We start from the raw sequence: 54926 nt of genomic DNA on the forward strand, positions 1-54926 counted from the left end.
GCTTACATACCTAATATTTAGTTGTTATTCAATTTTGATAAGCCTAAATTTTTAGGCTTGTTTGACATGCCTTAAATTTCAAGATAAATTATTTTTTATTTTCTCTTGACATTTGATAGCTGGTCTTCTTTATTTAAGTATTCTTGTACTATTTTCATCTTAAATTTTGTACTATATTTTGTCATGAAAAAACTGACCTCCTCTAAGTTGATTTTGGGTCCAACTTTTTGGGGTCAGTTCATTGACAAGTAGTTTTTGTTTTTTATAATCCTAAAGCTTCTTTTAATTTAGCTTGATCAAATCCAACTATTTCTTCATCACCTATGATTGTAACAGGTACACCCATGTGACCTTTTTTCATAAGTTCTTTTCTAGCTTCTTGATCTTGTGATATATTTTTTTCTGTATATTTTACGTTGTTTTCGTCCATATAATCTTTTGCAGCGTGGCAATATTGACATCCATCACTTGTATAAATTACTACGTCTTTCATAAAAATACCTCCTTAAAAGTCTGTATTTTATATATACCCTTATTTGAAAATCCTAATCAATATCATTCAACTTCTTTACAATATTTTTGTAATCTTCCAATGACAAATTCTCAGCTCTCAAATTCTCTTTTAAACCTAGCTCTTGAAGAATGGACTTTAATTTCTCCTTGTCAACATTCACAAACCCACTAGTAAAACTGTTCAATATGGTTTTTCTTCTTTTGCTAAAACCCGATCTGATTAATTGGCGTAAAAGTTCTTGGTCAATATCTTCATCTAATTTTTTAAGCTTCATATTTACAACTGCACTGTCTACTTTTGGCTGTGGCATGAACACAGTTTTTGGAGCATTAAGTATTATTTTAGCATCGCTATTTTGTTTTACAAACAAACTCAATGATGCGTAATCCTTGCTTCCCACTTCAGCGACCATTCGATTTGCCACTTCTTTTTGAACCATAACAGTGATTGATTCAATAATATCTCTATAATTAAACAAATGCTCGATAATTGGTGTTGTGATGTAATAAGGAAGATTCGCAACCACTTTAAACTTTTTATCTCCATGATTAAGTTCATTCAAATCTACCTTTAACACATCTTCGTTTATTATTTCAAAATTATCTCTATCTCCAACAGTGTATTTCAAAACATCCATAAGTCTTGAATCTATTTCTATCGAATACAAAAATTTGCATTTGTCGACAAGTCTTTCTGTTAATGTTCCAAAACCAGGGCCAATCTCAATAACATAATCATCTTCTGTGATATCAGAATAGTCGATAATATTTTCAATCAAATTTCCATCGATTAGAAAATTTTGCCCCAAAGCCTTTGAGAACTTAAATCCGAATTTGTCCAATATTTCTTTAATATAGGAAGGTTGGTGTAGTCTATAACTCATCTATTAATAGCCTCCTCTAATTTTTCTCTTGAAATATTGTAATTGTTTAGCATTCTAAGAAAAGATTTTGCATTGCCGTAACCAATATTTAAAATTTTACCGACTTTTATTCTAAGCGATTTGGATCCTTCTCCTACTAATCCATAGTAAATCATATCATCCATCGTGTATTCATTCTTAGAATCAATCATTGACGGATGAGCGTTTTCTATGGCTATTATAATGTCTTCTTCTTTTGCATTTTCAATTCCGATATCCTCATCTTTGATACACAAATCTTGTGCTATAAATGCGTTTTTTGCGTTTGGAATAAAATCATTAATTCTTTTCCTAATTTTATTTCCTGCATAGTCTGGATCCGTTAGAATTATTATTCCTCTGTCTTGGTCGATTTTTTTGAGTCTTTTGAGTAATTTGTCGCTAAAATAAATCCCACCAGTGCAAATCACTTCACAATCTAGTGCTCTTTTGACTCTTTGCTCATCGTCTCTTCCTTCGACAACTATTATTTCTTTTATCATAATTTACCATCCAAAAATATCATCAGCATTATTGCAAATGATTTGTGCCGCTTCTTTTTCCGACATTTTTTTCAACAAACTAACCTCTTGTAAAACCAAATTCACATATTTAGGTTCATTTCTTTTCCCACGATATGGATGAGGCGTCAAATAAGGAGAATCTGTTTCTACTAAAATTTTATCGATAGGTAATCTCTCACAAGTTTCCTTGACATTTCTAGCATTCTTAAAAGTTACAACTCCACTAAATGAAATATAATATCCCAAATCAATAAATTTCATTGCCATTTCATAACTTCCAGAATAAGAGTGCATTATTCCTCTTACATTAGGATATTTCGCCAATATATCGTATGTGTCTTGGATTGCATCTCTTGTATGAATAATTACAGGCAAGTTTTTTCTTTCGGCGATTTGCATTTGTTTCTCAAATAGATATTTTTGCTTGTCCTTGTCGTGTTCATAATGATAATCCAGTCCAATTTCCCCGATAGCTTTGCATTTTGGATTATCAGCCAACTCTTCTATCCTAGAAATATCTTCATCCGTAAATCTGCTATCTTCTTCAGGGTGAATCCCCACAGCATTGTATAAGAAATCATACTTTTTTGACAATTCTATGGCTTTAATGGAGTTTTCTACATTGTCACTTGGAAGCATTGCTTTTACAACAGAATTAGAATGTAGATTGTCGATTATTTTATCCCTATCAAAATCAAATTTCTCATCTGTCAAGTGACAATGTGTATCGTATATTACATAATCTCCCATTAAGATACAGTCGCTCCGTCTTCAAATTCTGAATCAAGTAAACTTGCCATAGTCAATTTATCGCCTTTACTTGCAGCAAGAAGCATACCTTGAGATTCTACTCCTCTCAATTTTACAGGCTTCAAATTGTACACTACAATAACCTTTTTGCCTATCAAATCATCTGGTTCGTACCAGTTTTTAATACCAGAAACTATTTGTCTTGTTTCTTCTCCTATTTTAACCTTGAAAACCAAAAGCTTATCTGCATCAGGATGTTGATTTGCTTCTACAATTTGTCCAACTCTCAAATCAAGCTTGTCAAAATCATCTATAGTTATTTCTTCTTTTTTCTTAGCTTTCTTTGATTTTTTCTTAGATTCTTTAGGAGCTTCTTCTTTGTTATTGTCTCTTAATTCAGAAACTTTTTTACCAGTTCTTTCTTCGATTAATTTGTCGTTAACTTCGTTCAATCGTTCAGTTTCTTTCTTGATATCTAATCTATTAAACAAGTTTTCTCCTCTTTGAACCTTAGTTCCAGAGACAGTTTTACCGAACACTTTTCCATCTTCCCATTTGATTTCAGAAAGACCAATTTGTTCTTTAATTTTGTTGCTTGTTTCTGTGATAAATGGAGAAGTTAATATACAAATAACTCTTATCGCATCCATCAAATTATACAAAACAGTCTTCAATCTTTCTGGGTCTTCTTTAATCAAAATCCATGGAGTTGTTTCATCAATATATTTGTTGGCTCTTCTAACAACTTTCCAAATTTCTTCTAGTGCATTTGAAAAATCAAGTTCTTCCAATAACTCTTCAACTTTTCCTTGACATCCTTCGACTACAGGTATTAAACTCTTGTCAATATCGTTGTTGTCATTTGGTTGTGGGATAACACCATCAAAATATTTTTCAACCATTGAAACTGATCTACTTACAAGATTGCCCAAATCATTTACCAAATCTGAATTATATCTGTTCATAAATCTTTCTGTCGTAAAGTTACCATCATTACCAAAAGTAAAATCTCTTAAAATGTAGTATTTCAAAGCATCTACACCGTACAAATCGATAATTGGCTCTGGATAGTATACATTTCCCTTTGATTTACTCATCTTATCTTCATTGAATAAAATCCATCCATGAGCGAAAACTCTCTTTGGCAATGGAAGATCCAACGCCATCAACAACGCTGGCCAAATAATTGTGTGGAATCTTACAATTTCTTTTCCAACCAAGTGAATATCGCATGGCCAGAATTTATCAAATAATTCTTCATCTTGTCCATATCCAATCCCTGTCAAATAACAGCTAAGCGCATCAATCCACACGTAAATAATATGCTTATCATCAAATGGAACCTTAACTCCCCAGTCAAAGCTTGTACGAGATACGGATAAATCTTCCAATTCACCACTTAAAAAGTTATTCACCATTTCGTTCTTACGAGATTCTGGCTTCAAAAAATCTGGGTTGTCTTTGTACAATTGTAAAATTCTATCTTTGTATTTTGATAATCTGAAAAAGTACGATTCTTCTTCGTGATAGTGAACATCACGTCCACAATCTGGACACTTTCCATCCTTTAGTTGTGATTCTGTCCAAAAAGCTTCACAATCGACACAATAATGTCCCTTGTAAGTAGACTTGTAAATATCTCCCTTATCGTATAATTTTTGAAAAATTTCTTGAACATTTTTTTCGTGAGCCTTGTCTGTACTTCTGACAAAACTATCTATGTCTATGTCTAGTTTTTTCCACAAATCCTTGGCACTTTGTACAATTGGATCGATATAATTTAATGGATTATCACCCATATTTTTTTCTTTTGCTTTTTCATACAACTTTTGACCGTGTTCATCAGTACCTGTAGTCAAAAACACATCGTAGCCTTGAATTTTTTTGAATTTCTTCAAAGTATCCGCAATAATTGTTGTATAAGTATGACCCAAATGTAAATTACTACTTGGATAATAGATCGGAGTAGTAATATAATATGATTTCTTTTCTTCTGACATAATTTCCCTCCTAAATAAAACTACAATAAAATAAAAAAATCCCTTATATGACATACATCATATAAGGGCGAAAATCCGCGTTACCACCTTAATTTTAGAATATAAAATATTCTCTCATTGTTTGGCACTTTAATGCCTAGCATTTGATAACGGATGCTCCCGGAAAAATTTAAAAGCATAAGCTATTCAACTTTTCAAACTCAAAGACCATATTCTGCAGTAATCTAATATCTTATTCCACCAAACTAAGACTCTCTTTAAAAAAATTATTACATACTCATCTCATCATAGTCATTTTATCAATATATTAAAATAATATCATAAACAAATGATTTGTCAAGCAATCAAAAAAGAGAGGCTATTATACATAACCTCTCCATAAATTTATCGACTATTTTAATTCGATAGTAGCTCCAACTTCTTCAAGTTTAGCTTTTAATTCTTCAGCTTCTTCTTTAGAAGCGCCTTCTTTAATTGCTTTAGGAGCTTCGTCTACGATAGCTTTAGCATCTTTTAATCCTAATCCAGTTAAGTCTTTAACTGCTTTGATAACTTTCATCTTAGCGTCACCAACTGATGCTAAAATTACATCAAATTCTGATTTTTCTTCTGCTGCTGCTCCACCTGCTGCTGGTGCTGCACCTGCTGCTGCTACAGGAGCTGCTGCTGATACTCCAAATTTTTCTTCTGCTTTTTCTACTAATTCATTTAATTCAAGAACAGTTAAGCCTTCAACTGCTTCTAAGATTTCATCTATTGACATTTTTTACCTCCAAATTTTATTTAAATTAATTATTCTTCTACTGTTTCAGTAGTTTCGTTTGATTCAGATTCTTCTGAACCTTCATTTTTTTATTTAGCAATAGCATCTGCTAAATATACAAATTTTGATACTGGAGCTTTGAAGCTTCCAAGCATTTTTGTAAGAAGAACTTCTCTTGAAGGGATAGATGCGATTTTCTTTACACCTTCAACATCTAAGAATTTGTCTCCTAAATAACCTGCTTTAATTTCTAAATTTTCGTGATCTGCTGCGAATTCTTTAGCTATTCTAGCTGCAGCGATTGGATCATCCATACTGAATGCAACCGCGTTAGGACCAGATAAGTAATCTAAGAATCCATCAAATCCCAATTCTTTAAAAGCAAAATTCATCATTGTGTTTTTGTATACTTTGAATAATACATTTTCATTTCTGAATTTTTCTCTTAATTCTGTTGCTTCGCTAACATCTAATCCTCTATAATCAACGATAACCATTGATTTAGCATCATTAATATGTCCTTTAATTTCATCAACAACAGCTTTCTTTTGATTTAAAACGTGTTCTTTCATTATTTCACCTCCATGAAAAAGGCTACACTAAAAAAGTCTTTCCATCCAAAGACAGAAAGACTGATAAACTCATATCTTATGCTCCTCTGTAGGATGATTAAACTTTAATAGTCCCTACTGTCTTCGGTAGCCCAAATTAATTACTTGATTATTATATCATATTCTATGAATATGTCAACACTTTTTTATTATTTTTCTTCAATAATACAGATGTTTTTATCTTTCAATTTCTTTTTCTTATATCTGTACAATAATTCATAGATTGTTGCAAATATCGGAACAAAAATAAGCATTCCAACAATACCGCTTAATGCTGCACCTATAGTAACTGCAACTAGCACCCAAATAGATGGTAGCCCTACAGACGATCCCACAATTCTAGGATAAGTTACATTGCCATCAAATTGTTGAAGTACAATTATGAAAATCACAAACATAATAGCTTTTGAAAAAGATTCAATTAAAATAATCAAAGCTCCCAATGCAGCTCCTAAAATAGCTCCAACCAATGGAATTAATGCTCCAAAACCAATTAGCACACTAACTGTTGCTGCATTTGGCATCTTCAACAAATACATTCCTATAAAGCACATAAACCCAAGCATAAATGCTTCGATAAATTGCCCTTTAAAGAACGAATAAAATTTTTCGTAAGCTACTTTAAAGAAAATTAAAATCTTGTTTGCAGTTTTTCCGCTGAAGAAAACATAAGCCAATTCTGTAAATTGTCTTCTCAAAGTTTCTTTTGAAAATAATAAATAAATAGCAAATGTGAACGACACTACAAAGCTAAGTACAACAGAAAACACTGTGCTAATTCCAAAAAACACATTGTTCAATATATCCAATCCATTTTTGGTTAAGTAAGGTTTCAGTTTTACAACCAAATCATGAGTATTTGTGATAGCGTATGTGTCGTAAATTTTATCTAATTGTTTTGCAACCTCTGGATATTTTCTTAGCTTTTCAACCAATACCGGAATTCCTTGGATTAGTGATTTAATAGCTTCAAAAAAATTAGGAATTATAAGTATCACTACAAATGCTATTATTGCACTAACTATTACTAAACTTATTAACAGGGATATTGCTCTTTTTAGACCCGGTTTCGAAGTCCATTTTTTAAAAACTTTATTCTCAATAAAATTCATAGGCATATTTAGGACAAAAGCTAATGCCGTACCAATAATAAATGGAGATATAATCGCCATAAAAGTGCCCAATGCATTTCCTATAGATTTCCCATTGAACAAAAGATATGCCAAAATAACTGGAACAATTAATATAATTATCCCTATTTGAATTTTCTTTTTATCTTCTTTTAATAATTTCATTTTTCCCTCTGTATTTAAGAAAAGCCACCTTAACGGTGGCTAATAAATTCTTATCTATATTATTCTTTTGCAAATTGTAATGGATTAACCTTGATTCCAGGGCCCATTGTTGAAGCAATTGTTAAAGATCTAATATATTTACCTTTTGATGAAGCTGGTTTTGCTTTCAATATTGCTTGCATCAACGCATTGATGTTTTCAGCAATTTTTTCTTCTCCGAAAGAAACTTTACCAACTGGAACGTGAATAATATTGCTCTTGTCAGTTCTATATTCAACTTTACCAGCTTTGATTTCTTTGATTGCACTTGTAACATCCATAGTTACTGTACCAGCTTTAGGGTTTGGCATTAAACCTTGAGGTCCTAAGATTCTACCAATTCTACCTACTACACCCATCATGTCTGGAGTAGCTACTGCAACATCAAATCCTAACCAACCTTCTTTTTGGATTTTTTCTGCTAAATCTTCTGCTCCTACAAAATCTGCTCCTGCAGCTTTTGCTTCTTCAGCTTTTTCACCTTTTGCAAATACAGCTACCTTTTGGTCTTTACCTGTACCATGAGGAAGTACGATAGTACCACGAACTTGTTGGTCAGCGTGTCTACTATCTACACCTAATTTTGCGTGTAATTCTACTGATTCGTCAAATTTAGCTTTAGCAGTTTCAACAACTAATTTACTTGCTTCGTCTAATTTATATTCAACTGTTCTATCAATTAATTTTGCACTTTCTTGATATTTTTTACCTTTTTTTGCCATATAATCCTCCTTGTGGTTCTAACGAACTAAATCTCCCACTATTCTTCTACTGTAACTCCCATACTTCTTGCTGTACCTTTAATCATACTCATAGCAGATTCTAAGTTTGCTGCATTTAAGTCAGGCATTTTAATTTCAGCAATTTTCTTAACTTGTTCTTTAGTTAATTGTCCAACTTTAGTTTTATTAGGTTCTCCTGAAGCAGAATTTAATCCTAATTCTTTTTTAATAAGAACTGGTGCTGGTGGAGTTTTTGTTATAAATGTGAATGATCTGTCTTGGTATACAGTCATAACAACTGGAATAATCATTCCCATTTGGTCTTGAGTTTTTGCGTTAAACTCTTTTGTAAATTGCATTATATTAACACCGTGAGGTCCAAGTGCTGTACCTACTGGTGGTGCAGGTGTTGCTTTACCTGCAGGAATTTGTAACTTTACTATTGCTTGTACTTTTTTAGCCATATTAGTTCCTCCTTAAACTATTGTGGTTATCGGGGCTAACCTCCCACATCGATCTATATGAAATTAATTAAATAACTTATATTCAAATTTATATTTTTTCGATATCATCAAAGCTAATTTCAACAGATGTGTCTCTGCCGAACAAGGAAATTAAAACTTTACAGATAGCTTTTTCAGTATTTATTTCTTCAATAATACCTACTTGATCGCTAAATGCTCCAGAAACAATATTCACATTGTCTCCTACATTAACATCAATTTCTTTTTTAGAGTAAGATTGATTTTTAAGAGCGAATTTTTGGATTTCCTTTTCACTAACTGCTACAGGTTTGGATTCTGGTCCTACAAATCCTGTAACACCTCTGGTATTTCTAACTAAATACCATGAGACATCGGTAATTGTCATCTTAACGAAAACATAACCGGGGAAGATCTTTCTTTCTTTTAACTTTTTAGCTCCACCGACCTCTGAAACATATTCTTCAGTAGGTACTACTACTTCAAATATATCGTCGATATAACCACGATTTTCTACCATTTTTTCAATATTAACTTTTACTTTACCTTCGTGTCCAGAGTAAGTATGTACTACATACCATTTTCCCTCTTTGGCACGTTCCTTAAAATCTTCAGTTGCATTTTCAATAAATGTGTTATTTTTTTCGGTCATTGTGGATACTGTTCCTTTCTAAATAAATAGTCCAATTAAACGTTGGAACACAGTATCTAATCCGTATACGATTAATGCAACTATAAAGGAAATTATAACTACTACGATTGAGTATTCTAAAGTTTCCTTTGGTGTCGGCCAGACAATTTTATTCCATTCAGTCTTCACGCCTTTCAAAAATCCTTGATTTTTTTGGGCTGATTTTTGATTAGAATTTTGCGTATTTTTCGCTGCCATAAGCTCCTCCTATCTTGTTTCCTTGTGTAGAGTGTGCTTTTTACAGAATTTACAATACTTGTTAGTTTCCACTCTATCAGGGTGAAGTTTTTTATTCTTTTTAGTAGTGTAATTTCTGCTCTTGCATTCAGTACATTCTAAAATTACTTTATCTCTCATATTAGACCTCCTCTATTAGTATGGACAAAATCCACCGTACTACTTTATCATAAACATGTTGAAAAGTCAATAAATACTAAACTCTTGACAAATATTCTCCAGTTCTTGTATCTATCTTGATTTTATCTCCTTCATTTACAAATAAAGGTACGTTAACTGTAGCGCCTGTTTCTACAGTAGCTGGTTTTGTAGCTCCTGTTGCAGTGTTACCTTTAATACCAGGTTCTGTTTGAGTGATTTCTAACTCAACAAAGTTTGGTGGAGAAACTTGGAATGCTTTACCTTTGTAAAATTTGATTGTTGCCATATCATTTTCCTTTATATAAAGAATAGCTTCTTCAACACTAGCTTTATCAATTGGTAATTGTTCATAAGATTCTGGGTCCATGAAATAATATAAAGTTCCGTCGTTGTATAAGTATTGCATTTCTCTTGTTTCAATTCTAGCTTCTTCATATTTTTCGTTAGGATTGAATGTCATGTCTCTGTTTGAACCAGTCATAACTGATCTAATTTTTGTTCTTACAAAAGCTGCACCTTTTCCTGGTTTAACGTGTTGGAAATCTATAATTTGCCATACATCTCCATCCATTTCAAAAGTTGTGCCTTTTCTAAAATCTCCTGCTTGTATCATATATACCTCCTACAATTATCTATCATATATTATACATTACTAATTAATTATGAACAACTATTTTCTCGCACATTCTGATGCATCGCCTTGTAAAATTTTCAAAGCGTGATCTAACGTATCAATTATGTATTCCAAACTTTCTTCAACAGCCTTAGGACTACCCGGCATATTTATTATGAGCGAGTTTTTTCTAATAACTGAAACAGCTCTTGAAAGCATTGCTCTTTTTGTAATCGTCATCGAATAATTTCTAATCGCTTCACTAATTCCCAAACAAAGTTTTTCTGAAACTTCTAATGTAGCCTCAGGAGTTACATCTCTTTTTGAAAATCCTGTTCCACCCGTAGTCAAAATCAACTCAATATTTTCATTGGAATACTCGATTAATTTTTCTTTTATAAGTTCTTTTTCATCTGCTACAATATCATATTTTTCTAATTTATAGCCGTTTTTTTCGATAATTTCTATAATTTTTTTACCACTTAAATCTTCTCTTTTGCCTTGAGAACCCTTGTCTGATACTGTAAGCACTGCTACTTTATACATATTAAAACCTCTTTGTGTCAATATATTTGCTTGACCTTGATATTATATAAAAATACTAGCCCATTGTCAATATTAAAATGCGTCAATATAGTGATTTAATTTGAAATTATCCAAATAAATTTCTATCACATCAAATCTAGGCTGATAATCGTACAAATCATTTTTGTCGATATAAATTTCTGTTGTTTTTCTTATTCTGTCTTGTTTTCCCAAAGTTACAAAATCAGAAGGAGCACCGAACTTATCATCAGTCCTTGCTTTTACTTCAACTATTACCAAATAATTTTCGTAAGTGCAAACTATGTCGAGTTCCCCAATTCTCTCGGAATAATTTCTGTCAATAATTTCGTAACCTTTTTCTAATAAATATTCACAAGCGTAATCCTCGGCAAACTTACCTCGGTTTTTTTCCATTTTCATATAATTTCCTCAAAAAAGTTTTTCTGTGAAGCGGACACTCTCCATATTCAAGTATCATTTCTCTGTGAAATTTAGTTCCATATCCCTTGTGTTTTTCAAAACCGTATTGTGGATAAATAGTAGCCATATCCTTCATATACTCATCTCTTATAACCTTTGCTACAATTGATGCACAAGAAATCGGATATAATTTTTCGTCACCTTTGACAAATGACATTTGTTTAATATCTGTGTCAATAATTTCAGCATCAATTACAATCAAATCAGGTTTTATGAATTTATTGTCCTTTGTTTTCAGACTTTCTACAGCTCTTTTCATAGATAATCTCGTGGCTTGCTTGATGTTAATCTCATCAATCACACTTTGATCCACAAAATTTACACTATATGCCAAAGCTTGATCCAAAATCATATCCTTGAATTTAATTCTCTTTTTTTCAGAAAGCTTTTTTGAGTCAGTGACTCCTTCTATTATCTCACAATTTTTAGGCATAATAATTGCACATGTCACAACAGGACCTGCCAATGGTCCTCTTCCAACTTCATCTACACCACAAATTAATTCTTCTTCAAATTCGTTATAATCAATCGCAAACATCTTCTAATGAAATTCTTCCTAACTTTGTTTTTCTAAATTCATCGATTATTATTGATGAAACTTTAGAATAATCAATATTTTTTCCTCTTAACAAACAGCCACGTCTTATAGCAATATCATCCATAATTTCGATTGTTTCCTTGTTTTGTGTATCAACCGAATATCTTTTTTCTAAAATTTGTGGATCAATACTCATTAGTTTCTCGATGAGTTTGTACGCTAAGTTTTCTTCATCCAAAATTTCATCTTTGATAGCTCCAGTAAATGCCAAATTCAGGCCAATTTCATTATCTTCGAATTTTGGCCACAAAACACCTGGTGTATCCAACAATTCCATCTTGCCTTTTATTCTAATCCACTGATTAGTCCTTGTAACACCTGGAGTGTTCCCTGTTTTAGCAGATTGTCTGTTGGATAATTTGTTGATTATAGTAGATTTTCCAACATTTGGTATACCAACTATCATCATTCTAATAATTTCTGATTTTATGTTTTTGTCTTTTCTATTAGCAAGTACATCTTCTAAAATCTTTTTAGCTGTTGGCTCAATTTTATCCAAATTTTTACCGTTTTTGCTGTCAATTGGAAGTGCTGTTATATTTTTCTTTGCAAAATAATTAATCCAGTTTTGTGTGATTTTAGGATCTGCCATATCCATCTTGTTCAATAAAATCAATTGCGGCTTATCCTTTAAGATATCTTCTATAACTGGATTCATGGATGATCTTACAATTCTGCTATCCACAAGAACCAAAACTATGTCGACAAGTTTCATGTTTTCTTTTATCTTGTCAATAGCTTTTTTCATGTGCCCTGGATACCAGTTTATATTATTAATGTCCATGTTATTTCCTTTCCATCTAAAAAAAGTACTGAGAAAACCTCAGCACTCAATTTAGAATTTTTGCTTTTCTTTAACTTTAGCAGCTTTACCTTCTCTGTGTCTTAAGTAGAATAATTTTGATCTTCTTACTTTACCTTCTCTAACTAATCTTACGTTAGTTACTCTTGGTGAGTTGATTAAGAAAGTTCTTTCTACTCCTACACCGTAAGCTAATCTTCTTACTGTGAAAGTTCTTCTAAGTCCAGTTCCTTGCATTTTAATTACAGTTCCTTCATAAACTTGAACTCTTTCTTTATTACCTTCTTTGATAAGGTAGTCTACTTTTACAGTATCGCCAACATGAAAGTCGAACTTATTTTCTCTTAATTGTTCATCTTCTAATGTTTTTATAATATCCATTATGATCCTCCTTGGTTTTTTTCTTTCAGATATTTCTGATATATATCTTCTCTTTTAAGTTTAGTGTTGTTTAGTCTTGATTTTTCTCGCCACTGTTCGATTTTTTCGTGATTTCCTGATAATAAAACTTCAGGAACTTCATATCCGTTAAATACTCTGGGTCTTGTGTAGGAATCTTCCTGTAGCAATAAATTGTAGTGCGAATCTGTCTTATAACTTTCATCATTTCCCAAAACATCGTTAATCATTCGGCTTACACAATCTATAAGAACCATAGCTCCTAATTCTCCACCAGTCATAACATAATCTCCAATAGAAATCTCCTCATCACAATAATGATTGATGATTCTACTGTCGACACCTTCGTAATGGCCACAAAGAATGACTATTTCTTTTTCTTTTGAAAGTTCTATACACTTTTGTTGATTAAGAACTTTCCCTTGAGGAGACATAAACACAACTTTTGATTTGTTTTTGTTCACATCTTCCAAGCAGTCATAAATTGGTTGGCAAGTCATAAGCATCCCAGCTCCGCCACCATATATCTCATCGTCTACCTTTTTGTGTTTATTTTTAGTGTAATCCCTAATATTAACCACTTCAAGTTCAATGAGATTGTTTTGGACTGCTTTTCCTATGACGCCGTATGATTTTAAGTAATCAAAACTTTCTGGAAATAATGTGAGAATTATAAATTTCATCACATACCCTCAATTATAACTACATCGATTAATCCATTTTCTAAATCTATTTTTTTAATGAACTCTTTTACAGCAGGTATCATAAATTCTTTTTCATCATTTTTTATTACATATACATCATTACTATAAATGCTCAAAACTTCAACCAAATCTCCGATGTATTCACCATTACTATAAGCTTTCAAGCCTATCAAATCGTCAATGTAAAAGCTTCCATCTTTCAATTCGTATCTGTCTTTTTCATCTATATATAAAAACTGTTTTTTGAATTCAAGAACTTCATTAATATCGTTAAATTCTTCAAAATCAATGTACAAAAAACCCTTGTACATTCTATAATTTTGAATATTGACCTCAACTTTTTTATCCCCGAGATAATAACAAATATCTTCGTCAAATCTTTCGATATTATCAGTCAACGGTCTCATTTTAAGACATCCTTTAATACCGTGAGTATTGAGCACTTCTGCTACAGCTATATATTCCATTATTGCAAAATATCTACGACAACTTTTTCGCCACTCTTAATAGCCGCTGCCTTAGTAATAGTTCTAATTGCCTTGGCAATCTTCCCTTCTTTTCCTATAATTTTTCCCAAATCTTTGGAATCTGCTTTAATTTCTATAATAACCGTATGTTTGTCTTGTCTTGATGTTACTTCAACTGCTTCTTTGTTATCAACTAACGCAGTAGCAATTGTTTTAACTAATTTTTCCATGACAACTCCCAACTTGTATTATTATTTTGCTTCGTAAACTCCATTATTTTTAAATAATCTGTCTACTGTATCTGTAGGTTTTGCACCGTTTTTAATCCATTGTTGAACTTTTTCGCTATCAACTTTAACAGTTTTTTCTTCAACTAATGGGTTGTAATATCCGATTTCTTCGATGAATTTACCATCACGAGGACATCTTGAATCTGCGACAACTATTCTATAAAATGGTTTCTTCTTTGCTCCCATTCTTTTCAATCTAATTTTTACTGACATAATTTACCTCCATAACTTATTATCTAAAAAAAGGCATTTTCATTTTACCTTTTTTACCAAATTTCTTTTGTAGCGCTCCCATATTTTTCATCATAACTTTCATTTCTTTGAATTGTTTCAAAAGTTTGTTAACCGCTACTTGATCTTGACCGCATCCTTTAGCAATTCTTTTTCTTCTAGATATACTAATGATATCTGGATTTTCTCTTTCTTCTTTGGTCATAGATTTAATAATTGCTTCAATCTTATCAAATTCTTTGTTATCGAAATTCACTTGTTTAAGCATTTTACTATCCACGCCAGGAATCATTGCAAGAATATCTTGCATAGGTCCCATTTTTTTGATTTGCTGCATTTGGTCAAGAAAATCATTAAAGTCAAAACTTTGAGCTTTAATCTTTTCTTCTAATTCTTTTGCCTTCTTCTCGTCAAATTGATTTTGTGCTTTTTCGATAAGGCTAAGAACATCTCCCATACCCAAGATACGTGATGCCATTCTGTCCGGATGGAACGGCTCTAAATCTCCAAGTTTTTCACCTACACCTATAAATTTAATAGGCTTATCTGCTACTTGTCTGATTGATAAAGCAGCACCACCTCTTGCATCACCGTCTAACTTAGTAAGGATAATTCCTGTAATATCCAAATCCTCGTTAAACTTAGCTGCAACATTCACTGCATCTTGTCCAGTCATCGCATCTACAACTAACAAAATATCTGAAGGATTCACTTCTTGTTTAATATTTTTTAGCTCATCCATCAAAGTATCGTCAATATGAAGACGACCGGCAGTATCTATAATTACATAATCAATGTTCTTTTTCTTAGCTTCTTCGATTGCTTTTTTTGAAATTTCAACGGGATTTGTTTGTCCCATTTCAAATACTTCTACACCAACTTTTCCACCAACAACTTGAAGTTGTTTAATGGCAGCAGGTCTGTAAATATCACACGCTACAAGTAAGACGCTTTTGTTTTTGTTTTTCAAATTCAATGCAAGTTTTCCGGCATGAGTTGTTTTACCTGCCCCTTGCAAGCCACAAAGCATAATTACTGTAGGTTTCATTGGTGAAACGTTAAGTTTTTCTTCCTTTTCACCCATCATTTTAGTTAATTCTTCATTAACTATTTTAATAACTTGTTGACCTGGAGTAAGACTTTCCAAAACAGAAGAATCGATAGCACGTTCTTTTACTTGAGATATAAAATCTTTAACAACTTTATAGTTAACGTCCGCTTCCAATAAAGCAAGTTTAACTTCTCTCATTGCAACATCTATATCTTTTTCTGTTAGCTTTCCTCTGTTGGTCAATTTTGACAAGGCATTTTGTAATTTATCGGACAAATTTTCAAATATCATTTTCCACATCCTCTAAATCATTTAAGAAATTTTCTATATCTATAATGATATTTTCAATTTCTTTGCTTTTGATTTCTGGTGACAAAGAGAAAAGATCATTTCTGATTTTTCTAAGAAATTGATGACTCTTTTTTGATTTTTCAATTAAGCCAAGTTTTTGTTCGTATTCATAAAGCTTATTTTCAGCTCTTTTCAAACTATCACTTACAGCTTGTTTTGAAATATCACAAATTTGAGCAATTTCATTTAATGACAAATCCTCATTGTAGTATTTGTCAATTACATCGTATTCTCTTTTCGTAAGCAATTTACCATAATAATCAAACATCATGGTAATATTTAATAATTTTTCCATTCAATCACCGTCAACCTTTTTACTTGACTTGTATATTATATAAACTTAAAATCCATTTGTCAAGCATTTTAATCAAAAAAAGAAGTGCTTTTTTGCACTTCTAATTTGTTTTTCATTAATAAAATTCTTTTTTCAAACTTCTACTAAATAATTTGTCGATTTCTTCTTCGCATTTCGAATTTTCGTACAAAACTTTGTACACTGCATTGTTAATCGGTAAATCCAAATTCATTTTGTCTGCTTGTAATTTAATAGCTTTTACAGTGTAGTATCCTTCAGCTAATTTGTCGTATTTTTCTGATTTTGCATACATTTCACCGAACATTCTGTTGTGAGAATATTGCGAAAACACTGTAGCCTCATAATCTCCCAAGTGACAAAGTCCGTACGCACTGAGCTCTTTACCTCCCGAAGCTTTAATAAACCTTGCAACTTCTCTACAACCTCTACTCATCAAAGCTCCCTTCAAAGAACTTATTTTCATTCCATCCAACATTCCTGCAGCAATTCCAATTACGTTTTTGTAAGCTGCGCCGATTTCATTTCCAATCAAATCTTGGCCATAATAAAATCTAATCAAATCTGAACTGTAATTTTCAATCAACAATTCTTTCACATCTTCATCTTCTGAATCAATTACCATACAATTTGGAACATTGCGGTAAAATTCTTGTGGATGACCTGGACCAATCCAAGCTGCGACTTTGTTAGATCCATCCATAATTTCTTTGCAGACTTCTGATAATCTTTTTCCAGTCGAAATCTCAATTCCCTTCATATTAGTAACGATAATTTTATTCTTAATTCCAATAGACTTAAGTTCTTCACACACATTTCTAAAACCTTGTGCATTTATACTAACATGAATAACATCACATTCTTTTGCTCTTGTAATATCATCAGTTAATTCCAAATCATCTTGCAAAGTAATAATTCCATTTGTACGACTTTTCTTAAAGTTTTCGAAATCTTCAGTTCCATTCAAACCATACAACAAAACTTCATGACCAATTTTTTTCAAATACCAAGCGATGAAACTCCCCCATCTGCCAGGCCCTATAACCATAATTTTCATTATATACCTCTTTATTTCTTCTTATTAGATTTCTTATTATTTTCTTTATTAATAGCTCTCATTCTAATCATATTCATCCACAAAAGTGTGTTGTAAATTAAAAATGTAAGATATGTTAAGAACACATATACCTTATTAGGATGGTAATAAATCAACATAAAACCTATTAACAAAACGATAAAACTTCCGTATTCGAATTTTGTTCTTTTTCTTTCAAGACTTTTTGGTAAAATCATTTTATTTTGCGACGCATAAACTGCCCACGCAAGTAAAATTAACAACGATATTATGTTGTGGCCTCTAAGCAAAGTTGATACGAAAACCACCATCAAAACATTTGATATCGCCAATATAACATTGTCTGCATTTTTAGTATTATTTTTCATCATATCACCTAGATAAATTATAACATATTAGCAAATTTAAAATAATGTAAATTTTTTGTCCTAAATTATAAAAAGTCCATTATCAAAGATTTACTTTGATAACAGACTTTTTGAAAATTTTAATTTATTTTTTTGCTTTTTGTTCCTTATCTTCTTGTCTCTTCTTTTCAATGTAGGCTTGTTGTTTTTGTTTAATCAAATATTCTGCTGCAATTCCTGGCATCGTCATTGCAATTGGATCAAGGATTTCTTTTAATTCATCTTCTGTTAAGATTTTTTCGTCCAATACGATATTTCTAACAGTAATTCCTGTACTCAATGCACGTTTTGCGATTTCAGCAGATTTTTTGTAACCAATATGAGGAACAAGTGCTGTAACTATTCCTACTGATTTTTCGACGTCGTTTGAAAGTTTTTGTCTGTTTGGTTTGATACCAATTATGCAGTTTTCTCTGAAAGTTTTCACTGCATTTGTCAATATAGATATAGATTCGAATAAACTATCGAACAAAACTGGTTCGAATGCGTTAAGTTCCAATTGTCCGTGTTCTGCACACATTGTTACTGTATTGTCGTTACCGATAATTCTGAAAACAACTTGGTTAACAACTTCTGGAATTACAGGATTTACTTTTCCCGGCATAATTGATGAACCATTTTGTCTAGCTGGAAGTTCAATATCTCCTACCATTGTTTTTGGTCCTGAACTCATTAATCTCAAATCACTTGCCATTTTTGACAAACTTACAGCCGTTGATTTTACTGCAGAAGATATTTCTACAAGACCATCAAGGTTATTAGTTCCATCTATTAAATCTTCTGCTTGATGCAAATCAAATCCTGTTAATTCTGCTAGAATAGGAACTATATTTGTGAAGTAAACTTTGTCTACATTTACTCCTGTACCAATCGCAGTTGCGCCCATATTTATGGATTCAATTTGATCTGATGATCTTCTAATTCTTTTTATATCTCTTTTGATTACTGAATAATATGCATGGAATTCTTGTCCCAATCTAATTGGAACTGCATCTTGAAGTTGAGTACGTCCCATTTTAAGCACATCATCAAATTCCACAGATTTATTTAACAAAGAAATCTCTAATTGCTTTAATTCATTTAAAGCTTTTATTAGTAATCTTAAAGTTGCAATCTTGCCCGCAGTTGGAAAAACATCGTTTGTAGATTGACTCATATTAACGTGATCGTTTGGATGAACATATTCATAAGTTCCCAATCCGCCGCCAAGTTTTTCATTGGCAATGTTTGCAATAACTTCATTTGCATTCATATTTGCAGTTGTACCGGCTCCACCTTGAATTGGATCAGTCAAAAATTGATCGTGATATTCTCCTTGAAGAATTTTGTCGCATGCGTAAACGATTGCGTTTTTGACATCTTCTCTCATGATTCCTGCTCTGTGATTTGCTATAGCGCAAGCTTTTTTAACTATTGTCAATCCATAAATTAATTCTTCATGTAAAGTTCTTCCTGTTATTGGAAAATTTTCCATTCCTCTTAAAGATTGCACACCGTAATATGCATCTTTTGGAACTTGCTTTTCACCAACACTATCAGACTCTAATCTGTAATCCATATTAACCCCCAAAAAACGTTTATTTATTACATTACAAATTGATATTAACACTTTTAAAATCCATTGTCAAAAATTTATAAAAATTGATTTTAAAAATAAAAATCAGCCGATATTTCAAAGTTTGAAAAACTTTTTATCGACTGATAATAAATTTATTTTGTAATTTTATAATCCCAATTCATCTTGTCTCTTACGAAGTTTTGTAATTATATGATCTTCATCTAAATTAACCATATCGTAAGTAATCAAAGTGTCTTTTGCTATATCTACTTTTGCTGTTGTTTTTTCTGTGATGATTGGCATTGGTAACAAATTATTCTCCATTTGGTGTTTGTGAGATGTAATTTTACCAAAGCAATCGTGTCCACCAATACCTTCGATTCTTTGACCTTTTTTGATATCTCTTTTTGCAACTGTAATTGTATCGGAAACTTGTCCGTATTTTGGATAAATTGTCGGTTCTTTCTCTACAATTGCATCGTAAATTGTAAGAGGAGTTTCCAAACTTGTCAAATGATATGGTCTGTACAAAGTATAGTTAGGTCCTTTACCCATTGACAAATATTCCATTAAATCGTGAACTTCGTTAGTATCGTGAGTTACAATTGCAAAAACTCCAGGCGCAACCCCAAATGCAAAATCAACTATATTGTAATTATTTAAAATTCCGCCTTGTTCTTTTAATTTAAATTCGTCTGCAATATCGTGAATATTTGTTGTAATTCCATGGCAACCCAAAACATCCGGAGTAAATCCCAAAGCATTTGCAACAGCTGTAAGTTCAATCATAGTATTAGTTCCATCTACAAATGATGTCAACATTTTTGGAACCAAACCCTTTGACAAAGCTTCTTCTCTTAAAATATCTTCATTAGTGTAATTATCCAATGGATTATTCTTGCCTTTACCTACAGCTAATAATTTAAATCCCAGCCCAAGTGCAAAATCTGACAATTGAATTATAGCGCCTGGCTCATCTCCTGCAGATCCTGTGTACACAACACCTTTTTTCTTCGCCATTTCATTTAAAATTGGTCCCACAACAGCATCACATTCTACATTTAATAAAATAGTATGCTTTTCGTGTTCAATACTTTCAACTGCAAGTTGTGTCCCAAATGGAGGATTTCCTGTCGCATCGATTACTCCATCAATCATATCCAATTTGTAACTCAAAGTATAATCATCACTTACTACAAACGAATTATTTTTAATAGCATTTTCTGCAACTTTCAAATCGGTTGTTTTGATAATATCTACATCTTTTACACCTGCTTTTCTCAAAGCAGTTACGCACTTGTCAACGTGTCGATCTACTATAACGGAAGGTCTCATTCCTTTGATTCTACTCAACTGACTCACAAGACCCGATCCCATTTTGCCACAACCAACCAAACCTACTCTAACTTTTTGACCGTGGTTATCTAAGTCAACAAGTTTTCTTTGCATTTTATTCATTTAGTTCTCCTTTTTAATTATAGACATCGCACAAGAATATGCAGACGAAAAGGCCCATTGAAGATTGTATCCGCCACAATCTCCGTCGACATCCATAATTTCACCAATAATATACAGATTTTTAATTTTTTTTGATTCCATAGTAGAAGGATTGATTTCATCTGTGTCGACTCCTCCGCAAGTTATCTGACCAGAATCCTCATCCTTGTATCCACTAACACTAAATTCCAAATTTTTAAGAGTGTGTGCTAATTTGTAGATTTCTTCCTTACTAAGTTCACACACATTAATATCGTATTCGATATTCGCTTGATTCAAAACTTCTTCAATCAAATTATCGTTAATCAAACCGACCAACAACTCATTTATTTTCTTATAATAATTTAAAGATATTATGTAGATTAAATGCTCATACAATTTGTTTTCATCCAAATCTACAGTGTCAATTCTTATTTTAACATCCAATCCTTTGTTTTTCGCTCTGATTGCTTCACCTGATAATTGCAAAATAGTTGGCCCACTAATTCCATAATCAGTGAACAAAACATCGTGATAAAATTCAAAAACTTCTTTTCCGTCTACTACTAACTTTGCATTAGCCTTGAATTTGGTGCCGCTCATTTTTTTAAAACTATCTCCATTAAGCCTCAATTGCACAATTCCTGGATGAGTTTTCACGATATTGTGTCCAAATTTTTTCATAAGAATGTATCCATTTCCGTCAGAGCCACTTTTCTTGTAAGCTTTGGAACCACAAGCAACGACTAAATAATCAAACTTGTAAATCGAATCATTGGATTTTACTTCAAAAACATCTCCGTTTTTTCTAACGTCATCAACGAAGCTATCGAAAATAAATTCTACTTCGAGATGATTTGCCAAGCACATCATTTGTTTCACTATTGATGAAGCTTGCAAACTTTTTGGGAAAATTTTTCCATTTTCAAGCTCAACTTCAGGAATTCCCATATCATTGAAAAATTCTATAACATCGTAATTATCAAACTTTTTAATAGCACTTATTGTGAATTTTGGATTTTCGCCATGATAATTCTTGTAAGATACATTTCTGTTAGTAAAATTGCACCTACCATTACCAGTTGCATAAATTTTCTTCAAAGCGTTGGCGTTTCTTTCAATAACAGTCGTGTCTATGTAATTTTGTTTTAAAATTAATGCCGCAAAAACCCCACTAGCTCCTGCTCCAATAATTCCTACTCTCATATTCCCCTCAATTCCCTAAATCGTAATAAATTTGTAACTTATTAAGTTTAATTCTATGATATTATAATGATAAGAATAAATGGTTGTTCATCCTCCTAATATGAACTTGCCAATGTTATTTAAGTAGCAAATCTATCCCAAAGATTTGCTACTTTTTTTATTACGATAATTATTTTATCACAAATTGCTCAAATTATTATAATTAAAATTTAATTAAAACATTCAAAAGCCAAATTTTCTCAAATTTTAAATGATAATTAATATTGACAAGTCAAGGGCATTTTTTTAAAATGAAAATGAGAATTGCATTCACTATTATTTCCCCTAATATAAAAGGAGGTATTAATGAAATACAAAAATACAAAAAGAGTAATAGGATTTATTTATTTAATCACATTAATAATTATGTTTTTAAATTTCAACGAAATAATCAGGTTGAATAGATTAATCGAAGGTTCTCTTATTTTTTTTAACATAATATTATGTATTATATACTATAACGTACTTAATAAAAACTAGAAATAATCATAAAAAACAGTGATGCAATTCTCTCTATAAATTAGAGTAAACTTTTACAAAAATAACAATACAAAAAATGCTACATACTAATGTATGTAGCATTTTTAAAATTTTTATTGGAATTTTTCGTCCAAGAATTTTATAATATCCATTGATTCATACATTGGTTTTCCATCAATGAAAAGACAAGGTACTTGGTCTTGTCCACCTTTTTCGATAAGGTATTTTTCGTTAGCTTCATCAGCTTTGATGTCTACTAATTCAACATCCTTAATTCCTTTTTTTTCTATAAATCTTAGAACTTTCTTGCAGAATGGGCAAGTTTCTTTGTAATACAATTTTAAATCCATAATAATCTCCTTTTCGTTAAATTCTTTGGTAAAATATATATACCCGAATGGAAAATTTATAAACATGAACAAAAGGAGTTTTTATGATAACATATAAAATAGATGTGTACATTCCTGAAGATTACGTCGATTTGTTAATAAAAAAACTAGGTCAAGAAAAAATTATAACCATAGGAAATTACGATTATTGTTATACTACATCAAAAGTAAAAGGTCATTTTATGCCCAATGATTTAGCAAATAATTTTTCTGGCGAAAAAATTATCATCAATGAAGTTGATGAAATCAAATTAGAATTTCGAACGACGGAAGATAATATCAAAAAATGTATACAAATTATCGAAGATATTCATCCATACGAAGAATGTGTGTATGATATTTTTGAAATAAAAAATTTTAAATAATAATAGGAGATAACATGGAAAAAATTAAAACTATTTGTGGGATTTGTCCTGGCCAATGCCATGTCGAATGTGATATGGATGGTAGAAGGATTAAATCTATCAAAAAATCAGACGAAAAACCTTCTGCACTTTGCTTAAGGGGATTGTATTCAGACGAAATATTAAACTCAGAAGACAGATTGACTGATCCTTTGATCAGGACGGGAGAAAAAGGAACACTAGAATTCAAAAAAGCTTCATGGGATGAAGCGATGGAACTTATTAAAGAAAAATGTTCTAAAATAATTGAAGATTACGGTGCAAAATCAATTGCAAGTCATTTTGGTAGAGGCGCATTTGACACAACTACGAACGATTTTATTTCAATTCAAATGCCTAACAGTGATAACGGAGGATTCTTGTCCCCAATTGGAAGTCCGAACAACGGATCAGTCGGCTCATTATGTTTTGTATCGTTCGGTGTATTTGCTCCTCAAACAGTTTTTGGATTAAGTGCACCAAATCTAGTTTGCGATTTGCAAAACACTGAAATGCTTTGTGTGTGGGGTGCCAATCCTAAAATAGATTCCCCTCCATTTTTCTACAATAATATGGTAAAAAGAAAAAATGAAGGAATGAAAATCATAGCCGTTGACCATTATAATTCAGATATTATCGAATATGCTGATTACAAATACATCGTCAATAGCGGAACTGATATGGTACTAATCCTCGGAATACTAAATTACTTAAAAGATAAACTCGACCAAGATTTTATCGAAAAACACACTTACGGATACGATGAATTCAAAGAATATTTTAAACAATTTGATTTGGAAAAAACATCAGAAATCACAGGACTTGAAGTTGATAAGATAAAAGAGTTGGCAAACTTACTCTTTGACAACACAGTTGCTCTTAAATCATACACAGGACTCGAATATTCACATTGCGGAGTTCAAACAATACGTTCAATGTATATTTTATGGAGCTTATTGGGAAACTTAGATGTCAAGGGCGGACTTTTGATTAATAAGAACAAGCCAATTAAGAGGGTACAAAACCCACCAAACAACGCACAAAATATCGAAAAAATCGGTTCAAAAGAATTCCCTCTTTTTGATAAATTAATCGGTCAACCACAATTTACGAAACTTCCACAAGCAATATTAGAATCCGATCCTTATCCAATAAAAGGTCTAATTAATTTGGGCTCATGTATGTCTGTAAATTATCCTAACAGTCAACTTTATAGAGAAGCGTTAAAAAGTTTGGATTTCTTCGTAACTTGCGACAGATTTATGACTGAAGATGCATACTTTGCAGATGTCATCCTCCCTGCTACAACTTATTACGAAGAAGACCGCTACGCAATATATCCCGACCACATCGAAATCACAGAAAAATTAGTCGAACCTTTGGGCAATTCTCTTCCAAATATTTTTATTTTGAAAAAAATTGCAGATGCATTAGGATTTGGTGAATATTATCCAGAAAATTTCGATGAATTATTAGATAAATCTTTTTATCACACACCAGAAATTTTAAAAGAATTGAAGGAAAATGGTGTATATCATTTCGACAAAAAACCTGAAGTGTCTTATGAAAAATACGATTCATTTAATACAGAAACCGGGAAAATCGAAATCCACTCAAAACTTTTAGAAAAGTATGGATTTTCACCTATTCCTGTTTATGAAGACGGATTTGAAAATGAGCAAGAAAAATCAGATAAATTATCCAAATATCCATTTACTATGAACACAGGCGCAAGAATTCATACGACATTTAGAACACAACACTTAAACATCGATGGATTATTGAAACACCAAGAATATCCACAAGTTATAATGAATGAAGATGATGCGAAAGAATTGGGAATAGAAAATATGGATTTAGTTGAAGTCTACAATGATAGAGCAAGTGTAATCCTTCAAGCAGTTACTAATAATATGTCAAACCGTCACGATTTGGAAATAAATGTCGGCGGTGGTTCATTCAGCCAAGATGACAATTGGAAAGATGCGAACATTAATATGTTAATTGACAACGAAATCTTCGATCCAATTTCAGGATTTCCAGTTTTCAAAAGACAACATTGCAATATAAGAAAAGTAAAATAAAAACAAAAACCTTCTGCGGCTCGAATTTGAGCTACAGAAGGTATTTTTTTAGAAAAATTTCAAACAAACAAATGCTGTTAGAACTGCTAATATAATTGTTAGACCAACATTTTCTTTCAAATAAGCTATAATAATCGCTACGATTGAAGCTACAATTGTAGGAATTAACATTTCACTTGAAGCTGTCAGAATTCCTCTTATTACCATAATACTTAATGATGTATATGGTATTATGTTTAAAAATTCAGCGGTTTGTCTAGAAAGTTGTTTTCCTTTTAAATATTTAAGAGGTATTATCTTAGGAACAGCTGTAACTAAGCTACATAATAAAATTAAAATTATATTATACATTTTGACCTCTTTTCATAATTACTTTCAATCCGATGTATGATGATAATAAAATTGCTAAGATTATATCCCATCCAGATGGTATAAATTTCAAATAAAAAATAATTGCATAAGTTACAACGCCTATCAAACTAACTACCAAACCATTGGAACTTTTCTTAATAGATGGTACTACAAGTGCGATAAACATCGCAGTAAGTCCTACTTCTAATGATGTTTGGACTGATTTTGGCATTAATTGTCCTATCAAATATCCAACCGGCGTAAATATTCCCCAAGCCAAATAAGGTCCTAATTCTACGGCCAACGCAAATTCTGTGTTGAGCTTTTCTTTATTAAAACTCATTACCGAAAATGCTTCATCTGTCAACATAAATCCTATTACAGGAAGTGCTTTCGGATTTATTTTTTGTGTATGAATCCCCAAAGAAGTCGACATTATGAACAATCTCAAATTTAATAAAAATACCGACAACACGATGGAAAACATACCTACTCCAGCACCCATTAATTCAACTGCCATGAATTGTGCTGCTCCAGAATAGAAAACAAAAGAAAACAAAGTCGAATCCAACATGCTAATGTTTTGACCTTTGCACAACAAACCAAAAGCCATCGCTATAGGAATATATCCCAACATAATTGGAGACGAAAATTTGATTGCTTCTTTAATTCTATTTGAATCCATTAAATTTTCCTCCATTCCATTTTTATTACAAACATTTAAACGTAAGAAATCATAATCTACAAGATTTGCAGATTATGATTATTTTATTTCTCTTCTATCCAAAATAGCTTTGTACAAGCTCATTTCGTCATAATATTCCAAATTAGCTCCCAATGGTACTCCCATCGCAATTCTGGAAACTTTTACGTTATATTCTTCATTTTTAAGAACTTCTATTATGAAGTTAGTTGTCAAATCTCCGTTAGTTGTTGGTGATAATGCTAGGATAACTTCCTTTACATAATCTTTTTTACATCTCAAAAACAAATTTTCCAAATTCAAATCCTGCGGAGCAATATTATCTCTTGGAGATAATAATCCTCCTAATACGTGATATTTCCCATTGTATTCGCCAGTTTTTTCAATTGATATTACATTCATTGAATCTTCAACTACGGTTATGACACTGTTATCTCTTTTTTGATTGGAACAAATATCACACAATTTTTTATCAGTAAGATTTCCACAATTAGCACACGGTCTAATATTAGTCTTCACATTTACAATACTTTCTACAAGCTCGTCGACTTTCTTAGGATCCATATCTATAATTCTATAAGCTAACCTTTTCGCACTTTTTCTGCCAATAGTTGGCAAATTGGACAAGTTTTTAATCAATTCGTCCATTGCTTTAGGGTATAGTGACAAAATTATCCCCCCTTATTTAGAATCCTGGAATATTAATTCCTCCAGTGATTTTACCAAGTTCAGACTCACTCATGTCCAATACTTTTTTGATAGCGTCATTAACAGCTACCATAACCATATCTTGAAGCATTTCAACATCGCCATCTTTTACCAAATCTTCATCTATTTTAATAGAAACTATTTCTTTTTTTCCGTTTGCTACAACTTCAATAGCTCCGCCACCACTAGTTGCAGTAACTTCAGTTTCTTCTAATCTTTTTTGAGTTTCTTCCATTTGTCTTTGCATTTTTTGCATTTGTTTCATCATGTTACCCATATTTCCCATACCAGGCATTCCGCCTCTAAATTTATTTCCCATAATTCCTCCTATTTTTCGATTATTTGGACATTTTCTCCAAACAAATTTTGTAATTTTTTAACATTTTCATTTGCTTTTTTCTCTGCTTCATCATCAATTTGTAAATCTAAAACCTTGAAATCGTAATGAGGTTTTAGTAATTGTTCGATAACTTTTTTGTGAGGAAGCAAAGTGTACATATACAACTGGTTAGTTTTCAAAATCAACTTATCATTATCCAAACTAGCTTTAATATCATTAGCTAGTTCTTTTGGAATTTTATCGAAGTCTCTTAAAACTTCTCTTAGTTTTACAAATGAATCCTCATTTTCGACAATTTCGTCTTCATCCGTGTCGTCGATTTTTTCATCAGTCTTTATTATATCATTTTTATTGGATAATTCATCTGATTTTTCTGCTTTTTCTGAAGATTTTTGTGAAATTTCTATGTTTTTATCGATTTTTTCATCAAATTCGACTAATTTTTGTGAAGAATTGATTTTTATCCCATTTTGTTCAATATTTTTGAGCTTATCTTCCAAAGTATTCACTCTGGCAATCAAATCATCGTAATCAATGTAATCTATTAGGCGCATTACCAAAATTTCAAGAAGAGCTTTTTGATTGTCTGCCTGTTTAAGTTTTTTCTGATGCTCTATGATAATCGACATACTTTCGACTATTTGCCTATTCGTAATCAATTCAGATTGCGCATTATACTCAACATTGTATTGAGTGTTGTTCTGTCTGATATTGTCAAGGCCATTTTTTGATAGCAACAAGTTTCTAAAATGATTTAACAATTCACCCATAACATTTTCTACAGGCTTGTTGTGTGATATTGTATACAAATTATCCAAAACTTCTGTTGCATCTTTTTTTATGATGCTATTTACAAGCTTGAAAATTCCTGTATTGTCAACAATACCAAGTATATCATTTATATCTTGTTTTGTTATATTTTCTTTTTCAATGCTTAAGACTTGATCTAAAATAGATAATGCATCTCTCATTGCACCATCAGCTTTGTTTGCAATAAGTTCAATCGCATCATCGTCCATTTTTCTGTTCAAATCATTCAGAATATATTTGATATTGTCTGAAATATCCTTAGCATTAATCATCTTGAACTCATAGCGTTGACATCTTGATAAAATTGTTTGAGGAATTTTATCGATTTCGGTCGTAGCTAATATGAACACCAAATGTTTTGGTGGCTCTTCCATGATTTTAAGTAAAGCGTTAAATCCTTCATTAGTAATCATGTGTGCTTCGTCTATAATATAAACTTTGTACTTTAATTTTGTAGGTGGATAAATTACTTTATCTCGCAGTTCTCTAATATCGTCAATTCTTCTGTTACTAGCAGCATCCATTTCTACGATATCTAATGTGGATTCTTCCAAAGAACTCATACAATTCTCACATTTATTGCAAGGATTTCCATCTTGTAAATTCAAACAGTTGATAGCTCTTGCAAAGATTTTCGCACAACTAGTTTTACCTGTTCCTCTTGAACCAGAAAAAATATACGCGTGAGAAATATTTTTCGTTTCGATTTGATTTTTTAAAATATCAGTTATATGTTTTTGACCGTAAACTTTATCAAAAGTATCTGGTCTATATTTTCTGTAAATAGCTTGCATAAATACCTCGTTTCATTTTTCAAACTACGAGTAATTTTTTGAAATTTTTCATTCAAAAATATCCTAAATCTTTTAATATTATATCATATTTGATATTTCTTGAATTCATAGTAAAATAGTATTAGAAATTTTATTTTTAAAATTTTTGAAGGGGGATTTAATGATGAAAAATATTGACCCATTTTTATTGACAATGTTAGGGTTAATAGTTCCTGGTCTTCTAACCGGAGTAGGAGCAATCCCTGTTTTTTTCACAAGAAACGTAAGTCAAGGTAAGTTAGATGTATTTTTAGGGGCAGCTGCAGGTGTCATGCTTTCTGCAACTTGTTTTTCTCTGATTTTACCTAGTATTGAAGAAAACGGTGGAGGCTTTAGAGGGGTTATAATCTCTTCACTAGGATTTTTAGCGGGAGCTGTGTTTTTGGATATAATCGACAAATACTCTCCGCATGAGCATTTATTAGACAAAAGAGTTGAAGGAAATCCTTCAGATTCTTTGAAAAAAATATGGTTGTTTGTAATTGCGATTACAATTCACAATTTCCCAGAAGGTATGGCAACTGGAGTTGGCTTTGGTGGAGATTCAATAGCAAATGGTCTTCCAATCGCAATAGGAATTGGTCTACAAAATATGCCTGAAGGTTTGGCTGTTGCTTTGTCTTTAGTTAGAGAAAATTACACAGTCAAAAAAGCATTCTTAATCGCATTATTTACAGGATTAGTAGAACCAATCGGTGCGTTTTTGGGTTACGGACTTGTAACTTGGTTCTCACCTATTTTGGGATTTATTTTGGCTTTTGCCGGAGGCGCAATGCTTTTTGTAATTAGCGACGAAATCATTCCTGAAACTCACAGCAACGGATATGAACGCCAAGCAACTTACGGAATTGTAATTGGATTTATTATAATGATGATTTTGGATGTTGCTCTTGGCTAAATAAAAAAGCGGCTACTTGTATTAAAAGTAGTCGCTAATTTTTTTGATTATAACGCTTGAATAGCTGCCATAGTTACATAGTTGTATGGTTGGTTGTAATGTGGCAAGAAGAATATATCAGTTAGAGCTAGTTTGTCGATTGTAACGTGTTCTTGAATTGCCAAGCTGAACATGTGAATCATCATTGAAATATCATATTCACTCATTATTTGACATCCTTTGATTTCGCGTGAATTTTTGTCGTAAACAATTCTGATAGTAACTTCTTTGTTATTTTCTTCCATAAATGGTGGCTTTTGTAAATCTGTGAAATCAGTGTATTCAACTTCCATTCCTAATTTTTCAGCATTTCTAACTGTCAAACCTGTTGATACCATGCACAAATCGTAAATCTTAATTCCGTTTGAACCTTGAACACCATTTGATTCTAATTTTGTTCCACAAACATTGTGACCAGCAACTATACCACTTCTTACAGCGTTTGTAGCTAATGCAACGTATTCAAATTTTCCTGTTGCGTTGTTGAAAATAACTGTTGAATCTCCAACTGCAAATACATTTTCATCAGAAGTTTGTTGATGTTTGTCAGTGATTATTGCTTTTTTATCGTTTAATTTCAAATGATCTTTTGCAAGTGAACTGTTTGGTTTGAAACCAATTGACATTATTACCATGTCACAATCGTATTCACCTTTATCAGTTATAACCTTATTTACTTTTCCATCAGTTCCTTCTAGTTTTACAACTTCTTCATTAAATACTAAATTAACGCCGTGATCTCTTAGATTATCTTCCATTTTTTTGCAGAATTTATCATCGTAATAACCTCTTAACACTGTATCTCCGTGTTCAACCAATGTAGATTCTTTGCCTAATCTCTTGAAAGCTTCTGCAAGTTCAGTACCTATGTAGCCAGCTCCTACCACTACAACTTTTTTGATTTCTTCGTGATTTATCTTGTCAATGACTGATTGTGCATCTTGGAAAATTTTAACTTTTTGAACATTTTCCAAATCAATTCCTTCTATGTCTGGTAAAATTGGTTGAGATCCTGTAGCTAACACCAATTTGTCGTAAGATTCTTGAATTTCTTTTCCGTCTTTGTCCTTTGCATAAACAATTTTTTTGTCGTAGTCAATGTTGTCTACTTTTGTTTCCATGTGAACCGTAGCACCTTTTTGTTCGAAAACTTCTTTGCTACAATAAAATAATTTTTCTGGACCTTTAATTTGTTTTCCAATCCACAATGCCATTCCACAACCTAAGAAAGAAATATTGGAATTTTGATCAAAAATTACTAATTCTTCATCTTTGTAGTTATCCAATATTGTGTTCGCACAAGCTGTACCTGCATGATTAGCTCCAATTAAAACTATTTTACTCATTATGTTTCCTCCTTTTTTATTTCCTACTAATATTGTAGGATTAATAAGTAAAAAAATATTTGTTTGTTATTTAACAAATCTTTACGCTTATAATTATATCAAATTTGTAATCATTTTTCAATAGGCAAACTATTTCTTTTTTTCAAAGTTCATATATAATAGTATTATGGAGGTAGAAAATTGAACAATTTAAAATACTTGAAATTACTTGCAAAAGAATTTCCTACGATTGAACAGGCTGCTAACAAAATAATAAGTTTGACTTCTTTGTCTGTGTTGCCAAAAGGCACAGAGTACTTCTTATCTGATTTACATGGACAATACGATAGTTTCAATAGAATTATTAAAAGTGCTTCTGGTAATACCAGAATTAAAATTGACCTTGAATTCAAAGACAAATTATCTGAATCAAGAAAAAATCAGTTGGCCAATTTAATTTACGATCCTAAAACAATAATCAATATTACAAAGGAAAACGATGAATATACAGAAACATGGATTAGAGATACTATTTTTTATCTGATAAGAATAGCAAAAAGGGTTGCCAGTAAATATTCTAGACAAAAAGTCAGAAATCAAACTCCCTTTTACTACAGAGATTTGATAGATGAAATGCTCAACATTCAATACGAATCTTTGAATAAAAAAGAATATTTTAATCAACTTTTAGATAGCATCATTAAAATAGAAGTTAGTGAAGATTTTATAATAACTTTGTGTGAATTAATTCAAGATTTGAATATCGACTGGCTGCACATCGTCGGTGATATTTTTGACAGAGGAAAAAGGCCGGACATTATTATGGATACTCTTATTGCTAAAAAAGATGTGGATATTCAATACGGTAACCACGATGTTACATGGATTGGAGCGTATCTTGGTAGTTATGTGAATGCGTGTAACGTAGTTAGAAATGCAATAAGTTACAATAATTTTCAATCTTTGGAAGATGGTTACGGAATTAATTTGAGATTATTGTCGACATTGGCAGATGAATCATATTACGATGATCCATGTGAAAGATTCAAAGTTAGAATCTTAGATGATAACAAACACTCAGAAACTGACTTGCTTCACGCAGCAAGAATGCACAAGGCAATTTCTGTAATTCAATTCAAATTAGAAAACCAACTTTTTAAGAGAAATCCAGAATTTGAACAATTAGACAGATTATATCTTGAAAGAATTGATTTTAAAAATGGAATTTACAAAGATGCAAATGGCAAGCCTCATGCGCTCTTGGATATTAAATTCCCTACAATTGATCCTGAAAATCCTCTCGAATTAACACCAAGTGAACAAGAAGTTATCGAATGCATTTCAAAATCATTCAGAACAAGTCACAGATTAAAAGAGCATATGGATTTTTTGTTCTCGTACGGTTCAGTGTACAAAATCGCAAACAGCAATTTGCTTTTCCATGGATGTATCCCTATGAATAAGGACGGTAGTTTCGAAGAATTCACATATCAATCCAATACGTACAGTGGTAAATCACTTTTGGATTTCTTCGAAGGAATTATAAATTCAGCGAAAAACATGGATGATAATGACCCAGACAGACAAACAGCGTTGGACTTTTTCTGGTATATGTGGTGTGGCCCAAAATCTCCTATGTTTGGAAAAAGTAAAATATCAACATTTGAAAACTTCTTCATTACTGACAAAGATGTTAGAAAGGAAGTAAGTAATCCTTATTTTAATTTAAGTAAGATGGAAAAATATGCCGACAAAATATTTGAAGAATTCAATATGAATCCCGAAACATCTCATATAATTAACGGACACGTTCCTGTTAAAAGCATCAATGGAGAAAAACCAGTATCAGCTAATGGAAAAACTTATGTAATAGATGGTGGAATATCAGAAGCTTACCAAAAGAAAACAGGTATTGCCGGTTATACGTTGACATTTAACTCACATCACCTAGCAATAGCAAAACACAAGAATTTCAAAGTGATGGAATCAGTTCACGGCGCATACACTCCTGAAGTTACAATCACTGAAGAATTTCCAAAAAGAATGCTCATAAAAGATACAGACGAAGGAGAAGAAATCCTAGAACTTATCGAAGATTTGGAAAGTTTAATTGAAGCGTACAGAAGTGGTACAATTCAGCAAAATTCAAACTAATACCAATTAAAAAAACTAATCTTGGAAAATCCAAGATTAGTTTTTCTTATAATACACCGAATTTATTAAATGGAAAATATCTCAAAAAAGCTCTACCAACTATCGCCTTTTTATTTATCGGACCGAATATTCTGCTATCATTTGATTCTCGTGGGAGTCTGTTATCCCCCAATACAAAATACTCATCTTCTCCTAATTCCCATTTTGTTTTACTTCCTGAAACAAGAGTCGTTTGACTACTTGTATAATTTTCATTCAATTGTTCATTATTAACATATACTTTATTGTTTTTTAATTCAACAGTATCGCCAGGTAATGCTACAATTCTTTTAATGTAATCACGACCAGATTTATCCGGTGCGTGAAGTTCTATAATGTTACCTCGTTTTAATTTGTTCTTAAAAATCCCCATTCTGTTGACGAAAATTCGATCTCCATTCTCAATTGTAGGATTCATGCTATTTCCTTCAACATGAGTTGTACTAATTACAAAATTTCTAAGCAGTAATGCCAACACAATGGCAATTCCTATTACAAATAACCACTCAAAAAAAGATTTTGCTTTTTCTGTCATATTTACAATTCCCTTTCTAATATTTACTAATTTGATTATAATACTAATCAGTAAATGTGTAAAGGTTGCTAATTTATTATCGTATTATAAATTATTTGTAAAAATTATGAATTAAAAACTTCTCTGTCTAATTCGCCTTCACTTGCCGCAACTATAACTACAGAAGAACCTGCTGCTGTAACATTTGTAGCAGTTCTACCCATATCTGCAAGCATTGATATAGGGCTCATCAATACAACCATTTCAACAGGAAGACCCATTGCTGCGAATACTGCTGTAGTAGTAATTGTTGCAGTTCCCGGAACTCCGACTGTACCCAATGACACTGCCAACGCTACTAATATTAGCATTACATATTGTACGAATGAATAGTGAATTCCCATAACATTAATTGTCAAAATCGCAGATAATACAGGCCAAAATCCTGCACAACCAGGCATACCAACAGTTGCACCAGTCGATGCAACAAATGTTGCTATCTTTTCAGAAACACCTAATTTATCTTTTAAGTTTTCAGTATTTGCTGGAATACATCCAACAGAAGATTGTGTAGAGAATGCAATCAATTGAACTGGCCAGAATTTCTTGAAGAATTTGATTGGATTTACCTTTGCAAATATCGCCAAAAGAGCTCCAGTTGTGATATATGAGTGAAAAATTGATGCAACATAAGTCAATATCAATACAACAATCAATGGCATCATGCTAGCCATATCTGTTCTACTAACAGCGTTCGCCATCAAAGCTAATACAGCATATGGAGTGAAGTCTATAATCATTCCTGTAAATCTAAAAATAACTGCTGCAGCTGAGTCGATAAAACTTAAAAATGGTTTTGCCCTTTCTCCTTCTCCTCTTTCTTCTAATTGTAAAATCGCTAATCCCAAAAGAACAGAAAATACAATAATAGGAACTACTTTTGCTTCTGCTGCATTTCCCAAGACATTATCTGGGAAGAAATTTACAAAAGTTTCCGCAAAAGTTGGAACTTCCTTAGCTTTCGCATCTGCTGCCAAAGTTAATGAACTTCCTTGTCCAATTTTAAATGCTACCACTAAAATCAAACCTATAAGTGAACCTAAAACATTGTGTAAACTTAGAATACCAATTGTTTTTGTTCCGATTTTCTTCATTTTTTCTATACTTTCCAAAGAAACTACAGTACTAACAATTGATGTGAATAATAATGGAATTACTATTGCAAATAATAAATTAGCATAAATAGATCCAAATACTTTTACATATTCTGTGTTTCCTTTGAAAATAAATCCTACTATAATACCTAGAATTGCAGCTACAATTGTTCTTGTACCAAAATTCATTTTCTTCTTAGCCATGAACATCAATAAAGCAAACAATACTAAAGTAACTGCTAATGCTACAAATTTCATCTAAACACCCCTTTTTATTTTATAGTTATATATTATAGTATATTGAGCACAATTTTCAAATTTAATTTTAACTTTTGTAAATTTTATTTAATTCACTATGGACATTATTCAGCAATTTTGATTTTTTTTACTAATTTTTTTCGAAACAATTTTTATATCAGAAAATACATTTCCCTAATAATACTAATGAAAATCGTTTGATATTTTGTGAAAATATTATTAAATTTTTATTATCGAATTATATATATAACTTATTTAATTTTTGTAACATTTTCTCGCAAAAAAATCAGAGGCTATTAACCTCTGACCTAAATTCTATTCATACATTTTTAATAAAACATCTTCAGCTTTTATTGGAAGAGTATCAAAGGTGCAACCAAGTGCATTTAATATCGCTCCATTAATCGCTGGTGCAGGTGTATTTGAAACTATCTCTCCAATTGATTTTGCTCCAAATGGACCTGTCGGCTCATAACTTTCACAAAAATCAACATGGATATTTCCGATGTCTTTTCTAGAAGGCAAATTATACGAAATAAATGAATGTTCTTTTAATCTTCCTTCATCATCCCACAATGAATCTTCATACAAGGCATACCCTATCGATTGACCAATTCCGCCTTCGACTTGAACTGTCGCTAATTTGGTATTCATCACAGTTCCGCAATCGACCACTGCTGCGTAATCTTCTACTTTGATTTCTCCTGTTAATTTGTCGATACTTATTTTTGCAAATCCAGCCATATATGGTGGTGGTGATGTTTTTGAATCAAAGTTTCCCACACCGATTAATTGCATACCGTTTGGACCAGTAGACAAATCTCTTGCTAAATCTTTGATTGCAATTAATTTTTTATCTTGCAAATAAACTTCTTGATTTCTTATTTCTAACCATTCCACAGATGTTTCAAATCTCATAGCAACACGCTTTTTGATTTTGTTTAATAAATTTTCACACGCACGTACAACTGCACTTCCTGTTATATACACACCACTTGATGCGTAACTTCCTGGATCAAATGGAGTTATATCAGTGTCTGCAATTATTGGAATAATATTGTCCATTCCGCATTGCAACACTTCATTTGCCAAATTTACCATGATTGAATCAGTTCCTTGTCCAACATCTGTCGGACTCATCAACAATGTATAATCACCTTGTTCATTTAATCTAATTTCAACTGTTGAAGTATCAACGTTTTGAATCCCACTTCCTTGTTGTGCAATAGCCATCCCAACTGAAATTATTTTGTCTTTTTCTTCTTTGAAAGGATAATATTTATCCCATTCAATCATTTCTCTTGCCTTTTCAATACATTCATTTAATTTGCAACTTTTGACATCTATTCCGTAAGCCAGAGTTTTTTCTCCTTCACGAACAGTGTTTTTAAGTCTTAGTTCAACTGGATCCATGTTTAATTCTTTGGCTAATTTGTTTACCATAGATTCTAATGCAAATGTACCTTGAACTGCACCGTAACCACGAAAAGCTCCACCAGGAAGTTTATTTGTGTAAACAACTTGTCCGAAAAATCTAGCAGCTCTCATTCTACTGTACAATGGAAGTGTTTTATTTCCAACCAAGTTCAAAGTGGTAAATGCGTGATACCCATAAGCTCCTTGATCGGATAACGCATAAATGTCACATGCTTCAATCGTCCCATCTTTTTTGGCACCTATTTTAACTTTCACTTTCATTTGGTGGCGTGAGTTTGAAGCTTCAAAAGTTTCTTCTCTGTCAAATACAAGAATCGATGGTTTTCCTGTTTTTAAAGTTACAAATCCTGGATAAATTTCTGTGACACTTGTTTGTTTTCCACCGAATCCCCCACCTACTCTTGGTTTTATAATTCTTATTCTTGAATCACTTATTCCCAAAGCAACGGATAATTGTCTTTTGATGTGAAATGGAACTTGTGTAGATGTAATGCAACACAATCTATCGAATTGATCCATGTAACAATAAGATCTGTATGTTTCCATCATGCAATGCGCTTGTGCCTTTGTTGTAAAAGTATCCTCCAATACGACATCACATTCACTCATTACCTTGTCAACATCTTCTCCCCAAGATTCTTTCTTTTCACCAACTAGATTTCTTTTCGTATCATAACCAAAAACTTTCGTTGGTCCATTAAAGAATACATCTTCTTCATGTACAACAATTTCGTTGTCGATAGCTTTTGTGTAATCAAGTAATGGTTCTTTAACATCGTACTTGATTTTAATTTTCTTCATAGCCTGATTACACACTTTTTCGTTAATTCCAACTACGATTGCCACAGGCTCTCTCATATATCTAATTTCTTTTGACAAAATCGACATATCATAAGGGCTAGGTTCTGGATAAGATTGCCCTGCCAATGTAAATTTATTGTCGAAAACATCTTCATAAGTGTACACTGCCACAATTCCATCCATCGCTTCTGCTCTTGATTTGTCTATTTCTAATATTTCGCATCTTGCATACGGACTTCTCATCAGCTTAATTATCAGCGCATTAGGATCTTTCAAATCCTCTGTATAGACAGGTTTTCCAGTAACTAATGAGCTTGAATCTATTTTTTTGAAATCTTTATTTATCTTCATCATCAATCTCCAAATATTTCTTAATAGCTCTCATTTGAGAAGCATAACCTGTACATCTGCATAAATTACCCATTAAATAATCTTCGATTTCTTCATCTGTAGGATTTTTGATAGTTTTCTTCAAACTCAAAACATTCATAATGAACCCCGGTGAACAAAAGCCGCATTGTTCCCCACCTTCTTCAGTCAAAAGTTCTCCAAATTTTCTTTGGCTTTCAGATATTCCTTCCAAAGTTGTAATCTTTTTTCCTTCACATCTTAACGCCAAAACAGAACAAGAAAGTACTGGAACATCATCCATCCACACAGTACAAAGACCACAATTTGATGTTGTACAACCACACTTAACCGATTTATAACCCAAATCGCGAAGCACATTGTACAAAGTAGTATCGCAATCAACACTAGCTATATGGTTTTTATTATTAACATTTAATTCTATAATCATTGCAATTCACCTAACGCTTTTTCCAATAATCCAACAAATAAAAGTTTTCTGTATTTTTTCTTCGCTTTATTATTTGACCCTATATACTCATCAATTAATTCCAATGTCTTTTCTCTATCAAATCCATTAACGTTAATCTCATCAGAAACATCTCTCATAATCATTGCTTTTTGAGGTCTCGCTCCAAATACTACCTTATATTTTTCTTCGATTTTAGAAATACTTACAATAGCAATTGGAAAATCCTTACAGCAAAGTCTTTGAACAATTTGAGTGCAGTGGACATCTTTGTTAGGAATCATAACTTCTACTAATAAGTCCTTCTTTATATCAGAATTTAAAAAATCTTCAACACTCATTACACCATTATTGTACAATCTAACCTTTGCATCTAGTAATAATAAAATAGGCAAAAAATCAGAAAATGCGTATCTTGAAAACACACTTGCTCCAACTTGGGCAGTGTTTCTTAGTTGAGTTGACACAATTCTTTTCACAGATTTAGGAATAATTCCATCACAAAATTTTTTTAAGAAATCATTGTATTCTAAATCTCTGTATGTAGTAGTTGCTCCGATTTTTATTTCATCGTCTTCAACATTTATGTAATTTAAATCCAATTTTGACAAATCAATCCCAACATTGTAAGAACGACAGCCTGCTTTAAGAAAATGACATCCACCCAAAATTTTATTCATTTTTGATTTCATCAATAACTCATAAGCTTCATCCAATGTTTCTGGACTTTTGAAATCTCTTAATGTAAACATAACCACTCCTTGATTTTAATCAGTCTTTATTATATCACAAAAATAGTCGGCTATCTTTTGACAACCGACTAGCACATGTTATTCCAATCCTTTTAAAAATTTTTCTGCTAATTTGTGATAAGTGAAGTTTTCTTCAATGGCTTTTCTACCATTTTTTCCCATTTGATTTAATGTTTCTTCATCTAAATCTACAAACTTTTCTATTCCTTTTTTCAATTCTTCCAAGTTTTCTGACTCAACATTTATCCCACAGTTATAATCCACAATATAATTATTAGGAGCATTAATTGCATAGATAATAGGTTTTGCACCCATCATGGAGTCAAATAATTTGTTCATACATACTCCATATCTGAACATATCATTATCCATCGCAGCAACATAAGTCGCATCAATGTAGTTGAACAAATCTGGAATTGATGTCTTCGATATAGAATCCAAGAAATAAATACTATCTTCGTATTTGGAGTATTTTTCCATCAATTCTTTCTTGTAAATTCCACCACCAATAAACACTGCTGCCACGTTCTCATTGTCAATAGCAGCTTTTGCCAAATTATCTAAACAATATGATTTTGTGTGACTTCCAAAAAAGCATATAACTTTCTTTCCTTCACTGTGAATTTTGTCGAAAATTTTGACATAATCTTCTGGAATTTTATCGTATTTTTCCCATTCAGATTCCACTATACCATTAGGAACGTGGAAGAATTTTTCAGCCTTCATTCCATGTTTAATCAAATAGTCCTTTGCTGCTGGAAGCAATGAGCACACATAATCTGAGTTCTTGCAAAAAGAATTCTCTCCTATTTGCATCATCACCACAAAAGGATGATATTTGGGCATATTCCCCACTTCTATCAATGTTATTGGCCACATATCGTGAATTTCATGTACCAATTTGATATCTTTTTTAATTTTTTTCATCTTTTGACCAGCAAATGTATCCAATGGATAAGTTGAAGAAGTTATTACCACATCAGGATTTTCATTTTCGATAATTTCTTTAGCATTTTTTTTGAGTGTAGACACGAATCTGAACATACTCATAGCTCTTTTTACGCCATTTCCATCGTATTCTCCAGTTTTTATCCACATGTATTTTATCCCGTCGATAATTTCTGTTTGAAAATCTTCTGTAATTTCAGGATTTTTTCTTCTCAAATGGGAATAATTTCCCGCGATTATTGTCACATTATGACCCATTTTTACCCATTCATTAGCCAAATAATATGTTCTAAACTCCATCCCCATTTCAGGAGAACCAGCGTAATGGTTAATATATAAAATATTCATTAATTTTCCTCTGATTGATTAAAGTAATTTTTGATACATTCGATAATTTTTCTGCTAGAATGACCATCGCCAAAAGGATAATCGTAGTTTTCAAAATCAACTTTTTCATTTAACAATTTCAAAATCTCATCCTTATTCGGTTTGGATAATTGATTTCTCTTTTCAGTCATAGTTTCTGGCCACACAATATGATCAAAAATAGTCACACATTGTTTTCTAGCAAAGTAAGCTTCTCTTTGTAATCCACCAGAATCAGTCACAATTTTCTTCGCGTGATTAACCAAGTACACACTCATCATGTAACCCACTGGTTTGCAGAAAATTATATTTGTATATTTGTGTTTTTTAGAAAGCTCTTGTACCATTTTTTGGTTTCTAGGATGAACTGGATATATACATTTTTCGTCCAATTCTTCCATAGCAGCAAGTATTTCTGACAAAGGCTTTATTGATGCAGTATTTTCTGCTCTATGACAAGTTAAGTAGTAAAAACTTCCTGGAAGATCTACTTCTTCTCCATCCAAATCAATCATTTTTTCAGGAATTTCATCGCCAACTTGATTAGAATATTCCAAGAAAGCATCGTACATTGGATCTCCAACTAAAGTCGCTCGATCTTCCAATCCTTCTTTTTTCAAAAAATCAAGCGCAGATTCAGTACAACAGCATAAAACTTTAGAAGAATGATCAGTCATAATTCTGTTCACTTCTTCTGGATTATCAAGTGTACCCAATCTATTACCAGCCTCAACATGGCAAATCGGAATATGAAGCTTGACAGCTGACAATGCTCCTGCCAATGTAGAATTCGTATCTCCGTATAATAAAACCATGTCTGGTTGTTCTTTAATCAATATTTTTTCGATTTCAATTAACATTTTACCAGTCATTTCACCGTGGGTTCCCCCAGAAATTCCAAGATTATAATCTGGATAAGGAATATTCATTTCTTCAAAGAAAACTTCGGACATATTATAGTCAAAATGTTGACCAGTATGTATCATTACTTCATCATAATTTTTTCTTAACTCTTTTGATACCATGGCCGCTTTTATAAATTGTGGCCTAGCACCAACTACCGTAACAATTTTCAATTTTTTCTCCTATTTTTATTTTTATATTTATTAGTCTAAAATCTTTAAATTTAAACATTTAATCTGCTTCTAACAATTAATTATATCATATGTAATTTGTCAATTTCAATTGAGAAAATCTAAGATAAATCAACAATAAAAAAAGCCTCATTTAAAATTTTAAATGAAGCTTCTTGTAGTTAGATTATAAAAATATTTTTAAATATTTTTAGCTTGTTCTTTTTTAGCAATTGATGGCAATATTAGTCCCAATCCCAACAATACCACTGGAGTCAAAATGTTAAGCATCAATTTGAAATTCCATTGACTTGTGAATGGTTCTCCTTCTTTTGGAATCATACCTAATATACATGCAAATGCTGTGAATACAAAACACCAACCGGCGATAAATTTACCGAATGATTTTGATTTTGTAAATCTATATTCTACACCTTGTTTTTCATTTAGATAGTGTTTCAAAGCAAAATATGCTGCAAATACCCACATATAACGCATTGGCATTACTATTGAGTTCAAATCCAACAACCAGTTGTACAATTCATTAGAGTTTCCAATTCCCAAAGCTGGAATAATTATCAAAATACTAACCAAAATGGTAGTTAATTTGTATCCACCAACAGGAACTTTCTTGTCGTTGATTTTTCTCAAGAAGTTTGGAACGTATTTTGCATCTGCTTCACTCAATAAAAGTTTAAGCGGTGCATCGATACTCATAACCAAAGCTGCAGCTTGTCCAGCAAAATTTGTCAACGCATAAATAATAACAAGTGATGAACCTATTCCATAATATTGTCCCAATTTTTCAAATGCATAATAAGCACCATTCATTTTTAAGTCGTTTGCAACATTTGTTGTATCGAACATCATCCCCATTGCAACTGAACCCAAAATCGCAGATACAGTTACCATCAAAGCCATAATTAACATAGCTTTTGGGAAGTTTTTACCTGCATCTTGTGTATCATTTACATAAGGTGAGATTTTTTCACAACCACCTACGGCAAACACTAGCATGGATATTGTCGTCAAATAATGCAAATTAAAATTAGGCAAATAAGTCTTGATGCTCGTCATATTTGGAGATGCAACTTCTACTCCTCTTAATGCAGGAGCTGCCAACATTAATAAAATAAATAAAATACCCATCACAAAACTTGCAGTACCAGCAATTGAACCTAAAACTTTTATAGATTTAATACCATTTGCAGCTAAAAGCACAAATAATAAAAATATTATTAGTACCAATGCTTGTAGTAAAATTGGATTTAAAGATTTTACCATTTTAGGATTTCTAAAAATCGCCCATGAACCTGCAACCATTAAGTTTTGCGGTTTTTGTGCTAAATATGGGATATGTACTACCCAATAAGTCCAGCCGGACAAATAAGCTAGTAATGGTCCCATTGTTTGTTTTATCCAATAGCTAAGTCCTGATTGTCCTTCTTTGAAAGTTGAACCAAGTTCTCCAACCATCAATGAATAAGGAATAAAATACAAAGCCATTATGAATATCCAACTTGTAATAACTGCCAAACCTTGGTTGGCGTAGTTATTAACAACATTTCCAAAACCCCATACAACTGTGAATCCCATCCAAATTAGATTGGTCACTGTAAGAGATTTTTTCTTTTGATCGTCAATTAAAACATCGTTTTTCATATTTCCCTCCTAATTAGATTATAGCAAAATTTATTTTCATTTAAAACATTTTTCAATAAAAAAATAGCTTCCAGATTTACTAGAAGCTACTTGATATTTTATTTTGAATAATTTTCTATTATTTTCAAAACCAAATCAGATGCTTTTTTCATTTGGTCGATAGATAGTAATTCGTGCTTTCCGTGGAATGCATATCCACCAGTGAAAATGTTCGGACAAGGAAGTCCTTTGTAGGATAATTGTGCTCCATCAGTACCACCTCTGATTGGTTGAACTAACGGTTTTATTCCCAAATCTTCCATTGATTTATAAGCCAAATCCACAATTTCCATTACAGGTTCTATTTTTTCTTTCATGTTGTAATAGCTATCTTTCATATCAAGTTCGATAGCGTTGTTGTATTTCACATTCAAGAATTCTACTAATTTTTCCAAATAAGATTTCTTTTCTTCGAATTTTTTCTTATCGTGATCTCTGATTATGAATTTCATAACAGTATTTTCAACAGAACCTTCGAATGATGTCAACAAATAAAATCCTTCGTAATGTTCAGTGTGTTCTGGTCTTTGAGCAACAGGAAGTTCATTGAATAATTCCATACCGATTAATTGTGAATTAATCATAGTATTTTTTGCACTACCAGGATGAACATTTTTGCCGTGAATAGTTATTGTCGCACCTGCTGCATTGAAGTTTTCGTATTCCAATTCTCCAATTGGACCACCATCCAAAGTATATGCAAAATCAGCGCCGAATTTTTCTACATCGAACAAATCAGCTCCTCTGCCTATTTCTTCATCAGGAGTAAATCCAATTTTAATTGTTGGATGTTTAATATCTTTGTTTTCGCATAATTTATTCACAGCATCCATTATAATTGCAATACCAGATTTATCGTCAGCACCCAAAAGTGTAGTTCCATCTGTATGAATTAAAGTTTGTCCTTCCAAATCTTTTAAAAATGGAAAATCTTCCACAGTAGTAGTTACAGAATCGGATAATTTGATGTCTCCACCTTTGTATTCCAAAATTTGTGGTTTTACATTTTCTCCTGACATATCAGGAGCAGTGTCCATGTGAGAAATGAAACCGATAGATTTTGATTCTCTATCCAAGTTTGATTCTAATGATGCATACACATATCCATTTTCGTCCATGTGAGCATTGTCAATTCCCATTTCTTTTAATTGCTTAACCAAAAGATTACCCAAATCTTTTTGTCTAGCTGTTGATGGACAAGTTTCGCTTGATTCATCACTTGTAGTATAAATCTTCGCGTATTCAATAAATCTATCAACTATATCTATCATAATTTTCTCCTATTTAATAACTTTCTTTTCTTCCCAAGATTTTTTAACTGCGTTTGCAACATTTCTTGCAACATCTTTGTTAAACGCTTCTGGCAAAATTCTTTCTTCTGTTGGTTGTTCAACCATGTGAGCTATTGCATAAGCTGCTGATAATTTCATATCGTCAGTAATCTTGTCTGCTTTCGCATCCAATGCTCCTCTGAATACTCCAGGAAATACCAATACATTGTTAACTTGATTAGGATAATCACTTCTACCTGTTCCAACTACTCTTGCTCCTGCTTCTTTTGCTTCGTCAGGATAGATTTCTGGAACTGGGTTCGCCATTGCTAAAACGATAGCGTCGTGATTCATTGAAGATACCATTTCTTTTGTTAAAATTCCAGGAGCTGAAACACCGATGAAAATATCTGCATTTTCCATAGCAGTTTTCAAATCTCCTTTAACTTTATTAGGATTAGTTGTTCTGGCTATTTCTCTTCTAGCTTCGTCAAGTTTTTCATCATCAGGATCGATAATTCCACGGCTGTTTAAGATTAAGTTGTTCTTAGCACCTGCTAATGTTAACAAGTTAGAAATTGCAATACCAGCTGCACCTGCACCACTGATTACGATTTTGACATCAGAAATATCTTTCTTAACGATTCTCAAAGCATTAATAACAGCAGATAATACTATAACAGCTGTACCGTGTTGGTCGTCGTGGAATACTGGAATATCTAATTCTTCAATTAATCTTTTTTCGATTTCAAAACATCTTGGAGCTGCAATATCTTCAAGATTAATTCCACCAAATGAAGGAGAAATAGCTTTCACAGTGCTGATTATTTCTTCAGTGTCTTGTGTGTTCAAGCAAATTGGGAACGCATCGACATTACCAAATTCTTTGAATAAAACTGATTTACCTTCCATAACAGGCATACCAGCAATTCCACCAATATTTCCCAAACCTAAAACTGCAGAACCATCAGTTACAACAGCTACCATATTTCCTTTATTTGTATATTTATATGCAAGTTCATTGTCTTCGTGAATTTTCTTACAAGGTTCAGCAACACCAGGAGTGTAAGCCAACGCCAAATCCATAGCGTCATTAACTTTTACTTTAGATACTACTTCTAATTTCCCTTGATTTTTTTCGTGAAGTTCAAGAGCTTTTTGTTTGATTTCTTCGATATTCATTTTTCACCTCATAAATTTTCAAATAATTTTCAACAAAACTGTTGAATAACATTATTACAATATAATTTTAACACTAAAGCCCAACTATTCCAAACAAAAAGAGGTATTATTTAAAATACCTCAATTAATTTAGAAAAATATTGGAACTAAAACAGATGCCAACAGAATTATTAACGCTCCTCCCAAACGAGAAGATATTTGTGCAAATGGCATAAGTTCCATTCTATCTGCAGCCGTAAGAACAGCAACATCTCCAGTACCGCCCATATTAGCCATACACAATCCTGCTGTAAGAGCTGTTTCTATTGGATAGAATCCTACGAAATATCCTACGATACCTGCTCCAAGTATAGCTCCTATGATAACCGCGATAACAAGAATTACATAGCTTGGTGTAAATGCTTCAAAAATTTGTCCCAAATTAGTGTATGCCATACCAATACCAAGCATAAGTGCTGCAGTGAAGTTTTTGGCTACGAAATTGTACCAACCTTCAGCAACGTGTTCGATTTTTTCAGGAACAATTCCTGCTGCCTTAACGATAACTACAGAAATAATCATCCAAGCATAAGAGTGGATTTTGATACCAATTTTTTCAAACAAAAATGCTAATATTGCACCAAATGTGAAAAATGCTGTAGCAATTACAATACCTGCGCCGTAATCTTTAACATCTTCTAAGATTATATTTTCTTTCTTTTCAGCTTTCAAACTATCGTCGTCACTTCTTACTAATTGGCCATTACCAGTTAAACTTGGTTTAACTTTTCCTAACCTATTTAAAAGACCACCTGCAACGATTGCCATGGCATTACCTAATGCAACAGCTGGAACAAGTTTACTCAAAATAGTTTCGGATGGAATGTTTAATGCTGATTCGAAAACTTTAGAAATAGGTACAGCACCTGCTCCCATTCCACCACCCATAATTGGGATACCGATGTATGCGATAGACTCACCTACACTCTTTCCAAACAACAAACCTACACCACCTACTAAAAGTAATGCCATAATTACAGAACCCAAAATACATGGTAAATATCTAATAGCCGCTTTGATAAGCAACTTTCTATTCATACCAAGGATTGAACCTGTGATTAAAGCTGCGATGTAGAAATCAAGGAATCCTCCTTTAGTCATAAAAGTATTTATACTTTTAATGGATTCAGCTGGTAACCATTTATAATAAGTTATAGCCGCACCAACAAATATAGATACAATAGCTCCACCGCCCAAATATGTCTTGATAATTGGTGTATGATTTCCGATAAGGTTTAATAATTCGCCGAATACAATCAAAAATAAAAATGCTCCAACCATACCATTTGGTAGAACATCAAATATGAATGAAATAACGATTATTACACAAGCGATTATAAAATACGGAATTTTTAAACCTGCAATCTTTTTATCCATAACTTTCCTCCTTATTTAGTTTTTTCATCTTATATTATCTCATTTAAAAAAACAAAAAGCAATCTAAATCAGCTTAATTAAAAGTATTAAAGTGAACAAATACAAAATTGTCGTACTCACAACATAATACCCTGCTAACGAGTCATCTTGGCGATATCTTTTGGCGAAAACATAAGTATTAACAGCCGTAGGTGCACCAAATAAAATCAACGCAACAACCTTTTGAATTTCTGATAATCCGAAAATTTTCCCAATAAATAATCCTGTCAATGGAAGTACCAATAGTTTTACAATGGAAACCTTCATAATCGATTTAATTTCTTTAAAATCTATTCTAAAATTCAAACCGTATCCCATAGTCACCAAAGCTAAGGTCCCTGCAATATCTCCCAAACTTCTCAAAGGAGTTTCCAAGAAAAACAAATTAACCTTAGTTACATACAAAAAAATCCCTACGAAAAGCCCAATCATCAAAGGTGTCTTCACTACATTTATGAACAACTTTTTCTTAGAATTATTCTCACCTACCAATCCTTCGTACATGCTTACAGTGTAGAAATTATAGAAAAACTGACTAATTCCTGTGATTGCACCTGCCATGACAATCCCTTCATCCCCAAACAAAACACTTAATATTGGAAATGACATTATAATGAAATTGCCTCTACTCATAGCATTGGCTTCTAGTACAACATAAGATTTGTCCTTATTGGTAATTTTCGCTAAAAAATAAGTAATGAAAATGTGAAATACAAACACCACATTCAAATATACAAAATATTTTACACTGAGATTTTGCCCAAAATCCACCTTGTAAAAACTCATCATAATTTTTAGAGGAAAAAACACATTAAAAATCAGCTTGTTAAGTCCCGTCATAGTATTATCGTCTACAAGGTTGAACTTTCTTATCAAAAAACCAATAAAAATCAAACAAAACAAATTGATTATCGTTAAGTACAACTGCGAATAATTTACCAAAAAACCACCTTTTTCACATAAAAATATAGGTAAATGAAACCACTTACCTATACCACAATACTATTTATTTAGCAAAAAATCAAATTATTTTGTGTACAATTCAATGTATCTGTCCTCTGTAGTGTAATCTGATTTTTCTATCGAATCGATGATTAAACCATCAGATATGAATTTCTTCAAAGAATCGTCCAAATCATTCTTAGCCACAATATTGACAACCCTTTGGTTTTCACTATCGGATGTTACAACCTTGTATTGTTCCTTTGAAATCTCAGACAAATTCTCAAACGCTATTTTTTTATCCACCAGAAACATTACATCGTCTGTTAACTTGTCCACTTCTGACAAAGTATGAGATGACAACACAACTATCTTGCCATCATCTTTTAATTTCAGAAGATAATTTCTAAGCAAAATAACGCTTGTAGGATCCAACCCTGTTACAGGTTCGTCCATAATGTAAATATCATAATCTCCCATGAAAAAATACGTCAACAAAGTTTTTTGTTTTTGTCCCAGAGAATAAGTGCTAACTTTTCTCTTCATAAAATTATGAACCTTAAAAATATTCAACACTTCCTCAAACTTTTCATCAGAAACATGGCGTGAGTTCTTTGCGAAAATAAAATGATCCAACCCTGTCAAATTATCATACAGCATATCCAAGCTTCTTGCATAGGATAAATACTTGAAAATCTCCGGATTTTTATTATCTATATCATTAACCTTAATCTCTCCTGAATCGTACTTCGTCAAATCAGAAATTATATCCATAAGTGTAGTCTTACCAATACCATTTGGTCCAACTAACGCGTAAATACCAGGTTTATCTAATTTCAAATCCAAATCCTTTAATACTTCGTTTTCACCGTAAGATTTGTTTAATCCTTTAATCTCAAGCATTAATATCCCCCTTCATCCTTTTCATTGATATCAAATTAAACACTACAATATAAAATACAATCATTATCACATTATATATAGGATTAGAAAAACTAAACTCATTCAAATAATTGTATCCGCCTTTTAATATCATCAAACTATCCAACGAACTAAATGGATTCAATAAGAAAAACTTACCCAAAGTTCCAAAATAGCTAATAATAATTCCCAAAACAATCAAGAAAGTTGTAGCAATTATATTCACAGTTTCATTCTTGATGAATGTAGTCATCATATTTGAAAAACTAACCACAAGTAAAATTATCAAAATATTTATTAAAATCATTGGCAAAATGAAACCACTGGATGCCCTGAACACACCCTCCACTACACCGTTATAACTGTAATCGTAGCAAAACACTGGATACAATTTCTCACCAAGTCCACCGTTAAATAATCCAATTATCATACTAATTGCCAAAATCACCATATACATTCCGGCAGATAATACAAACGAATTAATCTGCTTTGATTTCCAGACTTCTTTTTTCCTTTCATTCACAAAAGCTAACTTCAAAGTTCCATTGGACCTTTCCTTTTTAAACTCAAGAGTAAACATCAAGCAAATAATCAACGTAAAGGCTGGAATAATCCCATTTTCATACATAGATATTACATTGCCTATAAGTCCTTTTTGTTCAGTAGGGTCATGTTGTTTTGTTTTATACAATTTAAGCTTTTTATTTGATAATAAACTTTGTTCAATCTCATTGCTAACAATCTGATAACTTGAATCGGGCTTTAAATTGTTATTCATAAAATAATTCACCCTATTCTCATTAGATCGAGAAGTACTTGGATCTATCCATTCTACATCAAATTCCGAATTAGAATTCAAATAATGGAACATATTACTGTAATATTCTGTGGGATTATTAGCTCTGTTAACATAAGATTTTTTAAAATTTTCCAAATTAATTAGTCTTTGCTTCTCTCTTTTGTCTTTTGGATTGTTGTGAACGTTAATCTTTGCAACTTCAATACTGATGTCAATAGTTTGTAAATCATCCCTTGATTTTATGTTTTTGTATTTTATCGTATTAAAGCAGAAAAACACAGCTACCACTACAGTTAGTACACAAAAATACTTATATAATTTGCTTCTCATAATTTTGGCAAAATCTAATTGCAAAATATTTTTGATATCGATTTTCGAGTATGTTTTTGAAAAATTATGATAAATAAACTTGTATCTGTTGTTATTTACAATGATTAAACATGCAACCATTAACAGAAATACAATTGGCACTAATATTGAAAATTGACCGTAATTATGAAAACTATTTAAACTAAACGATAGATTATATCTCTTAGATAGCAATGAAATTATCCAGTAAATTGATAAAACAACAAAAATTGATAGATTTTGTTTCATGTACCTTCTGAAAATCTCATACAACATCATCGCAATGCTGTAAATCAAAAACCCCGTACCAATGTATTTTAAAGCAAGTACCATTGAGTATACATTCATTGTTATAGGTGAATCGGTCTTTAGGTTTGTTACAGTTTTCAATATCATATCGTGCGCGCTTCCCATTGGAAATCCATTTACTACAGAATAAATGATATTGCCCACAATCATCGATAAGATTACAACCGCAAAGAATACGACATACTTTACAAGCCTTGCATATACTAATTTTTTTGGAGCTTACTGAAATAGTATCTAATTTTAGATTTTTGAAATTCATCTCATTAGCAAATACAGCTATAAGAAAAACCACACACAAGAAAATATCATTCATGACATTTTCCATTAGGAAACCAAAAGATTTGAAAAAACTAAAATTATTGGATGTAGTGTAGAATCCATATCTGTTAATTTCATCACGAATCAAATTAAAATAAGGATCCAATTCTCTGAACATTGCATCCATCTCCAACTTGTTTAAGTTGTTTTGTCGTTTGAACGATTTTATCTCATCATATTGGTTCAATAATTCATTGTAGAAATTATGCTCTGTTTTTGAAGAATACTTTGCAGCTTTTGTCTCTTCCATCAACATACTCACATCGTATTCTAATGGTTTTATGTATTGCAAAGAATTAAAATTCATCTTGCTAAAATCCAAATATTTTTGCTGTTCCTCTTTATTTTCAGATGATTTTGAGAATACAAAAGACTCCATCATTGTGTTTTCAAAATAATTTCTAGTTTTTATAAAATATGAATAATCTTGATCAGTATATTCATATTTTATACTATTTAATGTTACAAAAGAATACACACAAAAAATAATAACTACAACTGGAAATATTAACGACTTGTAAAGTTTTTTCAGTTCAAACATATTGTCTCCCTCCATTGAATTTAGAAAATATTATTTGCTAATTTCTCCCGAATAATACCAAGTCTCAGTATTATTGGTTACATCAATAGTAATTAATCTCTGTCTATAAAGTTTCCCACTGTAACCGTCATTATATACATCTTCATACTTAAAATTCACAGGTGATTTTCCCCTCTCAAAAGTAAAGTTCTCACCGTATTCATCTTTTTCAACATTTTCTAATTCATAATAACTTGCCGAACTAACAGCCGATGAAACGTTTGCATCTATTGTACAAACCACTGTCAAACATGCAATCATAACGATAAATAAAATTTTTTTCATTTTTAAGTCTCCTTTCATAAATTCCTTATTTATTATATACCCTATTTTTTATTTTTTAATCTATTTTTCTAAAATTTTAATTTGTTTTTTTTAGTGTAATTCATATACATTTTTAAGAAATTATTTTCTAATTTAATGCAAAAAAATCTTCCACACTGTTTAGTGCAGAAGACTTTTCGCAATTATTTGTCGCTTAAATGAACAAATAGTAGTTAGAAAATAAATTTAATCATTTGAAACGCTTTTTATTAATTTAGATTTAATTAGTAATCGCTGAGAATCGTATGGATATGGATGACAAGACATTAAATACAACTTTGATTTATCTTCTTCTTTAATAAATCTACTCCAATCATCTGGTTCTATAATTTCGTATCCATATACTTCGTAATACAAAATTTGAGTCTTTGTTGTAATTTTAATTACAGAACCATCCTTTAGTTCATTTATTTTTTTAAATGTAAAATCTTCGTTTCTACCACCTCTATGAGCTGCTAAAACAGTCATTGTATTGTTCTTATTTGATGGCATGTCTGTATCTGTGACAATTCCACATCCATTTGATAATGCTTTTCTTGAAGTATTCATATAAATAGGCAAAATTAGTTTTATATCATCTACTCTGAGCACTCCTATAGCATTATCGTCAGTAATTTTATCGCCTGTTTCATTTTTTGTTTTTTCTTTTTTTATTTCTTTACTTAATTTGCTTTTTTTATTTTTTGCTTTATTATTCTGAAATTCATTTTCCAAATTTATAGCACTGTTTTTTTTGGATTCTAATCTGTTAAAGTTTATAAAAAGAAGTGCTAATGAAATAATCATTAGCACTCCTCCTAAACTAATCAGAAAGCCTGATTTCTTCAATACTCTAAGCCTCTTTCTTCTTTTTTCTAATACCAATGCCTGTCAAAACTCCTCCAATAGCTAACATTATTATTGCATATGTTGATGCATTAACTCCGTCTCCAGTATTTACTAGAGTGCCTTTTTTATTTGGAGAGCTTGAATTTATTGTATTATTGCCTTGAGTTATAAGTCGAGTATTAGTTTTCTTCTTGTAGATGTGAACGGTATTGCCTTTTTCATCAGTTTTTGTTTCTACAAATTCATATCCAGGAATGTCTTTTTTGTCTTTTTTTCCATTTTCCTTATCAGCAATAGTCTTACCATCTTCGTCTACATATTCAGTAACTACATCTGTAGGTGGTGTGACTTTCTTGTAGATATGTTTTGTATTGCCTTTTTCATCAGTTTTAGTTTCTACAAATTCATATCCTTCAATGTCTTTATTAGGTTGTTTACCATTTTCTTTAGGAGAAATTGTATTTCCTTCTTGATCAACGAATTCAGTTACTACATCTGTAGTAGGAGTAGTAGTTTTCTTCTTGTAGATATGTTTTGTATTACCTTTTTCATCAGTTTTAGTTTCTACAAATTCATATCCTTCAATGTCTTTATTAGGTTGTTTACCATTTTCCTTAGGAGAAATTGTATTTCCTTCTTGATCAACGAATTCAGTTACTACATCTGTAGTAGGAGTAGTAGTTTTCTTCTTGTAGATATGTTTTGTATTACCTTTTTCATCAGTTTTAGTTTCTACAAATTCATATCCATCGATGTCTTTTTTGTCTTTTGTTCCATTTTCTTGTGGAGCAATAGTTTTTCCATCTTCATCGACATACTCTGTAACTACAGCTGGTGTAGGAGTAGTTTTCTTCTTGTAGATGTGAACGGTATTGCCGTCTTTATCAGTTGTAGTTTTTACAAACTCATAGCCACCTATATACTTCTTAGGATTGTCACCCTTTGTAGACTTAGAAATTTCATTTCCATTTTCATCTACATATTTAGTAACCTTTTGAGACTCAGGTGCTTTTCTTCTGTAAACATAGATAATGTTGCCATCAGAATCTGTTTCTGTTCTTAGTATTTCATATCCTGGAATTTCTTTGCTTGGATTTCTACCTTTTAGAGGAGAAGCAAGTTTATTTCCGTTTTCATCGAGGAATTTAGTAACTACTTCTTTAGAAGGAGTAGGTAATTTCCTGTAGATGTGAGTTGTATTTCCTTTTTCATCGGTTTTTGTTCCTACAAATTCATATCCATTTATAAGTGATGGGTCAAGGGTACCAGCCTTATCAGCAAGTATTTGATTACCCTCAGTATCTACAAATCTTGTTTCAACGCCTTCAGTAGGATTTTTACTATAAGTGTGAATTGTGTTACCATTTTCATCTGTTCTAGTATTTATAATAGTGTAACCTTCAATGGTTACTGGATCTTTTGTTCCTTCCTTTGGAGGAAGTAGTTGATTTCCTTTTTCATCAACATATCTAGTCTCTACTGATGGGGTTGGATTTTGTTTAAGTCTATAAACATGAACAGTATTTCCATCTTTGTCTGTGTAAGTCTTTACATACTCGTAAGCAGGAATATCTTTTTTATTTTGCTTTCCTTTTTCTTCATGATTAATAGGATTTCCCTTTTCATCTACATATTTAGTAACTACCTCTGTAGTAGGAGGAGTAGTTTTCTTCTTGTAGATGTGTTTTGTATTACCCTTATCATCTTTTTCGGTTCTTACAAATTCATATCCATCAATATCTTTTTTGTCTTTTGTTCCATTTTCCTTAGTAGAAATAGTATTACCATTTTCATCGACAAATTCTGTTACTACTTCTGTAGGAGTAGTTTTTGGTGTGAATTCCCATGTTCCTGTGAATTCTACATCTTTATCTTCTACAGTTTTGCTATCTTTGTCGTAACTTACAAATTTCCATGTTCCATCTTTAACTTTTACTTCTTTTGTTTCTGGCTCTGTTGGTGTTACTACATCGCCTTTAACTTTTCCAGTTTGTTTTGCTGGTAGAAGGTCAGTTA

Annotated in this window: 59 protein-coding genes and 2 other annotated features; of the genes, 4 read left to right on the forward strand and 55 right to left on the reverse strand. The window is 31.8% G+C overall.

Annotation, left to right across the window (positions count from 1 at the left end; all coding sequences use genetic code 11):
• Window positions 1–262 precede the first annotated feature (262 nt).
• The 31 genes from ACU68U_RS05740 to ACU68U_RS05890 all read right to left on the reverse strand — a co-directional run bounded on the left by ACU68U_RS05740 (window position 263) and on the right by ACU68U_RS05890 (window position 23106).
• Window positions 263–493 carry a glutaredoxin family protein gene (locus ACU68U_RS05740; protein WP_002838618.1) on the reverse strand — a complete coding sequence of 77 codons (231 nt, stop codon included), beginning with the start codon at window positions 491–493 and terminating at the stop codon, window positions 263–265.
• Between the two features lie 52 nt (window positions 494–545).
• Window positions 546–1397, reverse strand: a complete 852-nt coding sequence (gene rsmA, locus ACU68U_RS05745; protein WP_446762910.1) for a 16S rRNA (adenine(1518)-N(6)/adenine(1519)-N(6))-dimethyltransferase RsmA — start codon at window positions 1395–1397, stop codon at window positions 546–548.
• The gene (gene rnmV / locus ACU68U_RS05750; RefSeq protein WP_094206968.1) at window positions 1394–1918 is read right to left on the reverse strand and encodes a ribonuclease M5; all 525 of its coding nucleotides are present in this window, start codon (window positions 1916–1918) and stop codon (window positions 1394–1396) included. Before rnmV ends, rsmA begins: the two co-directional genes overlap by 4 nt.
• A 3-nt stretch (window positions 1919–1921) precedes the next feature.
• The gene (locus tag ACU68U_RS05755) at window positions 1922–2689 is read right to left on the reverse strand and encodes a TatD family hydrolase (RefSeq protein WP_446762911.1); all 768 of its coding nucleotides are present in this window, start codon (window positions 2687–2689) and stop codon (window positions 1922–1924) included.
• Complete coding sequence (metG, locus tag ACU68U_RS05760; RefSeq protein WP_446762912.1) at window positions 2689–4689, reverse strand: methionine--tRNA ligase; 2001 nt, start codon at window positions 4687–4689, stop codon at window positions 2689–2691. The genes ACU68U_RS05755 and metG overlap by 1 nt, the downstream gene beginning before the upstream one ends.
• Window positions 4690–4749: 60 nt before the next feature.
• Window positions 4750–4987, reverse strand: a binding site (T-box leader).
• Between the two features lie 93 nt (window positions 4988–5080).
• Window positions 5081–5452 (reverse strand): 50S ribosomal protein L7/L12, encoded by a 372-nt coding sequence (gene rplL / locus ACU68U_RS05765; RefSeq protein ID WP_094205474.1) that lies wholly within the window; start codon window positions 5450–5452, stop codon window positions 5081–5083.
• A gap of 89 nt (window positions 5453–5541) precedes the next feature.
• The gene (gene rplJ / locus ACU68U_RS05770; protein ID WP_446762913.1) at window positions 5542–6024 is read right to left on the reverse strand and encodes a 50S ribosomal protein L10; all 483 of its coding nucleotides are present in this window, start codon (window positions 6022–6024) and stop codon (window positions 5542–5544) included.
• Window positions 6025–6044: 20 nt separating this feature from the next.
• Window positions 6045–6169 (reverse strand) — a sequence feature (ribosomal protein L10 leader region).
• A gap of 43 nt (window positions 6170–6212) precedes the next feature.
• A complete protein-coding gene (locus ACU68U_RS05775; RefSeq protein WP_446762914.1) occupies window positions 6213–7358 on the reverse strand; it encodes an AI-2E family transporter in 1146 nt (381 codons plus the stop codon).
• Window positions 7359–7417: 59 nt separating this feature from the next.
• Window positions 7418–8119 (reverse strand): 50S ribosomal protein L1, encoded by a 702-nt coding sequence (gene rplA, locus ACU68U_RS05780; protein ID WP_002838605.1) that lies wholly within the window; start codon window positions 8117–8119, stop codon window positions 7418–7420.
• Between the two features lie 38 nt (window positions 8120–8157).
• Window positions 8158–8583: a 50S ribosomal protein L11 gene (gene rplK / locus ACU68U_RS05785; RefSeq protein WP_002835316.1), complete on the reverse strand. Its 426-nt coding sequence runs from the start codon at window positions 8581–8583 to the stop codon at window positions 8158–8160.
• 88 nt (window positions 8584–8671) lie between these two features.
• Window positions 8672–9253 carry a transcription termination/antitermination protein NusG gene (nusG, locus tag ACU68U_RS05790; RefSeq protein WP_002838609.1) on the reverse strand — a complete coding sequence of 194 codons (582 nt, stop codon included), beginning with the start codon at window positions 9251–9253 and terminating at the stop codon, window positions 8672–8674.
• 18 nt (window positions 9254–9271) lie between these two features.
• Window positions 9272–9490 carry a preprotein translocase subunit SecE gene (gene secE, locus ACU68U_RS05795; protein ID WP_094205471.1) on the reverse strand — a complete coding sequence of 73 codons (219 nt, stop codon included), beginning with the start codon at window positions 9488–9490 and terminating at the stop codon, window positions 9272–9274.
• Window positions 9491–9499: 9 nt separating this feature from the next.
• On the reverse strand, window positions 9500–9649 hold the full coding sequence (gene rpmG / locus ACU68U_RS05800) for a 50S ribosomal protein L33 (protein WP_002835319.1): 150 nt from the start codon (window positions 9647–9649) through the stop codon (window positions 9500–9502).
• Window positions 9650–9725: 76 nt separating this feature from the next.
• The gene (gene efp, locus ACU68U_RS05805) at window positions 9726–10283 is read right to left on the reverse strand and encodes an elongation factor P (protein WP_094206963.1); all 558 of its coding nucleotides are present in this window, start codon (window positions 10281–10283) and stop codon (window positions 9726–9728) included.
• 57 nt (window positions 10284–10340) lie between these two features.
• The gene (locus ACU68U_RS05810; RefSeq protein WP_002835321.1) at window positions 10341–10829 is read right to left on the reverse strand and encodes a MogA/MoaB family molybdenum cofactor biosynthesis protein; all 489 of its coding nucleotides are present in this window, start codon (window positions 10827–10829) and stop codon (window positions 10341–10343) included.
• Window positions 10830–10901: 72 nt separating this feature from the next.
• On the reverse strand, window positions 10902–11249 hold the full coding sequence (locus ACU68U_RS05815) for a YraN family protein (RefSeq protein WP_227905459.1): 348 nt from the start codon (window positions 11247–11249) through the stop codon (window positions 10902–10904).
• Window positions 11224–11847: a ribonuclease HII gene (locus tag ACU68U_RS05820; RefSeq protein WP_094206962.1), complete on the reverse strand. Its 624-nt coding sequence runs from the start codon at window positions 11845–11847 to the stop codon at window positions 11224–11226. Before ACU68U_RS05820 ends, ACU68U_RS05815 begins: the two co-directional genes overlap by 26 nt.
• Window positions 11834–12691 carry a ribosome biogenesis GTPase YlqF gene (gene ylqF / locus ACU68U_RS05825; protein WP_316531255.1) on the reverse strand — a complete coding sequence of 286 codons (858 nt, stop codon included), beginning with the start codon at window positions 12689–12691 and terminating at the stop codon, window positions 11834–11836. Before ylqF ends, ACU68U_RS05820 begins: the two co-directional genes overlap by 14 nt.
• Before the next feature lie 51 nt (window positions 12692–12742).
• Window positions 12743–13090, reverse strand: coding sequence for a 50S ribosomal protein L19 (rplS, locus tag ACU68U_RS05830; protein ID WP_002835325.1), 348 nt, complete (start codon window positions 13088–13090; stop codon window positions 12743–12745).
• Window positions 13090–13791: a tRNA (guanosine(37)-N1)-methyltransferase TrmD gene (trmD, locus tag ACU68U_RS05835; protein WP_002835326.1), complete on the reverse strand. Its 702-nt coding sequence runs from the start codon at window positions 13789–13791 to the stop codon at window positions 13090–13092. The genes rplS and trmD overlap by 1 nt, the downstream gene beginning before the upstream one ends.
• Window positions 13791–14279 (reverse strand): ribosome maturation factor RimM, encoded by a 489-nt coding sequence (gene rimM / locus ACU68U_RS05840; protein ID WP_446762915.1) that lies wholly within the window; start codon window positions 14277–14279, stop codon window positions 13791–13793. The genes trmD and rimM overlap by 1 nt, the downstream gene beginning before the upstream one ends.
• Entirely contained in the window at window positions 14279–14509 is a 231-nt protein-coding gene (locus ACU68U_RS05845; protein ID WP_002835328.1) for a KH domain-containing protein, read from the reverse strand. Before ACU68U_RS05845 ends, rimM begins: the two co-directional genes overlap by 1 nt.
• Window positions 14510–14530: 21 nt before the next feature.
• A complete protein-coding gene (gene rpsP / locus ACU68U_RS05850) occupies window positions 14531–14782 on the reverse strand; it encodes a 30S ribosomal protein S16 (RefSeq protein WP_002835329.1) in 252 nt (83 codons plus the stop codon).
• Window positions 14783–14801: 19 nt separating this feature from the next.
• On the reverse strand, window positions 14802–16142 hold the full coding sequence (ffh, locus tag ACU68U_RS05855) for a signal recognition particle protein (RefSeq protein ID WP_094206960.1): 1341 nt from the start codon (window positions 16140–16142) through the stop codon (window positions 14802–14804).
• Window positions 16132–16497: a YlxM family DNA-binding protein gene (gene ylxM, locus ACU68U_RS05860; protein WP_060790005.1), complete on the reverse strand. Its 366-nt coding sequence runs from the start codon at window positions 16495–16497 to the stop codon at window positions 16132–16134. Before ylxM ends, ffh begins: the two co-directional genes overlap by 11 nt.
• 115 nt (window positions 16498–16612) lie before the next feature.
• A complete protein-coding gene (locus ACU68U_RS05865; RefSeq protein WP_304111685.1) occupies window positions 16613–17572 on the reverse strand; it encodes an NAD(P)H-dependent glycerol-3-phosphate dehydrogenase in 960 nt (319 codons plus the stop codon).
• An 11-nt stretch (window positions 17573–17583) separates the two neighbouring features.
• Window positions 17584–17958, reverse strand: coding sequence for a hypothetical protein (locus tag ACU68U_RS05870; RefSeq protein WP_102164544.1), 375 nt, complete (start codon window positions 17956–17958; stop codon window positions 17584–17586).
• Between the two features lie 124 nt (window positions 17959–18082).
• Window positions 18083–19555, reverse strand: coding sequence for an aspartate ammonia-lyase (locus ACU68U_RS05875; protein ID WP_102164545.1), 1473 nt, complete (start codon window positions 19553–19555; stop codon window positions 18083–18085).
• A 165-nt stretch (window positions 19556–19720) separates the two neighbouring features.
• A complete protein-coding gene (locus ACU68U_RS05880; protein ID WP_102164546.1) occupies window positions 19721–21013 on the reverse strand; it encodes an NAD(P)H-dependent oxidoreductase in 1293 nt (430 codons plus the stop codon).
• Window positions 21014–22237, reverse strand: coding sequence for an NAD(P)/FAD-dependent oxidoreductase (locus tag ACU68U_RS05885; RefSeq protein WP_274983793.1), 1224 nt, complete (start codon window positions 22235–22237; stop codon window positions 21014–21016).
• A gap of 632 nt (window positions 22238–22869) precedes the next feature.
• Window positions 22870–23106 carry a glutaredoxin family protein gene (locus ACU68U_RS05890; RefSeq protein WP_035109230.1) on the reverse strand — a complete coding sequence of 79 codons (237 nt, stop codon included), beginning with the start codon at window positions 23104–23106 and terminating at the stop codon, window positions 22870–22872.
• An 83-nt stretch (window positions 23107–23189) separates the two neighbouring features.
• On the opposite strand from ACU68U_RS05890, the gene ACU68U_RS05895 reads away from it, so the two are divergent.
• Both ACU68U_RS05895 and ACU68U_RS05900 read left to right on the forward strand, forming a co-directional pair.
• Window positions 23190–23510 carry a hypothetical protein gene (locus ACU68U_RS05895; RefSeq protein WP_278726181.1) on the forward strand — a complete coding sequence of 107 codons (321 nt, stop codon included), beginning with the start codon at window positions 23190–23192 and terminating at the stop codon, window positions 23508–23510.
• A 14-nt stretch (window positions 23511–23524) separates the two neighbouring features.
• Window positions 23525–25612: a molybdopterin-containing oxidoreductase family protein gene (locus ACU68U_RS05900; protein WP_446762916.1), complete on the forward strand. Its 2088-nt coding sequence runs from the start codon at window positions 23525–23527 to the stop codon at window positions 25610–25612.
• Between the two features lie 48 nt (window positions 25613–25660).
• On the opposite strand, the gene ACU68U_RS05905 is transcribed toward ACU68U_RS05900, so the two are convergent.
• The 5 genes from ACU68U_RS05905 to dnaX all read right to left on the reverse strand — a co-directional run bounded on the left by ACU68U_RS05905 (window position 25661) and on the right by dnaX (window position 29318).
• Entirely contained in the window at window positions 25661–25963 is a 303-nt protein-coding gene (locus tag ACU68U_RS05905) for an AzlD domain-containing protein (protein WP_002838595.1), read from the reverse strand.
• Window positions 25956–26648 carry an AzlC family ABC transporter permease gene (locus ACU68U_RS05910; protein WP_094206952.1) on the reverse strand — a complete coding sequence of 231 codons (693 nt, stop codon included), beginning with the start codon at window positions 26646–26648 and terminating at the stop codon, window positions 25956–25958. Before ACU68U_RS05910 ends, ACU68U_RS05905 begins: the two co-directional genes overlap by 8 nt.
• A 78-nt stretch (window positions 26649–26726) precedes the next feature.
• Complete coding sequence (recR, locus tag ACU68U_RS05915) at window positions 26727–27335, reverse strand: recombination mediator RecR (protein WP_094208426.1); 609 nt, start codon at window positions 27333–27335, stop codon at window positions 26727–26729.
• Window positions 27336–27351: 16 nt separating this feature from the next.
• On the reverse strand, window positions 27352–27693 hold the full coding sequence (locus tag ACU68U_RS05920; protein WP_002838638.1) for a YbaB/EbfC family nucleoid-associated protein: 342 nt from the start codon (window positions 27691–27693) through the stop codon (window positions 27352–27354).
• Window positions 27694–27701: 8 nt separating this feature from the next.
• Window positions 27702–29318 (reverse strand): DNA polymerase III subunit gamma/tau, encoded by a 1617-nt coding sequence (dnaX, locus tag ACU68U_RS05925; RefSeq protein ID WP_154273024.1) that lies wholly within the window; start codon window positions 29316–29318, stop codon window positions 27702–27704.
• A 160-nt stretch (window positions 29319–29478) separates the two neighbouring features.
• Between dnaX and ACU68U_RS05930 the strand changes: the two genes are divergently transcribed.
• Window positions 29479–30255: a ZIP family metal transporter gene (locus ACU68U_RS05930; RefSeq protein ID WP_446762917.1), complete on the forward strand. Its 777-nt coding sequence runs from the start codon at window positions 29479–29481 to the stop codon at window positions 30253–30255.
• A 47-nt stretch (window positions 30256–30302) separates the two neighbouring features.
• On the opposite strand, the gene nox is transcribed toward ACU68U_RS05930, so the two are convergent.
• A complete protein-coding gene (gene nox / locus ACU68U_RS05935) occupies window positions 30303–31640 on the reverse strand; it encodes a H2O-forming NADH oxidase (RefSeq protein WP_094206948.1) in 1338 nt (445 codons plus the stop codon).
• A gap of 180 nt (window positions 31641–31820) precedes the next feature.
• Between nox and ACU68U_RS05940 the strand changes: the two genes are divergently transcribed.
• Window positions 31821–33773 (forward strand): fructose-1,6-bisphosphatase, encoded by a 1953-nt coding sequence (locus ACU68U_RS05940; protein WP_154271912.1) that lies wholly within the window; start codon window positions 31821–31823, stop codon window positions 33771–33773.
• A gap of 46 nt (window positions 33774–33819) precedes the next feature.
• Here ACU68U_RS05940 and lepB read toward each other — a convergent pair whose 3' ends face one another.
• The 18 genes from lepB to ACU68U_RS06030 all read right to left on the reverse strand — a co-directional run.
• Window positions 33820–34347: a signal peptidase I gene (gene lepB, locus ACU68U_RS05945; protein WP_446762918.1), complete on the reverse strand. Its 528-nt coding sequence runs from the start codon at window positions 34345–34347 to the stop codon at window positions 33820–33822.
• Between the two features lie 104 nt (window positions 34348–34451).
• Window positions 34452–35738 carry a dicarboxylate/amino acid:cation symporter gene (locus ACU68U_RS05950; protein WP_446762919.1) on the reverse strand — a complete coding sequence of 429 codons (1287 nt, stop codon included), beginning with the start codon at window positions 35736–35738 and terminating at the stop codon, window positions 34452–34454.
• 315 nt (window positions 35739–36053) lie between these two features.
• Window positions 36054–38327, reverse strand: a complete 2274-nt coding sequence (locus ACU68U_RS05955) for a xanthine dehydrogenase family protein molybdopterin-binding subunit (RefSeq protein ID WP_446762920.1) — start codon at window positions 38325–38327, stop codon at window positions 36054–36056.
• On the reverse strand, window positions 38314–38775 hold the full coding sequence (locus tag ACU68U_RS05960; protein ID WP_094208420.1) for a (2Fe-2S)-binding protein: 462 nt from the start codon (window positions 38773–38775) through the stop codon (window positions 38314–38316). The genes ACU68U_RS05955 and ACU68U_RS05960 overlap by 14 nt, the downstream gene beginning before the upstream one ends.
• Window positions 38772–39545: an FAD binding domain-containing protein gene (locus ACU68U_RS05965; protein WP_446762921.1), complete on the reverse strand. Its 774-nt coding sequence runs from the start codon at window positions 39543–39545 to the stop codon at window positions 38772–38774. Before ACU68U_RS05965 ends, ACU68U_RS05960 begins: the two co-directional genes overlap by 4 nt.
• Window positions 39546–39623: 78 nt before the next feature.
• The gene (locus ACU68U_RS05970) at window positions 39624–40841 is read right to left on the reverse strand and encodes a glycosyltransferase family 4 protein (protein ID WP_446762922.1); all 1218 of its coding nucleotides are present in this window, start codon (window positions 40839–40841) and stop codon (window positions 39624–39626) included.
• Window positions 40841–41935 (reverse strand): non-hydrolyzing UDP-N-acetylglucosamine 2-epimerase, encoded by a 1095-nt coding sequence (gene wecB / locus ACU68U_RS05975; RefSeq protein WP_446762923.1) that lies wholly within the window; start codon window positions 41933–41935, stop codon window positions 40841–40843. Before wecB ends, ACU68U_RS05970 begins: the two co-directional genes overlap by 1 nt.
• 198 nt (window positions 41936–42133) lie before the next feature.
• On the reverse strand, window positions 42134–43594 hold the full coding sequence (locus tag ACU68U_RS05980) for an APC family permease (RefSeq protein WP_446762924.1): 1461 nt from the start codon (window positions 43592–43594) through the stop codon (window positions 42134–42136).
• A gap of 98 nt (window positions 43595–43692) precedes the next feature.
• Window positions 43693–44904, reverse strand: a complete 1212-nt coding sequence (gene pepT / locus ACU68U_RS05985; protein ID WP_154271906.1) for a peptidase T — start codon at window positions 44902–44904, stop codon at window positions 43693–43695.
• A gap of 9 nt (window positions 44905–44913) precedes the next feature.
• The gene (locus tag ACU68U_RS05990) at window positions 44914–46086 is read right to left on the reverse strand and encodes an NAD(P)-dependent malic enzyme (RefSeq protein WP_094205444.1); all 1173 of its coding nucleotides are present in this window, start codon (window positions 46084–46086) and stop codon (window positions 44914–44916) included.
• Between the two features lie 129 nt (window positions 46087–46215).
• Window positions 46216–47502 (reverse strand): 2-hydroxycarboxylate transporter family protein, encoded by a 1287-nt coding sequence (locus ACU68U_RS05995; RefSeq protein WP_446762925.1) that lies wholly within the window; start codon window positions 47500–47502, stop codon window positions 46216–46218.
• Window positions 47503–47565: 63 nt separating this feature from the next.
• Complete coding sequence (locus tag ACU68U_RS06000; protein WP_446762926.1) at window positions 47566–48483, reverse strand: AEC family transporter; 918 nt, start codon at window positions 48481–48483, stop codon at window positions 47566–47568.
• A gap of 84 nt (window positions 48484–48567) precedes the next feature.
• The gene (locus ACU68U_RS06005) at window positions 48568–49386 is read right to left on the reverse strand and encodes an ATP-binding cassette domain-containing protein (protein ID WP_446762927.1); all 819 of its coding nucleotides are present in this window, start codon (window positions 49384–49386) and stop codon (window positions 48568–48570) included.
• Window positions 49379–50884, reverse strand: a complete 1506-nt coding sequence (locus ACU68U_RS06010) for a hypothetical protein (protein ID WP_446762928.1) — start codon at window positions 50882–50884, stop codon at window positions 49379–49381. The genes ACU68U_RS06005 and ACU68U_RS06010 overlap by 8 nt, the downstream gene beginning before the upstream one ends.
• Complete coding sequence (locus tag ACU68U_RS06015) at window positions 50817–51719, reverse strand: hypothetical protein (protein WP_446762929.1); 903 nt, start codon at window positions 51717–51719, stop codon at window positions 50817–50819. Before ACU68U_RS06015 ends, ACU68U_RS06010 begins: the two co-directional genes overlap by 68 nt.
• Window positions 51720–51749: 30 nt before the next feature.
• Window positions 51750–52061 (reverse strand): hypothetical protein, encoded by a 312-nt coding sequence (locus ACU68U_RS06020; protein WP_241673672.1) that lies wholly within the window; start codon window positions 52059–52061, stop codon window positions 51750–51752.
• Between the two features lie 207 nt (window positions 52062–52268).
• Window positions 52269–52868: a class C sortase gene (locus tag ACU68U_RS06025; protein ID WP_446762930.1), complete on the reverse strand. Its 600-nt coding sequence runs from the start codon at window positions 52866–52868 to the stop codon at window positions 52269–52271.
• 46 nt (window positions 52869–52914) lie between these two features.
• Window positions 52915–54926 (reverse strand): MucBP domain-containing protein (locus ACU68U_RS06030; protein WP_446762931.1); only part of this gene is annotated, 2012 nt, incomplete at its 5' end.

The organism is Finegoldia sp. P3-F-LR, assembly GCF_052932165.1.

Excerpts from the sequence above, each read along its gene's own strand:
- ACU68U_RS05740 (WP_002838618.1), bottom strand. The coding sequence starts at position 493 with ATGAAAGACGTAGTAATTTATACAAGTGATGGATGTCAATATTGCCAC.
- rsmA (WP_446762910.1), bottom strand. The coding sequence starts at position 1,397 with ATGAGTTATAGACTACACCAACCTTCCTATATTAAAGAAATATTGGAC.
- rnmV (WP_094206968.1), bottom strand. The coding sequence starts at position 1,918 with ATGATAAAAGAAATAATAGTTGTCGAAGGAAGAGACGATGAGCAAAGA.
- ACU68U_RS05755 (WP_446762911.1), bottom strand. The coding sequence starts at position 2,689 with ATGGGAGATTATGTAATATACGATACACATTGTCACTTGACAGATGAG.
- metG (WP_446762912.1), bottom strand. The coding sequence starts at position 4,689 with ATGTCAGAAGAAAAGAAATCATATTATATTACTACTCCGATCTATTAT.
- rplL (WP_094205474.1), bottom strand. The coding sequence starts at position 5,452 with ATGTCAATAGATGAAATCTTAGAAGCAGTTGAAGGCTTAACTGTTCTT.
- rplJ (WP_446762913.1), bottom strand. The coding sequence starts at position 6,024 with ATGAAAGAACACGTTTTAAATCAAAAGAAAGCTGTTGTTGATGAAATT.
- ACU68U_RS05775 (WP_446762914.1), bottom strand. The coding sequence starts at position 7,358 with ATGAAATTATTAAAAGAAGATAAAAAGAAAATTCAAATAGGGATAATT.
- rplA (WP_002838605.1), bottom strand. The coding sequence starts at position 8,119 with ATGGCAAAAAAAGGTAAAAAATATCAAGAAAGTGCAAAATTAATTGAT.
- rplK (WP_002835316.1), bottom strand. The coding sequence starts at position 8,583 with ATGGCTAAAAAAGTACAAGCAATAGTAAAGTTACAAATTCCTGCAGGT.
- nusG (WP_002838609.1), bottom strand. The coding sequence starts at position 9,253 with ATGACCGAAAAAAATAACACATTTATTGAAAATGCAACTGAAGATTTT.
- secE (WP_094205471.1), bottom strand. The coding sequence starts at position 9,490 with ATGGCAGCGAAAAATACGCAAAATTCTAATCAAAAATCAGCCCAAAAA.
- rpmG (WP_002835319.1), bottom strand. The coding sequence starts at position 9,649 with ATGAGAGATAAAGTAATTTTAGAATGTACTGAATGCAAGAGCAGAAAT.
- efp (WP_094206963.1), bottom strand. The coding sequence starts at position 10,283 with ATGATACAAGCAGGAGATTTTAGAAAAGGCACAACTTTTGAAATGGAT.
- ACU68U_RS05810 (WP_002835321.1), bottom strand. The coding sequence starts at position 10,829 with ATGTATAAAGTAGCAGTGCTTACAGTATCAGACAAGGGTTCTCAAGGC.
- ACU68U_RS05815 (WP_227905459.1), bottom strand. The coding sequence starts at position 11,249 with ATGAAAATGGAAAAAAACCGAGGTAAGTTTGCCGAGGATTACGCTTGT.
- ACU68U_RS05820 (WP_094206962.1), bottom strand. The coding sequence starts at position 11,847 with ATGTTTGCGATTGATTATAACGAATTTGAAGAAGAATTAATTTGTGGT.
- ylqF (WP_316531255.1), bottom strand. The coding sequence starts at position 12,691 with ATGGACATTAATAATATAAACTGGTATCCAGGGCACATGAAAAAAGCT.
- rplS (WP_002835325.1), bottom strand. The coding sequence starts at position 13,090 with ATGGATATTATAAAAACATTAGAAGATGAACAATTAAGAGAAAATAAG.
- trmD (WP_002835326.1), bottom strand. The coding sequence starts at position 13,791 with ATGAAATTTATAATTCTCACATTATTTCCAGAAAGTTTTGATTACTTA.
- rimM (WP_446762915.1), bottom strand. The coding sequence starts at position 14,279 with ATGGAATATATAGCTGTAGCAGAAGTGCTCAATACTCACGGTATTAAA.
- ACU68U_RS05845 (WP_002835328.1), bottom strand. The coding sequence starts at position 14,509 with ATGGAAAAATTAGTTAAAACAATTGCTACTGCGTTAGTTGATAACAAA.
- rpsP (WP_002835329.1), bottom strand. The coding sequence starts at position 14,782 with ATGTCAGTAAAAATTAGATTGAAAAGAATGGGAGCAAAGAAGAAACCA.
- ffh (WP_094206960.1), bottom strand. The coding sequence starts at position 16,142 with ATGATATTTGAAAATTTGTCCGATAAATTACAAAATGCCTTGTCAAAA.
- ylxM (WP_060790005.1), bottom strand. The coding sequence starts at position 16,497 with ATGGAAAAATTATTAAATATTACCATGATGTTTGATTATTATGGTAAA.
- ACU68U_RS05865 (WP_304111685.1), bottom strand. The coding sequence starts at position 17,572 with ATGAAAATTATGGTTATAGGGCCTGGCAGATGGGGGAGTTTCATCGCT.
- ACU68U_RS05870 (WP_102164544.1), bottom strand. The coding sequence starts at position 17,958 with ATGAAAAATAATACTAAAAATGCAGACAATGTTATATTGGCGATATCA.
- ACU68U_RS05875 (WP_102164545.1), bottom strand. The coding sequence starts at position 19,555 with ATGGATTACAGATTAGAGTCTGATAGTGTTGGTGAAAAGCAAGTTCCA.
- ACU68U_RS05880 (WP_102164546.1), bottom strand. The coding sequence starts at position 21,013 with ATGAATAAAATGCAAAGAAAACTTGTTGACTTAGATAACCACGGTCAA.
- ACU68U_RS05885 (WP_274983793.1), bottom strand. The coding sequence starts at position 22,237 with ATGAGAGTAGGAATTATTGGAGCAGGAGCTAGTGGGGTTTTTGCGGCA.
- ACU68U_RS05890 (WP_035109230.1), bottom strand. The coding sequence starts at position 23,106 with ATGGATTTAAAATTGTATTACAAAGAAACTTGCCCATTCTGCAAGAAA.
- ACU68U_RS05895 (WP_278726181.1), top strand. The coding sequence starts at position 23,190 with ATGATAACATATAAAATAGATGTGTACATTCCTGAAGATTACGTCGAT.
- ACU68U_RS05900 (WP_446762916.1), top strand. The coding sequence starts at position 23,525 with ATGGAAAAAATTAAAACTATTTGTGGGATTTGTCCTGGCCAATGCCAT.
- ACU68U_RS05905 (WP_002838595.1), bottom strand. The coding sequence starts at position 25,963 with ATGTATAATATAATTTTAATTTTATTATGTAGCTTAGTTACAGCTGTT.
- ACU68U_RS05910 (WP_094206952.1), bottom strand. The coding sequence starts at position 26,648 with ATGGATTCAAATAGAATTAAAGAAGCAATCAAATTTTCGTCTCCAATT.
- ACU68U_RS05920 (WP_002838638.1), bottom strand. The coding sequence starts at position 27,693 with ATGGGAAATAAATTTAGAGGCGGAATGCCTGGTATGGGAAATATGGGT.
- dnaX (WP_154273024.1), bottom strand. The coding sequence starts at position 29,318 with ATGCAAGCTATTTACAGAAAATATAGACCAGATACTTTTGATAAAGTT.
- ACU68U_RS05930 (WP_446762917.1), top strand. The coding sequence starts at position 29,479 with ATGATGAAAAATATTGACCCATTTTTATTGACAATGTTAGGGTTAATA.
- nox (WP_094206948.1), bottom strand. The coding sequence starts at position 31,640 with ATGAGTAAAATAGTTTTAATTGGAGCTAATCATGCAGGTACAGCTTGT.
- lepB (WP_446762918.1), bottom strand. The coding sequence starts at position 34,347 with ATGACAGAAAAAGCAAAATCTTTTTTTGAGTGGTTATTTGTAATAGGA.
- ACU68U_RS05950 (WP_446762919.1), bottom strand. The coding sequence starts at position 35,738 with ATGAAATTTGTAGCATTAGCAGTTACTTTAGTATTGTTTGCTTTATTG.
- ACU68U_RS05955 (WP_446762920.1), bottom strand. The coding sequence starts at position 38,327 with ATGAAGATAAATAAAGATTTCAAAAAAATAGATTCAAGCTCATTAGTT.
- ACU68U_RS05960 (WP_094208420.1), bottom strand. The coding sequence starts at position 38,775 with ATGATTATAGAATTAAATGTTAATAATAAAAACCATATAGCTAGTGTT.
- ACU68U_RS05965 (WP_446762921.1), bottom strand. The coding sequence starts at position 39,545 with ATGTTTACATTAAGAGATTTCAAAAGTCCAGAAACATTGGATGAAGCT.
- ACU68U_RS05970 (WP_446762922.1), bottom strand. The coding sequence starts at position 40,841 with ATGAATATTTTATATATTAACCATTACGCTGGTTCTCCTGAAATGGGG.
- ACU68U_RS05980 (WP_446762924.1), bottom strand. The coding sequence starts at position 43,594 with ATGAAAAACGATGTTTTAATTGACGATCAAAAGAAAAAATCTCTTACA.
- pepT (WP_154271906.1), bottom strand. The coding sequence starts at position 44,904 with ATGATAGATATAGTTGATAGATTTATTGAATACGCGAAGATTTATACT.
- ACU68U_RS05990 (WP_094205444.1), bottom strand. The coding sequence starts at position 46,086 with ATGAATATCGAAGAAATCAAACAAAAAGCTCTTGAACTTCACGAAAAA.
- ACU68U_RS05995 (WP_446762925.1), bottom strand. The coding sequence starts at position 47,502 with ATGGATAAAAAGATTGCAGGTTTAAAAATTCCGTATTTTATAATCGCT.
- ACU68U_RS06005 (WP_446762927.1), bottom strand. The coding sequence starts at position 49,386 with ATGCTTGAGATTAAAGGATTAAACAAATCTTACGGTGAAAACGAAGTA.
- ACU68U_RS06010 (WP_446762928.1), bottom strand. The coding sequence starts at position 50,884 with ATGGTACTTGCTTTAAAATACATTGGTACGGGGTTTTTGATTTACAGC.
- ACU68U_RS06015 (WP_446762929.1), bottom strand. The coding sequence starts at position 51,719 with ATGTTTGAACTGAAAAAACTTTACAAGTCGTTAATATTTCCAGTTGTA.
- ACU68U_RS06020 (WP_241673672.1), bottom strand. The coding sequence starts at position 52,061 with ATGAAAGGAGACTTAAAAATGAAAAAAATTTTATTTATCGTTATGATT.
- ACU68U_RS06025 (WP_446762930.1), bottom strand. The coding sequence starts at position 52,868 with ATGATTATTTCATTAGCACTTCTTTTTATAAACTTTAACAGATTAGAA.